The organism is Nibrella viscosa, from assembly GCF_039541875.1.
GTDB classification, from domain to species: domain Bacteria; phylum Bacteroidota; class Bacteroidia; order Cytophagales; family Spirosomataceae; genus Nibrella; species Nibrella viscosa.
The window spans coordinates 375,274-432,944 of the sequence record NZ_BAABHB010000002.1 but is presented as its reverse complement, the minus strand read 5'-3'; the positions used below and the strand labels follow the sequence as shown (position 1 = coordinate 432,944).

Annotated in this window: 46 protein-coding genes and 1 tRNA gene (2 of these 47 only partly in view); 16 read left to right on the top strand and 31 right to left on the bottom strand. The window is 55.3% G+C overall.

All coding sequences use genetic code 11. From position 1 onward, the window contains the following. On the top strand, positions 1–2,334 hold the 3' portion of the coding sequence (locus ABD931_RS06415; RefSeq protein ID WP_345265123.1) for a M14 family metallopeptidase. 468 nt of this gene lie to the left of the window's left edge; the window shows 2,334 of its 2,802 coding nt (coding positions 469–2,802); its start codon lies beyond the left edge, outside the window; its stop codon occupies positions 2,332–2,334. Positions 2,335–2,422: 88 nt separating this feature from the next. On the opposite strand, the gene ABD931_RS06410 is transcribed toward ABD931_RS06415, so the two are convergent. The 4 genes from ABD931_RS06410 to ABD931_RS06395 form a co-directional block, all read right to left on the bottom strand. Further along, entirely contained in the window at positions 2,423–3,691 is a 1,269-nt protein-coding gene (locus ABD931_RS06410; protein WP_345265121.1) for a BamA/TamA family outer membrane protein, read from the bottom strand. Positions 3,692–3,812: 121 nt separating this feature from the next. Next, a complete protein-coding gene (locus tag ABD931_RS06405; protein ID WP_345265119.1) occupies positions 3,813–4,634 on the bottom strand; it encodes a molybdopterin-dependent oxidoreductase in 822 nt (273 codons plus the stop codon). Further along, a complete protein-coding gene (locus ABD931_RS06400) occupies positions 4,624–5,286 on the bottom strand; it encodes a cytochrome b/b6 domain-containing protein (RefSeq protein WP_345265117.1) in 663 nt (220 codons plus the stop codon). The genes ABD931_RS06405 and ABD931_RS06400 overlap by 11 nt, the downstream gene beginning before the upstream one ends. Before the next feature lie 183 nt (positions 5,287–5,469). Beyond that, a complete protein-coding gene (locus ABD931_RS06395) occupies positions 5,470–7,089 on the bottom strand; it encodes a S8 family peptidase (RefSeq protein ID WP_345265115.1) in 1,620 nt (539 codons plus the stop codon). A gap of 181 nt (positions 7,090–7,270) precedes the next feature. On the opposite strand from ABD931_RS06395, the gene ABD931_RS06390 reads away from it, so the two are divergent. Continuing rightward, positions 7,271–7,561 carry a hypothetical protein gene (locus ABD931_RS06390; RefSeq protein ID WP_345265113.1) on the top strand — a complete coding sequence of 97 codons (291 nt, stop codon included), beginning with the start codon at positions 7,271–7,273 and terminating at the stop codon, positions 7,559–7,561. Positions 7,562–7,633: 72 nt separating this feature from the next. Here ABD931_RS06390 and ABD931_RS06385 read toward each other — a convergent pair whose 3' ends face one another. Beyond that, positions 7,634–7,879, bottom strand: coding sequence for a hypothetical protein (locus ABD931_RS06385; protein ID WP_345265111.1), 246 nt, complete (start codon positions 7,877–7,879; stop codon positions 7,634–7,636). 206 nt (positions 7,880–8,085) lie between these two features. On the opposite strand from ABD931_RS06385, the gene ABD931_RS06380 reads away from it, so the two are divergent. Both ABD931_RS06380 and ABD931_RS06375 read left to right on the top strand, forming a co-directional pair. Next, complete coding sequence (locus tag ABD931_RS06380) at positions 8,086–9,564, top strand: Gfo/Idh/MocA family protein (protein WP_345265109.1); 1,479 nt, start codon at positions 8,086–8,088, stop codon at positions 9,562–9,564. 129 nt (positions 9,565–9,693) lie between these two features. Beyond that, positions 9,694–9,939 carry an SPW repeat domain-containing protein gene (locus tag ABD931_RS06375; RefSeq protein ID WP_345265107.1) on the top strand — a complete coding sequence of 82 codons (246 nt, stop codon included), beginning with the start codon at positions 9,694–9,696 and terminating at the stop codon, positions 9,937–9,939. A gap of 175 nt (positions 9,940–10,114) precedes the next feature. Here the strand turns inward: ABD931_RS06375 and ABD931_RS06370 are convergent, their stop codons facing one another. Then, positions 10,115–11,086 carry a Gfo/Idh/MocA family protein gene (locus tag ABD931_RS06370; protein ID WP_345265105.1) on the bottom strand — a complete coding sequence of 324 codons (972 nt, stop codon included), beginning with the start codon at positions 11,084–11,086 and terminating at the stop codon, positions 10,115–10,117. 221 nt (positions 11,087–11,307) lie between these two features. Between ABD931_RS06370 and ABD931_RS06365 the strand changes: the two genes are divergently transcribed. The 3 genes from ABD931_RS06365 (at position 11,308) to ABD931_RS06355 (ending at position 16,368) form a co-directional block, all read left to right on the top strand. Further along, a complete protein-coding gene (locus ABD931_RS06365; RefSeq protein ID WP_345265103.1) occupies positions 11,308–13,506 on the top strand; it encodes a B12-binding domain-containing radical SAM protein in 2,199 nt (732 codons plus the stop codon). Positions 13,507–13,682: 176 nt separating this feature from the next. Beyond that, positions 13,683–14,927 (top strand): DEAD/DEAH box helicase, encoded by a 1,245-nt coding sequence (locus tag ABD931_RS06360; RefSeq protein ID WP_345265101.1) that lies wholly within the window; start codon positions 13,683–13,685, stop codon positions 14,925–14,927. A gap of 154 nt (positions 14,928–15,081) precedes the next feature. Further along, positions 15,082–16,368 (top strand): DEAD/DEAH box helicase, encoded by a 1,287-nt coding sequence (locus ABD931_RS06355; protein WP_345265099.1) that lies wholly within the window; start codon positions 15,082–15,084, stop codon positions 16,366–16,368. A gap of 1 nt (position 16,369) precedes the next feature. Here the strand turns inward: ABD931_RS06355 and ABD931_RS06350 are convergent, their stop codons facing one another. The 10 genes from ABD931_RS06350 to ABD931_RS06305 form a co-directional block, all read right to left on the bottom strand. Beyond that, positions 16,370–17,392: a formylglycine-generating enzyme family protein gene (locus ABD931_RS06350; RefSeq protein ID WP_345265097.1), complete on the bottom strand. Its 1,023-nt coding sequence runs from the start codon at positions 17,390–17,392 to the stop codon at positions 16,370–16,372. 309 nt (positions 17,393–17,701) lie between these two features. Continuing rightward, complete coding sequence (locus ABD931_RS06345; protein ID WP_345265095.1) at positions 17,702–19,003, bottom strand: hypothetical protein; 1,302 nt, start codon at positions 19,001–19,003, stop codon at positions 17,702–17,704. A 49-nt stretch (positions 19,004–19,052) separates the two neighbouring features. Further along, a complete protein-coding gene (locus tag ABD931_RS06340; RefSeq protein ID WP_345265093.1) occupies positions 19,053–21,809 on the bottom strand; it encodes a glycosyl hydrolase in 2,757 nt (918 codons plus the stop codon). Between the two features lie 123 nt (positions 21,810–21,932). Then, entirely contained in the window at positions 21,933–23,630 is a 1,698-nt protein-coding gene (locus tag ABD931_RS06335; RefSeq protein ID WP_345265091.1) for a hypothetical protein, read from the bottom strand. A gap of 88 nt (positions 23,631–23,718) precedes the next feature. Continuing rightward, entirely contained in the window at positions 23,719–23,976 is a 258-nt protein-coding gene (locus tag ABD931_RS06330) for a hypothetical protein (protein WP_345265089.1), read from the bottom strand. Positions 23,977–24,179: 203 nt separating this feature from the next. Then, positions 24,180–25,622 (bottom strand): RagB/SusD family nutrient uptake outer membrane protein, encoded by a 1,443-nt coding sequence (locus ABD931_RS06325; RefSeq protein ID WP_345265087.1) that lies wholly within the window; start codon positions 25,620–25,622, stop codon positions 24,180–24,182. A 19-nt stretch (positions 25,623–25,641) separates the two neighbouring features. Next, positions 25,642–29,250: a SusC/RagA family TonB-linked outer membrane protein gene (locus tag ABD931_RS06320; RefSeq protein WP_345265085.1), complete on the bottom strand. Its 3,609-nt coding sequence runs from the start codon at positions 29,248–29,250 to the stop codon at positions 25,642–25,644. 3 nt (positions 29,251–29,253) lie between these two features. Continuing rightward, the gene (locus ABD931_RS06315) at positions 29,254–30,288 is read right to left on the bottom strand and encodes a FecR family protein (protein ID WP_345265084.1); all 1,035 of its coding nucleotides are present in this window, start codon (positions 30,286–30,288) and stop codon (positions 29,254–29,256) included. Between the two features lie 90 nt (positions 30,289–30,378). Beyond that, complete coding sequence (locus ABD931_RS06310; protein ID WP_345265082.1) at positions 30,379–30,975, bottom strand: RNA polymerase sigma factor; 597 nt, start codon at positions 30,973–30,975, stop codon at positions 30,379–30,381. A gap of 174 nt (positions 30,976–31,149) precedes the next feature. Further along, the gene (locus tag ABD931_RS06305) at positions 31,150–32,079 is read right to left on the bottom strand and encodes a hydrogen peroxide-inducible genes activator (RefSeq protein WP_345265079.1); all 930 of its coding nucleotides are present in this window, start codon (positions 32,077–32,079) and stop codon (positions 31,150–31,152) included. 142 nt (positions 32,080–32,221) lie between these two features. On the opposite strand from ABD931_RS06305, the gene ABD931_RS06300 reads away from it, so the two are divergent. Beyond that, the gene (locus tag ABD931_RS06300; protein WP_345265077.1) at positions 32,222–33,025 is read left to right on the top strand and encodes a hypothetical protein; all 804 of its coding nucleotides are present in this window, start codon (positions 32,222–32,224) and stop codon (positions 33,023–33,025) included. Positions 33,026–33,065: 40 nt separating this feature from the next. Further along, on the top strand, positions 33,066–34,136 hold the full coding sequence (hemH, locus tag ABD931_RS06295; protein ID WP_345265075.1) for a ferrochelatase: 1,071 nt from the start codon (positions 33,066–33,068) through the stop codon (positions 34,134–34,136). Between the two features lie 196 nt (positions 34,137–34,332). Here hemH and ABD931_RS06290 read toward each other — a convergent pair whose 3' ends face one another. Further along, positions 34,333–35,328 carry a c-type cytochrome gene (locus ABD931_RS06290; RefSeq protein ID WP_345265073.1) on the bottom strand — a complete coding sequence of 332 codons (996 nt, stop codon included), beginning with the start codon at positions 35,326–35,328 and terminating at the stop codon, positions 34,333–34,335. A gap of 215 nt (positions 35,329–35,543) precedes the next feature. Next, positions 35,544–36,587 carry a hypothetical protein gene (locus ABD931_RS06285; RefSeq protein WP_345265071.1) on the bottom strand — a complete coding sequence of 348 codons (1,044 nt, stop codon included), beginning with the start codon at positions 36,585–36,587 and terminating at the stop codon, positions 35,544–35,546. Between the two features lie 202 nt (positions 36,588–36,789). Here ABD931_RS06285 and ABD931_RS06280 point away from each other — a divergent pair, with 202 nt between their 5' ends. Next, positions 36,790–37,659, top strand: coding sequence for an OmpA family protein (locus ABD931_RS06280; protein ID WP_345265069.1), 870 nt, complete (start codon positions 36,790–36,792; stop codon positions 37,657–37,659). Positions 37,660–37,739: 80 nt separating this feature from the next. Here the strand turns inward: ABD931_RS06280 and ABD931_RS06275 are convergent, their stop codons facing one another. The 4 genes from ABD931_RS06275 to nadE are packed head-to-tail and all read right to left on the bottom strand — an operon-like array spanning position 37,740 to position 41,339. Beyond that, the gene (locus tag ABD931_RS06275; RefSeq protein ID WP_345265067.1) at positions 37,740–38,594 is read right to left on the bottom strand and encodes a DMT family transporter; all 855 of its coding nucleotides are present in this window, start codon (positions 38,592–38,594) and stop codon (positions 37,740–37,742) included. Continuing rightward, the gene (locus ABD931_RS06270) at positions 38,591–39,031 is read right to left on the bottom strand and encodes a PIN domain-containing protein (protein ID WP_345265064.1); all 441 of its coding nucleotides are present in this window, start codon (positions 39,029–39,031) and stop codon (positions 38,591–38,593) included. Before ABD931_RS06270 ends, ABD931_RS06275 begins: the two co-directional genes overlap by 4 nt. After that, positions 39,028–39,255, bottom strand: coding sequence for a hypothetical protein (locus ABD931_RS06265; RefSeq protein ID WP_345265062.1), 228 nt, complete (start codon positions 39,253–39,255; stop codon positions 39,028–39,030). Before ABD931_RS06265 ends, ABD931_RS06270 begins: the two co-directional genes overlap by 4 nt. 38 nt (positions 39,256–39,293) lie before the next feature. After that, positions 39,294–41,339 (bottom strand): NAD(+) synthase, encoded by a 2,046-nt coding sequence (nadE, locus tag ABD931_RS06260; protein WP_345265060.1) that lies wholly within the window; start codon positions 41,337–41,339, stop codon positions 39,294–39,296. Between the two features lie 105 nt (positions 41,340–41,444). Between nadE and ABD931_RS06255 the strand changes: the two genes are divergently transcribed. Together ABD931_RS06255 and ABD931_RS06250 are read left to right on the top strand one after the other, a co-directional pair. Further along, positions 41,445–42,590, top strand: coding sequence for a hypothetical protein (locus ABD931_RS06255; RefSeq protein WP_345265058.1), 1,146 nt, complete (start codon positions 41,445–41,447; stop codon positions 42,588–42,590). Between the two features lie 252 nt (positions 42,591–42,842). Then, complete coding sequence (locus ABD931_RS06250; RefSeq protein ID WP_345265056.1) at positions 42,843–45,233, top strand: ABC transporter permease; 2,391 nt, start codon at positions 42,843–42,845, stop codon at positions 45,231–45,233. A 93-nt stretch (positions 45,234–45,326) separates the two neighbouring features. Here the strand turns inward: ABD931_RS06250 and ABD931_RS06245 are convergent, their stop codons facing one another. Next, positions 45,327–46,802 (bottom strand): nicotinate phosphoribosyltransferase, encoded by a 1,476-nt coding sequence (locus ABD931_RS06245; protein WP_345265054.1) that lies wholly within the window; start codon positions 46,800–46,802, stop codon positions 45,327–45,329. A gap of 181 nt (positions 46,803–46,983) precedes the next feature. On the opposite strand from ABD931_RS06245, the gene rpoN reads away from it, so the two are divergent. From rpoN to ABD931_RS06225, 4 genes are all read left to right on the top strand, one after another. Further along, a complete protein-coding gene (gene rpoN / locus ABD931_RS06240; RefSeq protein ID WP_345265050.1) occupies positions 46,984–48,435 on the top strand; it encodes an RNA polymerase factor sigma-54 in 1,452 nt (483 codons plus the stop codon). A 96-nt stretch (positions 48,436–48,531) separates the two neighbouring features. Continuing rightward, positions 48,532–49,170 (top strand): hypothetical protein, encoded by a 639-nt coding sequence (locus ABD931_RS06235; protein WP_345265048.1) that lies wholly within the window; start codon positions 48,532–48,534, stop codon positions 49,168–49,170. Positions 49,171–49,291: 121 nt separating this feature from the next. Continuing rightward, a complete protein-coding gene (locus ABD931_RS06230) occupies positions 49,292–50,089 on the top strand; it encodes an enoyl-CoA hydratase/isomerase family protein (RefSeq protein WP_345265046.1) in 798 nt (265 codons plus the stop codon). 101 nt (positions 50,090–50,190) lie between these two features. Further along, positions 50,191–50,264: transfer RNA gene (locus tag ABD931_RS06225), tRNA-Arg, on the top strand. Positions 50,265–50,491: 227 nt separating this feature from the next. Here the strand turns inward: ABD931_RS06225 and ABD931_RS06220 are convergent. From ABD931_RS06220 to ABD931_RS06185, 8 genes are all read right to left on the bottom strand, one after another. Then, positions 50,492–50,836, bottom strand: a complete 345-nt coding sequence (locus ABD931_RS06220; protein WP_345265044.1) for a hypothetical protein — start codon at positions 50,834–50,836, stop codon at positions 50,492–50,494. Positions 50,837–50,981: 145 nt separating this feature from the next. Next, complete coding sequence (locus ABD931_RS06215) at positions 50,982–51,188, bottom strand: helix-turn-helix domain-containing protein (RefSeq protein WP_345265042.1); 207 nt, start codon at positions 51,186–51,188, stop codon at positions 50,982–50,984. A gap of 67 nt (positions 51,189–51,255) precedes the next feature. Next, positions 51,256–51,738 carry a hypothetical protein gene (locus tag ABD931_RS06210; protein WP_345265040.1) on the bottom strand — a complete coding sequence of 161 codons (483 nt, stop codon included), beginning with the start codon at positions 51,736–51,738 and terminating at the stop codon, positions 51,256–51,258. A 150-nt stretch (positions 51,739–51,888) separates the two neighbouring features. Continuing rightward, the gene (locus ABD931_RS06205) at positions 51,889–52,080 is read right to left on the bottom strand and encodes a hypothetical protein (protein WP_345265038.1); all 192 of its coding nucleotides are present in this window, start codon (positions 52,078–52,080) and stop codon (positions 51,889–51,891) included. Between the two features lie 454 nt (positions 52,081–52,534). After that, the gene (locus ABD931_RS06200; protein WP_345265036.1) at positions 52,535–52,768 is read right to left on the bottom strand and encodes a hypothetical protein; all 234 of its coding nucleotides are present in this window, start codon (positions 52,766–52,768) and stop codon (positions 52,535–52,537) included. A gap of 316 nt (positions 52,769–53,084) precedes the next feature. Further along, positions 53,085–53,429, bottom strand: a complete 345-nt coding sequence (locus tag ABD931_RS06195; protein ID WP_345265034.1) for a hypothetical protein — start codon at positions 53,427–53,429, stop codon at positions 53,085–53,087. Positions 53,430–53,433: 4 nt separating this feature from the next. Continuing rightward, complete coding sequence (locus ABD931_RS06190; RefSeq protein ID WP_345265032.1) at positions 53,434–57,123, bottom strand: hypothetical protein; 3,690 nt, start codon at positions 57,121–57,123, stop codon at positions 53,434–53,436. 183 nt (positions 57,124–57,306) lie between these two features. Further along, positions 57,307–57,671, bottom strand: partial view of a hypothetical protein gene (locus ABD931_RS06185; protein WP_345265030.1) — the 3' portion only. Its footprint extends 205 nt past the window's final position; the window shows 365 of its 570 coding nt (coding positions 206–570); its start codon lies off the right edge, out of view; the stop codon is at positions 57,307–57,309.

Genomic DNA, 57,671 nt, shown 5'->3' with positions numbered 1-57,671 from the left:
AATGTAGTGATTCTGCTGACCCACGCCAACCCGGACGGCCATGAGCTGGTCGCCAACTGGTACATGCGCGAACCGAAGCCCGAAAAGCGCTCGCAGGATAACCTGCCCCGGCTGTACCAGAAATACATCGGCCACGATAACAACCGCGACTTCTTTATGATGAACATGAAGGAGACGCAGAACATGGGCCGTCAGTTGTTTGTCGAGTGGATTCCGCAGATCATGTACAACCACCACCAGCGCGGTCCGGCGGGTTCGGTACTGGCCGGCCCCCCCTACCGCGATCCGTTCAATTACGTGTTCGACCCGCTGATGATTACGGGGATCGACGCCCTGGGAGCGGCCATGTATAACCGGCTGAATGCCGAAAACAAACCCGGCTTCACCCGGCTCAACGGCGCTAGTTTCTCGACCTGGTACAATGGCGGTCTGCGCACCACCACCCACTTCCACAACATGATCGGGCTGCTGACCGAGATCATCGGCAACCCCACGCCCGAAGAGGTGCCACTGGTACCGAACCGACTTATTCCGAACGGAGCTACCCCCAACCCGGTTACCCCGCAGAAATGGCATTTTAAGCAATCAATCGACTATTCGCTCTCGCTGAACTATGCCGTGCTGGATTATGCCGCCCGGCACCGCGACGAACTCCTGTTCAATATTTACCGGATGGGCAAAAACTCCATCGAGCGCGGCAGCCGCGATTACTGGACCCTCTCACCCAAAAAAGTGGAAGTTATTACGCAGGCATATCAGGCCGACCAGCGAAAAGCGACCAGCCCCGGCAGTAACACGGCAGCCACGGCATCAAACGATCCGTTCGGCTGGTCGAACCGGGGCGGTATTCCTGCCAAATACTACGATTCGGTCTTTAAAGCACCGGCGCTGCGCGACCCACGGGGCTTCATCATCCCGGCCGATCAGGCCGATTTCCCCACGGCGGTGAAGTTTATCAACGCCCTGATCCGGACAGGTATTCTGGTTCATAAGGCAACGGCCGACTTTACGGTGGCCGGCAAGAGCTACCCTGCCGGTTCTTATATCGTGAAGACCAATCAGGCCTTCCGGCCGCACCTGCTGGACATGTTCGAGCCGCAGGACCATCCCAACGATTTTCAATATCCGGGCGGTCCCCCGATCCGGCCCTACGATGCCGCCGGCTGGACCCTTGCCTACCAGATGGGCGTGCAATTCGACCGGGTACAGGATGATTTTACCGGCCCTTTCCAGCGTATTCCCTACGGCGAACTACAGGCCCCCAAAGGTCGCGTAGAAACGGCTGGGGCGGGCTATGTGCTAAGCGCCCGCGCCAACAACTCGTTTGCTGCGGTCAATGATCTGCTCAAAGCAGGAGTTGATGTTTACCGGGTGCCCGAAGGCATTCCGGGTAACCCAGCGGCCGGCACCGGCGCTTTCTTTGTACCGGCTTCGGCTAAAGCCAAAACGCTGCTGGAAAAATCGGCGAATGAGCTGGGGTTGACCGTCACCGGCATTGCCAAACGGCCGGCGGGTGCTACCGTGAAAGTGGCTCCGTTGCGCATTGCCCTGTGGGATACCTACGGCGGCTCGATGCCGTCAGGCTGGGTGCGCTGGCTCATGGAGCAGTACCACTTCCCGATGCAGGTAATTTATTCAAACGATGTTGACGCCGGTGATCTGCGCAAAAAGTACGACGTGATCGTGTTTGTGACCCGCGCCATTCCGGCCGTGGGCGCAACCGGCCAAAGTAACGAGTATGGGTATGCCAGCCGCGAACCCAAAGCCGAAGAACTGCCCGCCGAGTACCGCCCCTGGCTGGGTAAGATCAGCGCCGATAAGTCCATTCCGCAGTTGAAGAAATTTATGGAAGCAGGCGGCTCGGTGGTAACCATCGGCTCCAGCACCAACCTGGCCTATCACCTGGGCCTGCCTGTACGGAACGCCCTGATGGAGATGACCAACAGCGGTCAGGAGCGCCCGCTACCGGCCGAGAAATACTATATTCCCGGCAGCATCCTGCGCGTCAGCCTCGATTCGACGCAGCAGGCGGCCTGGGGTATGCCGGCCGAAGGTGATGTGTATTTTGAAGCCAGCCCGGTCTTCAGGCTGGCACCTGAGGCCGTAGCCCGTGGCGTGGTGAAGCCCCTGGCCTGGTTCCCGACCAACAAGCCGCTGCGCAGCGGCTGGGCCTGGGGACAGTCGTATCTGCAGGATGGTGTTGCGGCTTTTGTGGCACCGGTCGGTACCGGCAAACTGTATGCCTTTGGTCCGGAGATCACCTTCCGCGCCCAGGCTCACAATACCTTTAAGCTGCTTTTCAACCAGCTTTACGCCAATGCGGCCGTGAAGTAAAAAAGGTTTGTCGGCGATACCGTCGCCGACAAACCAATCCTTCTTACCTGGATAAACAGCATGGCCTATAAGGGTGGGATTCTACTCCTTAAAACACTTCGCCCAGGTTGAAGTATACCCCCTGCGAGCCTTCAATGCCGAAGGCATAGTCGATGGCCAGATTGGTCCGCGATAGTTTGTTCATACGGAGCCGTAAGCCCAGGCCGGCGGCCGGCGCTACCCGTTCGAAGCGGTGCGGACTGTCGGTAAACTGGCGGGTAAAATAGGGTTGGCTCACTGTCTGGGCATTCACGAAAACGACCCCGCCCAACAAACGATCCGCCGTAATCCCAAAGCGCAGTTCGGCCTCGGCATAGAGCAGGTCTTTCCCCCGGAACCGCCCCTGAATATAACCGCGTCCGGTATTGCTGCTGATGTCCCAGCCCGTGGCCGGAAGATCCAGGAACGGCGGGTTGCCGGATAGCGTCAGGGCATTATACGACCAGAAAGCCAGTACCGTTTCGGGCCGGGAGGCCGACAGGGAGACATACTTGCGAACGTCCAGCTGCAACAACTGCGATGGCCGGTCGCTGCCCAGCCGCGTCAGGTTTTGCCGAAACACCAGATTGGCATAAAAACCCTGCAGGGTGTTAATGGAGTTCGGGCGGTTGTCGTACAGCAGGTTGAGAGTTGGTCCGGCGGCAACCGAGCGCCCCGATACGCCGAACGGATATCGGGAAATGGCCAATCGTTCGCGCCGGTCATCATAACTGTCGATACCCCAGTGCAGATCCAGTTGCATACCCAGGCCTCCGTACAGGTTAGAGGCCAGCCGGCGAAGCAGGGTAACATAGCTGCGCAGGTACTGGTAATCCATGTTAATAATCCGGTCGGTGGTGGTGTACATGCCCAGGCCGTAAGTAGCCTGCGGATAGTGCATCAGTCGCATATCGGTAGTTAGATTCCAGGTGTTGTGCGCCGTCCAGTAATTCAGCATACTGGTCAGTATTTGCTGATTATTGGCCGTATAAGAAAGAGTTGAGATCTGCGTAGACACATTGGCGAACGGGCGCCGAAACGCCACATTGCCCAAAACCTGTCCCAGCAGGCCGGTTTGCCTGGAGTAGCCGACCTGCGGAATAATCCAGACCAGCGGACGACCGTTCTGGAGCTTGGTGGTGTCACGCTCTTTCATAATGCGCCTTCCAGCGCCATAACGCACCGCTAAGGTTCGCACTATATCGAGTATATCCCGCTGCGAACCAACGAGTTGTGGCGTCCCGGGAGACTCCCCGTTCCGACCGGCAGCAATATCGGCCAACACCTCGGTTTGGGCAAGGGTTGCGGGCAGGTAACCCACCAGCCACAGGACAGGCATAAGGCGGAAAAACGTACGCATCAACGAATAACGCTCCTCAATGGGCAGCGTTGAGCTTATCTTTTTTGAGGGCGAAAATGGCAGGATATTTTGTATTCTGGCTGTTTTAATCAGAATATAATCAGAGGGCCAGATCGTAATCGTACCCCTGCCGGTGCCAGAAGTCGCGGGGCCGCTCGTCGGCGAAGAAAATGCGACCGATGCATTTGAGGCTCTTGACACCGTACTTAACGGGTATCATCAGCCGCAGGGGTGCGCCGTGCAAATCGGTTAGCGGCTGGCCGTTCATTTCGTAAGCCAGCAGCGTCTGCGGATGCAGGGCGCTTTCGATGTCCAGACCAACATAATACTTGCCATCCGGCGTTTCCAGGCCAACGTACCGGAACCAGTCTTTGGTTACCGGATTGGGCTGGTCGTTACGGGTACCCAATTGGTACTTCGCCACAAAATCAGAAAAGCGGGCACCGGACCAGTGCTGAATCTGACTCCAGCCTTCGACACATTTGAAGTTGAACACCAGGTCGTGCTTGGGCAGCGCTTTTATATCGTCGAGCGCGAGGGTCAATTGCCTGCCGGGGCCGTTTGCCGACGGCTGTTCAACCCGCAACTGCCAATCGTCGGGACTGGCACCCGGTTGTAGCCCCACGCGGCCGTTGACGCGCACCTGCCGGGCCGCCTGCTCCACCGGAAACGTTGGGGCCAGATTTGCGTGGCTGAAGAACACATCGTTTACCTCCTCGTTTGCCCTTAGCACCTCCCGGAATACATCCGGCAAGCCGTTGACTTTAGGCCGGGAGCCAATCCATTTCCAGATACCATACGGCACCAGACTGGCTACGCTAAACAGCGCAAACGCTTTAATGGTACGCCGGCGAATCTGCTGGTCGGTGGTTAGCTCCTCGCGCTGCGACTTGCCCACGGGTGGGTTTGTGTTATTTTCCATACGGAATGACGTCAAAACCGGCCACCATGCTCCGGAAGTTATTCCAGCCCGCCCGTATCACCTGCATGATATGAACGACGAAAAACAACACATAGCCGATTGTCAGCGCAAAGTGGATGAGCCGGGCGCTTTCGTAGCCGCCGAGCAGGGTGGTCAGCCAGGCCTGCTGCGTCGGCTTGTAAATGGCCAGCCCCGTCAGCAGGGAGCCCAGCCCCATCAGGATAACGGCCGAATAAGCAATCTTCTGCGCGGCATTGTATTTGAGGGCTTCGGGTGCCTGCCGGCGAATACCCAGGTCGTGCAGCACCACCAGCCACGCGTCGCGAAACGAGTGCCGGTTAGGCACCAGATGCCGCCATTCCCCCGAAAACAGCGTGTAGGCTACGTACAGGACGCCATTGATGGTAAACAGCCACATGAATACAAAATGCCAGGCCATGCCCTCGGCCAGCCGCCGGCGGAGGTTGAGCGCCTGAAAAAACCCATCGGGGAAGAATTTGACAAGCACGGCATCAGCGACCTGTATTTTGTAAGGGTGATAGGCCCAGTAGATCAGCAGGCCGCTCCAGATCATCACGGCCAGCAAGGGAAAGTTGACCCAGTGGAACCACCGGATGGCCAGTGGGTGCTTATTTTCAACAATACGTTTCATGGTGGGCTGCATCAGTTATCTTGACAATATACCGATAAATCCGATAAACTGGATTTATCGGCCCAGCCGCCGGGCCATGCAACTTGCGTGAATTGTCGCCTACCCGACAAAAAAGCCACAGAGATACACTCCGTGGCTTTTTTGTTCCGTAGTCTTTGTTTTTGTCAGCCGGGATAGCAAAAATTATGGTTTCGTGGCTTTCGCCGTTTGCGCCTGGGCCAGTTTAACGGCTTCGTAGAGGTTCACGACCGCACCGGTTTTCGACAGTTCGGCAAAGCTGACAGGCTCTTTGGAGCCGGGCTTAGTCACCTGGAGCGGATATCGAACGGCCGAGTCGACAATGATCTTCTTAATGGCTTCGGCGCTTAGTTGCGGGAAGTACGACTTCAGCACGGCGGCAATGCCCGTCACCACCGGCGCGGCCATACTGGTACCGCTATGATTCTGGTACTCGCTGCCCGGCACCGTCGAGAAAATGTCAACCCCTGGTGCAAATACATCGACCTTGTGGCGACCGTAGTTTGAAAACTCCGCCACCATCGTGCGGCCCTTCGCGCGACCCGTCGCTCCCACCGTAATCATGTTCGGAATTTCCTGTCCATTGATATACGCTACCGACGGATACTGATCCTTAGCGTCCAGATCGAGATGGTCATTACCGGCCGCGTGTACCAGCAAGACACCTTTGGTTTCGGCATACCTGATAGCCTGATCTACGGCTTCGCGCTGGGGCGAATGACTTTTACCGAAGCTCATGTTGATAATCGAAGCACCATTATCGACCGCATAACGGATGGCGTTGGCTACGTCTTTATCCCGCTCGTCGCCGTCCGGTACGGCCCGGATTGCCATAATACGAACGTTGTTGGCTACCCCGTTTACCCCCAGGTTGTTTTCGCGGTCGGCGGCAATAATGCCGGCAACGTGCGTACCGTGGTCGGCATCTGGCCCCGTCACATCGGAGTTGCCGTATTTTGTCTCTTTCCAGTTCTCCGGGTTATCACCGACAATGTCGCGGGGATTATACTCCGGATTATACGCATAATCGACCCGGGCGTTGATCTGCTCGACGGCTTTGGAAAGTTCATCTATGGCCGTATCGGCATCACCAAAATTGGCACTCGTCAGAAAGCTGTACAGGAACATAGCATTTTGCTGAGCACGGGCATCGGCCGACTTAAGCGTCTGGAGCGTTGTCGTATCCAGTTTGGTTACCTGTAAGGCTTTCTTCAACTCTTCCGTCGAGGCTTTTACCCGGCTAAACAACTGGTTGTAGGGTTGTTTATAGGCGGCATATTCGGCCAGTTTCTTCCGGTAGTCGGTGCGGGCCTTTACAAACTGATCGTATTCCTTCTGCTTATCAGCCGGTACCGCCGAGCGTTCTTTGCCTTCGTACAACGGCTTCAGTTTAGCATATAAGCGGGTCTCTTCGGCCTGTTCGTAGCGAACGTTCCGGCCGTCTTTGCCACCGAGGAAATTCCAGCCAAACACATCATCGACATAGCCGTTACCATCATCATCGATGCCGTTACCCGGAATTTCTTTTGGATTTTTCCAGAGAATGCGCTTCAGGTCTTCGTGGGTGGTATCAACACCCCCATCGATTACGGCGACAATGACCGGCGTCGCTTTCCTGTCTTTCAGGAGCTCCTGATACGTCCGTTCGGTGCTGATACCGAGGGCAGTATCCCCTTTAGGTTCCGCGTGAAACCACTGATAGGTTTGGCCCATGCCGGCAAAGGGAATGAGCAGCCCCAACGTATAGACGAAAAATACGCGGGCGATTGGCTTTTTTATAAACATAAAATGCAGTGTCGCATCGGGTATGGGCGATGCACCCGACAAAATTTAGGCTAGATTTGTATTATAACGTGCAAAGCCGAATAATCGTTTTATTTCTATAAGTCCTTTTTGGCAGATTGTCAAGCAGGTACTGCAACTGATTCTGTTGTACCTTTGTTATACCGTTAAAGAAATCCGCTACATGGCATTTTATCACTTTCACCATAATAAGGCCCGGCACGTAAAAATTCATCACGGCGACTGCCCGGAGTGCAATGAAGGCAAAGGCAAACAAACCCGGAGTGGCCGGGGTACCACAACCGGCAACTGGAGCCCTCCGTTTAACAGCTATCTGAAAGCGTACCAAGACGCTAACACCTTAGCCAGACAACTCAGTGTACGGGTCGAAGACCACGACTGCATCGAAAAAATGCGGGCTGAGAAAAGCCTGGGCGCTATTGAAAAAACGGCGGAGGAGCCTGTAAATTCGTAATGTTAATCAGGCCGGGCTATCGGCCTGAGCTGGAAAAGAAATCGGGTGGATGCCTTGTAACAGGGCATCCATTTATTTTACCCGCCCTACCAGCCACAGGATTACCAGCCCGAACATGCTCATCAAGGCAACGGAGCCCAGTTGGGCCTCATTCAGTCCGAGTAACTGCTGTTGGGAGGGTATCCGCGACGACCACGTGGAAAAGCCAAAACCGGATACAAAGAAAAAGCCGACAATTGCCAGCCGGCTGATTCGGGGAGATGCTACTGTTGTTGGGATATTCAGATTCACTGCCTTGCCTGCAAAGTCCGTACTCACTACCGCACAGGTAACATAGCTGAACAGGGTTTGTCAGAGTTCTGACATTCTGCGTATATAGGTAGAGTCCTTTTTTATTATTGCTTTATGTTGGCAAAGGTAAAGGGGTCAGTTTGGGATGGGTTTCATAAAGGGTTAGGAGAAGTAGTATATGCTCCCACAAAAATACTTTATATTTATAGTTTCTAACCGACAAACACAACCCTATGCCCTCATCCAGACGGAAATTTATACAACGCCTGACGGCGGCTTCGGCATTGGCCGCGACCCAGTCCATCGCCAAGCCTATTGTGCAGGTGATTCGCCCCCAGGCACCGGCCTACATCCCTAATCTGAAATCGGTCAGCCCTAACGACAAAATCCGCTTTGCCACCATCGGCATGGGTATTCAGGGCAACTACGATACCCGCGCAGCCCTGCGTAATCCGGACGTAGAACTGGTGGCCGTGGCCGATTTGTACCAGGGCCGGCTCCAAACGGCCAAAACCGCATTCAACAACCCGGACCTGTTCACTACCCGCGATTTCCGGGAAATTCTGGCCAAGCCGGACATCGACGCGGTACTTATTGTAACGCCCGACCACTGGCACGACCATATCACCATTGCCGCGCTGAAAGCGGGTAAGCACGTGTACTGCGAAAAGCCGATGGTCCACCACATTAATGAAGGCAAAGCCGTGATCGATGCCTGGAAGAAATCGGGCAAGACCATGCAGGTGGGCAGCCAGCGCATCAGCAGCGCGGCTTTCCAGGAAGCCAAGCGGATGGTGCAGGCCGGCGATATCGGGGCCATCAACTACATCGAGTCGAACAACGACCGCTTTAACGCCATCGGGGCCTGGAACTACTCCATTCCGCCCGATGCGTCTCCGCAGACAGTAGACTGGGACCGCTTTATCGGCGATGCGCCCAAGCGGCCGTTTGATGCCAAGCGCTTCTTCCGCTGGCGGAATTACCGCGATTACGGCACGGGCGTAGCCGGTGACCTCTTCGTTCACCTGATTACCGGGGTGCATTTTGTAACAAATTCACTAGGCCCCAACCGCATTTTCTCGTCGGGTAACCTGGCCTACTGGAAAGATGGTCGTGATGTACCCGATGTGATGACGAGTATCATGGACTACCCCAAAACCGACCAGCACGAGGCTTTCCAGATGGTGCTGCGGGTGAACTTTGCCAATGCCGGCAAGATCCAGAACGTAACGCGCATCATCGGCAACGAAGGGCAGATCGAGTTTTCGGAAGATAACCTGATCCTGACCAGGAAAAAACTTCCGATGGCTCCCGGCTATGGCAACTACGACAGCTATTTCACGTTTACGCCGGAGGTGCAGCAGGAGTTTGTGAGACAGTACGACGCCCAGTACCCGCCCGAAACCCGCAAAGCCGATCCTGTAAAAGAAATGCGCTTTGAAGCACCGAAAGACGACGATGCGCACGGCAAACACTTTGGTGATTTCTTCACCAACGTACGCGCCGGCAGTCAGGGCACTATTGAGGACCCCGTTTTCGGTTTCCGCGCTGCCGCCCCGGTGCTGGCCTGCAACGAAAGCTACTTTTCGAACAAAGTAGTGTACTGGGACCCCGTGACCATGACCCAAAAGACCGGCCCCGAAGCAACGGCCGCTAAAAAATCGGGCGCTCCGGCCAAAAAACCGGCGGCATCGGCGACGGCGAAGAAGTAGTACCCAGTACCCCGGAATATAATTCCGGTATACAACAGCCGGAATTACATTCCGGGGTACAGAATCCCAAACATAACGCCACACCCGTTTAGTTGAACCCTTGATTCTCAACTAAACGGGTGTGGCGTTATGCGTTTTATTCCAACAAAAGTTCACGGAGTCTTAGACTACCTGAGCGGAGGGCTGTTTCTGGCCTCTCCCTGGTTATTTGGTTTTGCTGATAAGCCGGCCGCAAAGTGGGTGCCGGTAGCGGCCGGCACGGCGGCTATTACATACTCACTTTTTACCGATTACGAAGCGGGGGTTGTTCGGGAACTGCCCATGAAGACGCACTTGTCGCTGGATTTGGCCGAAGGTGCGTTGCTGGCAGCCTAACCCTGGCTGTTTGGCTTTCCTAAAAAGGTGTATCTGCCGCATATGCTGTTCGGCGTGTTTGCGCTGGGTGCCGGTGTGCTGACGAAACAGACACCGAAGGGGCAAGTAGACCGGACCGGTTCGCCGGTGCGATTGTAGTCCGGTTTTCCGTACCCCGGAATGTAATTCCGGGGTACTACTTCCCAAATGTCTCCATTACGCCAAACATCTCAATGGCTTCTTCGGCGGGGCAGGGATTTGGGCCGTTGCCGAGAAAATACTGCACTACGGCCTCAATCATAGGCTGCTGCACGTGCGTTGGGTGCTGCACCGTTACGGATTGCTCCCCGCCATTGACCCAGACCGAATACTGGTTGCTGAAAACGGTAAACCGGATTCTCCCTGCGGAGCCGATGATTTCGCAGACATCCTCTACAATACCCTCCGGCATGGTAAAACACCAGATGCCGTTGATGATAACCCCGCTTTGCATTCGCATAACGCCCGTGACAATATCCTCGGCATCGTACAACCCGGCCTGGTTGGCACAGAGACCGTAGGCTTCCTGCACCGGTCCGAAGTAGTAGCGCATGAGGTCGAGCTGATGCGGAGCCAGGTCGAAGAAATAGCCACCGCCGGATACGGCAGGGTTAATGCGCCAGTTCTCGTCGGTATTAGCCACCAGCGCCGGTTTGGCCGGTTGCAGCAGTCGCAGGGTAACGCATCGAATGGTTCCGATCGTGCCATCCTGCACCAGTTGACGGATGTGCCGGAACATGGGCATTTCCCGGCGGTAATGCGCCACGCATAGCTTTTGGCCATGCTGCTGCGCGGCCGCCCGCATCCGGTCGGCGGAGGCTTTGGAAACGGTCATGGGCTTCTCTACGTACACCGGTTTTCCGGCCGCAAAGGCAGCAAGGGTATATGCTTCGTGCGAAGAGGGCGGAGTCGCAATGTAAATGGCATTTACGTCGGGGTCGTTGATGAGTTGGTCGGCGTTGTCGTACCATTTCGGGACGCCGTGCCGCTGAGCATAATCGCGGGCTTTGTCGCCGTTCCGGCGCATAACGGCCACCAGCGACGAATTTGGCACTTTATTGAAAGCCGGGCCGCTCTTAACCTCGGTAACATCACCGCAACCGATAATACCCCAACGTACTGTTTCCATCTGACGGGTTTAGTGTTTTGAAGACATTAGATGTTAGACATTGGACGTCCAGCATATAGCAGAAAAAGCAGCCTTGCCAGGACCATCTACTCAGTGCGCCACTATGCCGGGCTACGCGCCCCGGGCTACGTGCCCACTCTTTCGCCCTTTCACTTTCCTCCCCGGAACCGGCTACCCCCAACCATACGTTATCGTTGTTCAGAATACCAATTGATGCGGCTTTGAAACAGAAAATCCTCCTGATTACCCCTCCCTTTACGCAACTGAACACCCCGTATCCGGCAACGGCTTATCTCAAGGGGTTTCTGAACACGAAGGGCTACGAATCGCGTCAGGCCGATTTGGGCATCGACGTGATTCTGGCGGTATTTTCGGCCAACGGACTAACAGCGCTGTTCGATGCGCTGGAAGCCGCCGAAGCGGAGTTGTCCGAAAACAGCTACCGCATATACAGTCTGAAAGACGACTACATCAGCACCATCGGGCCGGTCATCCGATTTCTGCAAAACAAAAACCCCACGCTCGCCCACAGCATCTGCGATCGCACGTACCTGCCCGAAGCTTCCCGCTTTAATGATCTGGAAGAACTGGACTGGGCGTTCGGTACGATGGGTATCCACGACAAAGCCCGTCACCTGGCCACGCTCTACCTCGAAGACCTGGCAGACCTTATCACTGAAGCTGTTGACCCGCACTTCGGATTTAGTCGCTATGCCGAACGCCTGGGCCGCTCAGCCACCTCTTTTGACGAGCTGCACGAAGCTTTACAGGCTTCCAATACCCTCATCTCCGCTACGCTGCTGCGGCTCCTCGACCAGCAGCTACAGCAGTGGCAGCCGGATGTGGTCTGCCTCACGGTGCCGTTTCCGGGCAACCTGTTCGGAACACTCAAGTGTGGGCAGTACATCAAACAGCATTATCCGCACATTGCCGTTGTGATGGGTGGCGGCTATGCCAATACCGAACTGCGTAGTCTGAAGGAGCCTCGGGTGTTTGATTACGTCGATTACATTAGTCTGGACGATGGCGAAGCGCCCTTGCAGAACCTGCTGGAGTACCTGGCCGGCGACCGCAATCAAAATCAGTTAAAACGCATTATTGCCCGTACCGAGGGTGTTGTCACCTACTACAATGGTGCCAAAGAACGCGACGTACCCCAGCGCGAAACCGGTACGCCCGACTACCGCGACCTGCGGTTGCCCGATTACCTGTCCGTTATCGAAGTAGTGAACCCTATGCACCGGCTGTGGAGCGACGGCCGCTGGAACAAACTCACGCTGGCCCACGGCTGCTACTGGGGCAAATGCTCCTTCTGCGACATCACGCTCGATTACATCAAACGCTACGAACCGCTCACGGCCTCCCTCCTCTGCGACCGCATCGAAGAAATTATTGAGCAGACCGGGCAGAACGGCTTTCACTTTGTGGATGAAGCGGCTCCCCCGGCGCTGATGCGGGATCTGGCGCTGGAGATCATCCGCCGGAAACTGACGGTGGTGTGGTGGACCAATATTCGCTTCGAAACCAGCTTTACGCATGATCTTTGCCAGTTGCTCAAAGCCTCGGGTTGTATTGCCGTATCGGGTGGGCTGGAAGTAGCCTCCGACCGCCTGCTGGAGCGCATGAAAAAGGGCGTAACGGTGGCGCAGGTAGCCCGCGTAGCCGATGCCTTTACGCAGGCCGGCATTATGGTGCATGCCTACCTGATGTACGGCTTCCCGACGCAGACGGTGCAGGAAACGGTCGATTCCCTGGAGATGGTGCGGCAGTTATTTATGAATGGCGTAGTGCAATCAGGCTTCTGGCACCGCTTTGCCATGACGGCCCACAGTCCAGTGGGATTGCATCCCGCTGAATTCGACGTCATGCGCGTAGGACCTGAATTCGGCGGCTTTGCTGACAACGATCTGGACCACGACGACCCCTTGGGTGCCAACCACGACCTGTTTGCCGAAGGGCTGCGCAAGTCACTTTTCAACTACATGCACGGCGTCTGCTTCGAGTACCCGCTACAGCAATGGTTCGATTTTAAGATACCGCCCACGACCATTCCGCCCCGCTATATCGAGAAAAGCCTCAAACAGGTGCCCGACAAAGCACCCCGCCCGAATGCGCTGGCGGTCTGGCTCGGCAATGTACCGGCGCTGGAGGTTGTTGACGTAACGAAAGGCAAAAAGACGGTTATTGCAGCGGAGCTGACGTTTTACAACAAACAGCAGGATTGGGTGCTGCAGACGAGTGTGCCGGTTGGACAATGGCTGGCAGAAGTTCTACCGCCGTTGCGGATTGGCAGGCAGGAACCGGTATCGTTCCAGCAGTTGAAAGCAGCGTATGAGGAGGCCGGGCTGAACCGGTTTGAGGAGTTTATGAGCTCCTCCACATGGGAGGAGCTCCGAACGAACGGATTACTGATCGTGTAAAATCAATAATCGCTTTTGCTGCTTTTCTTAGCCTGTTTGGCGGCCCGCTTTTCTTTTAGGCTTTTCTCGGCCACCTTTTTTACGTTTCCTTTGTTGGCTGAACCTTTATCTTTTGACATGGCTACAGAAGTTTAGTTAATAAGAGAAAGGTAGCTATAAAAAATAACAGACGCAATATGAAGTTTGAGGACTATACCATTGCCCCGGAAATAAAGCGAAACCTGGAGACGCTAGGCTTCAAACGCCCGACGGATATTCAGTTTAAATCCATCCCGCCTATTCTGAAGGGTGAAGACGTACTGGCCATTGCCCAGACCGGCACCGGCAAAACGGCCGCCTTTGCCATCCCCGTCATCAGTATGCTGCACGAGCGCAAAAGCTCCAGCCGCACCGAGGGCATCAAATGCGTGGTGATGGAACCCACGCGGGAACTGGCGATTCAGATTACCGAGGTCTTCGAGCAAATCGGCAAACACACGCGGGTGAAAACGTTCTGTGTCTTCGGGGGCGTAGAACAAGGCCCGCAGATTGCCCGGCTGGAAAAAGGCATCGACATTCTGGTGGCCACGCCCGGCCGCCTGTTCGACCTGGTGAGTCAGGGGTATATCCGGCTGGAACGGACCGAAATCCTGGTCCTGGACGAAGCCGACCATATGCTGGACCTGGGCTTTATCCGCGACATTCAGGATTTGATTAAATTCCTGCCCCGCAAACGGCAGACGCTGTTCTTCTCGGCCACCATCAACGAAACAATCAAAAAACTGGCGTATTCGCTGGTGCATAATCCGATCCGGATTCAGATTTCGCCCAAAGACCCGGTTGCCAGGAATATTACGCACTCGGTGGCTTTTGTGGAGATGGACGATAAGCGGTTCTTTCTGGAGCGGGTCGTCAACGAGAACCCCGACAGCAAGATTCTGGTGTTTGTGCGCACCAAAGTCCGGGCCGAGCGCGTCCATAAAGCGCTGGAACGCATGGGTATCAAAAGCATGACCATCCACGGCGACAAAGAGCAACAGGACCGCCTGCAGGTAATGCAGCAGTTCCGCAGCGGAGAAACCAAAATCCTGATTGCCACCGACGTCAGCGCCCGCGGCATCGACATTCCGAACGTCGATTACGTGGTTAACTACGACCTGCCGGAGCAGCCGGAAAACTACGTTCACCGTGTGGGACGCACCGGCCGGGGTACGCAGAAAGGCCTGGCGGTATCGTTTTGCAGCACGGAAGAAAAGCCGCTGCTGGCCGAAATTGAGCAGTACCTGACCAAGCCCATTCACGTGGTCGACATCAGCAAAAAAGAGTACGCGGCCACCATCGATTTCTCCAACGAAACACCCACCTACGATTTGGATGCCCTGATGCGCGAAGCGGAGCAGGTTGAACTGGAGCGGAAAAACCGGAAAAAGAAGAAAAAGTAACTATTTGGATTTATTTGCCGAAATTTGCGTTATTATCATATACCGGTGACATTCCGCATACATCAACCCCTTCTCCGGTATTTATCTTAAGCTGATTTCTGGTAGGACCGCCGTGCGGGTATGCGCTTAGATTGGCTTACCTCAAAACATATACATGTTATTCGAAAATTTAAATGTGATTGAGCCCATTCTGAAGGCTCTTCAAACCGAAGGATACACGACTCCTACTCCCATTCAGGCTCAGGCTATCCCCATTGTTCTCCAGGGCAGAGATTTACTCGGTTGCGCCCAGACCGGCACCGGCAAAACAGCCGCCTTCGCCATTCCGATTCTGCAACAGCTTAAAGACGAAGCCGGCCCCAAACAAGGCCCCCGGCGTATCAAGTGTCTGATTCTGACACCCACCCGCGAACTGGCCATTCAGATCGGCGAGAGCTTTACCGCTTATGGCCGCAATCTGAATCTGAAGCATACCGTCGTTTTTGGCGGGGTATCGCAGCACGCGCAGGTGAACGCCATCAAATCGGGCATCGATATTCTGATTGCCACCCCCGGCCGGCTCCTCGACCTGATGGGTCAGGGTATTATCTCCCTGAAGCATATCCAGATCTTTGTCCTCGACGAGGCCGACCGGATGCTCGATATGGGCTTTATTCACGATGTAAAGCGGGTGATTCTGCAATTACCGATGAAGCGGCAATCGCTGTTTTTCTCGGCGACCATGCCGCCGGACGTTGCCAAGCTGGCCGATACCATCCTGACCAAACCCGCCAAGGTGGAAGTTACGCCGGTATCGTCAACCGCCGATACCATTCAGCAAGCGCTGTATTACGTCGATAAGAACGATAAGAAGAAGCTGCTGATTCATTTGCTGGATGACAAGGCGATTCAGTCGGCGCTGGTGTTTGCCCGCACCAAGCACGGTGCCGATAAGGTGGTGAAAGACCTGGTGAAGGCCGGCGTGAAAGCCGAAGCCATTCATGGTAATAAGTCGCAGAACGCCCGGCAGCGTGCCCTGAGCAATTTCAAATCCGGTGAAATCCGGGTGCTGGTTGCCACGGATATTGCCGCACGGGGTATCGACATCGATGAGCTATCGCACGTTATTAACTACGAACTGCCGAATATTCCGGAAACCTACGTTCACCGCATTGGCCGGACCGGCCGGGCGGGTGCCAGCGGCATTGCCTTTTCGTTCTGCGATGCCGAAGAAAAAGCGTACCTGAAGGATATTCACAAGCTGATCGGCAAACAGATTCCGGCCGTCAGCGACCATCCGTACCCCTTGGGGCTTTCGGTAGCCGAACCGGCGCAGGCCCAGCAGGCGTTGCGGGAGCAGAAGAATAATGGCTTTAACCGGCGAAACGGTAGCGGTGGCAGCGGCAATTCACGGCCGTTCAACCGCAATAACAACCGTCGTCCGAAACCCCAGGCACAGTAAACTATGCATCTTTCACACACCGGAAGCCGACGTGCATAAGCGCGGTTTCCGGTGTGGAGGAAGACCGACCCGACACCCGGTAACCGTGGCACCAGCCCGGTTCACACAGAAATGAGCCGCCCCGCTGCGCTCTTTCAGTCTTTTCGTTCACCTCCGCTTTCGTTTGGGTCAACACATCGCGATACTCCTGTTTCCAGTTGGCGCACCATTCCCAGACATTCCCCGACATATCCGTCAGCCCCAACGGCGTTTTGCCGAATTTGCCCACGGGTGAGGTAAACTTATAGCCGTCGGTCACGTAGTTGTGCTCCGGAAATTTGCCCTGCCAGATGTTGGCGTTGTAGGCACCCGCTTTTTCGATGTCGTTGCCCCAGGGGTACATGGTCCGGTCGTTGCGGGCATTGCGGGCGGCATGTTCCCACTCAAACTCGGTCGGCAGGCGCTTTTTGGCCCAGTTGCAGTAGGCCTGCGCATCATTCCAGGATACCTGCGTAACGGGGTGATTGTCGGGCGCGGGCGGAAAATCCGGCCCCTGGGGGTAGCGCCAGTTGGCACCTTCTTTCAGAATCCACTGCTTATCGGTGCTCTCATCGATCATACCCGCGTTGCCGAATTTTTCGGCTTCGGTTTTGTAGCCGGTGGCAGCCACAAACTGCCGGAACTCCCCGACCGTGACGGGATGCTGATCCATAAAAAACGGCTTCACTTTTACCCAAAACACCGGCTGTTCCTGCGCCAGCCCCTCAGCCGCGCCAATCTGCGTATAACCGCCCGGCACATACACCATGCCTTTGGGCGGAGTAGCGGCTGGCTTTGCTCCTGTTTTCTCCTGCTCCGGCTTGTTGGCACCCAAAATGGTCACTCCATCCGAAAACTGATAGGGCTTGATATTATCCGGCAACGTGGCTTCGGACGAGCCACCGTCATGGTGATGGGCATGGTCCATCGACATGCGGTCGGAGCCGGATTCGCTGCCGCAGCCGGCGAGAATAAGGAGGGCAAGGGTGTATACAATCGATTTCATGTCATTCTAAAACTCTAATTTAACGAAAAGAGCCTGTACTATAAAGTTTTGCCCGTTTTCGAACAGGTTACAGCGCAAAGTATAGGCTTGCCCTTACAGGGCAGCGGAAATCCCGAGAAAACGGTTCTGCTATAAACCGCTGGCTCCTACGGAGCAAAACAAAGAGGCAAGTCAAAGAAGTAAGGCTGATCCCTGTTGGTCCGTAGGAGCCAACGGTTTATAGAACAGGTAAAGCGTTTGTCTTCCCACTGCGCTGTAGGCGCAAGCCATCCGTTACTGCGCCTATAGCGCCTTTAAACCAACCCGTAATCACCGCTTTGCCAGCTCCTTCTCCCAGACCGGCCGCAGATCCAGCAGGTACAATTGCCGGCCGTTGCCGCCGTGCGTGGAGTCGATGCAAACGAAATTACCGTCGTTGCTGGTACGGGGGTGCAGGTCGCAGCGCCATTCGGCTACGTAGCTTTCACCGGCGGGAAAATGACCGAGATCAATGCGCCGGTCGGTGGGCAGGTGGTAGAGGTACGGCGTCTGGTTGCGGTCTTTCGGCCCGGCATAGTTATCGTTGAGCAGCCAGTCGTTGTTACGGCCCGGCACATACGTCTGGTGCCCATTCACCGGCATTTTGTCGGTAGCAATGGGTTCGATACGACCGGTTTTATCTTCCAGCAGGTAGAACGACGACGGTTTCCCCTCCGGCCGGGTATAGGCACAGATATGCGACGGATCGCGCCAGACAAAATGAGAGGTATAGCCGGACGGATCAATGATAAACCGCTCACTTCCGTCCGGATTCATCGTAAACATCCGGGTAACGAAATTAGTCCGGGCCATTACCTGCCGGTCTTCGCGTTTGGCCCGCCACCGGTGCAGAAAGGTGAGCCGGGTGCTGTCGGTGTTGACGAGCAGGTGATTGAACCAGTGAAAATTATCGGCCACCGATGCTTCTTTTTGCGGAATCGCAGCCGCTTCGGCCAGCGACATCAGGAGTTTGATAGCACCCGTTTGCAAATCCATCCGGTACAGTCCAATTTCGGACGGGGCCTTTATTTCGTAATACGGATCTGGAATACCGGCATAGCCGTACCCCGGCCGCAAATCCTGAATCCGGTTAAACTCCGTCCCAATGGCCCATTTACCGTCGGGACTCAAAGCATATATGGCCTTCGGCAGCGTTCGTTTCTTACGGGTGAACACATTCAGCACCTGGCTGACGTACTGGTTGCCTACACGATCATTCCAGATGATTTCGGAAGACGAACCCGGCACCCATTGCAGCATACAGCCCTGTTGCCAGCCCCACGCCCGGCTCTCGCCCAGTTCAATCCAGCTACCGTCTTTCTTCAGGTCGATCATGCCGATTTTAATCACATCCTCAGCGGTGGGTGAGCGGCCTTCAAAGCCGACCTGCATACCCAGAACGTAGCGGTTAGTCGGGTCGAATTGCAGTTTGTCGTAATAGCCGAACCAGTGAAACGCCGGGCCATTAGTCAGCGGCCGAACAGGGACTTCTAACGGTTTGCCGGTCAATCCGGTTGCCCATATACGGCCGTTAGCCGCTATCAGGCCCAGGCTGGTCAGTGCCGATGATTTCAGAAAGGTTTTGCGGTTCATGGTCGGCTTTGTTTACAGTCGTAAAAGAACCGGCAACGGCTGTTATACCCTACCGCTGCTCTGCCACCAAGCGCACCGGCCCCAGCAGCCCCGACTCAACCGGCGGGCGCTTCGAGGCATCAAACGGCTTGTACTGAATATCCACCATGTTGATGTCGTAGAATTTCCGCCAGGGTACTTTCTGCGTGTCCAGGTAACGCATACGGTTAAAAGACAGGTTACGCACGTCTACCTCCAGTGTATTCTGCGGCTTCAGCAAACCGGTCGGCAGCGGCAGGCGGTACGGCAACGACCAGGCTTTACCCACCGGCTGCCCGTTCAGCCGTACTTCGGCTACCTCCCGCACATCGCCCAGGTCCAGCCACAGATTCTGCCCGTTCAGCAGGTTGTCCGGTACGGTAAAACTCAGGCTATACCGCGCCGTCCCGCTGAAATACTGCGTAGCCGTATCGCCCAGCGTCGTCCACGAAACCAGTTTATTCGTTGTAATCGGCTTGGGTAACGCAGGTGCGCCATCGACAAAACGAATCAACCAATCACCACTCAACGAATAACCACTCTCTGCCAGCGGCTGCCCTGACCACGGACTACCTTTGCGGGTAGACTCAAACGCATTGATGAACACCGACTCGCCGGGTGCCAGCGTCAGCGGAATCTCAATCGTACCGGCTCCGACCGGCTCTTTGGGCACAAACCCCCGGCGCTGGTGCAGCGGGTCCACCAGTTCGATGCTGTTGGCATTTACCGCCAGGCGGATACGGCCGGTATTGTACTTGTTTTGCAAGTTGGACACGAAATACTGCCAGCCGTCCGCCTGCTTTTTGCGGATAAACGCCAGCCCGTTATCAACCATCGGCTCCCGGCGGATCTGCCAGTCGGTCAGGCCCTGCACCACATCAGCCGCCACCCGGCTCCGACCGGTCATTTGCTGGTTCAGCGTTTCCAGTGCTTTCTGCCGGTTAACCACCTGGTTATACCCCGCTACCAGACTCGGGCGGTTCTTCACAAACAGCAATTTCACCCCCTGCTTTGCCAGCTTGTCCAGCGTTTGCAGCGTCTCCAGCGGCAGAAATTCGGTCGGTGGCACCACAATCACCTTGTACGTGGCTCCTCCGCTGGTGGTAACGCTGCCGTTGGCGGCCGGACGGCACTGCGTTAGTTGCAGGTCTGAGATATAATCGTACTGAAAGCCCTGCCGTTGCAGATCGGCAGCCGTCTGCCCGATGGGCCGCCCCAGGAGCCAGCGGTTGGCGTTGGCGTGAACATCCAGGGCGTGGGTGCCCCCGGAGGTGCCGGGCGAGTGCCACAGATCATGAATCGGGAAATAGAGTAGCACATCACCATCCGGCTTCCCGGTTTGCAGCAGCCGCTGGCAGTCGGCGATGTAGCGGTTCAGCTCCGGGAAGTCCTGCCAGAAGTGGCTTTGCTGGTTGTAGTTGGTAGAGGCATAAAACAGCCAGCCCGGCCAGGCTTCGCCGGGCGGTGAGTAAGGTATGCCGTGGTAAAAGACGTGATTGATGCCCGATATAAACGACTCATCAATGATGGGCTTGATCTGCGCCAGCGACACCTTGAAATGATCGGCCAGCCAGGTCGAGGTCTCCGACGACACCAGCGGCTTACCGGCTACGTTGGCCGACGACGACGCAAATTTCAGGATCAGCGGCTCGGGTCGGCCAAACCGCGACTCTTCGTACGACGGGTCTATCCGGTAGCCGGGAATGTCAAAGGGCTTACTGCCGAAGTACTCCGTTTCGGGCATATCAGACAGCGCGTACAGATCGAGCAGGTTGCCGGGCGATCCGTGGGCTTCGTTGCGAACCAGATAGCCCTGCTGCTTTGCCCAGTTCGTCCAGGTTTTGGTAAAGGCATCGCGCAGCAGGTCGGCAATGGTGGCGTGGTAATCGCCCAGAATGCGCTTTTCGGTAATCGAGAGCGGGTCCTTTTTCTGGAGAACAGGCAGGTACCGGCGCAGGTCGTAGCCCCGCCGTTGGTTGAATTCCGTCAGGAAGCGCTGGGTCCAGTTAGCCCCGTAGGCTTCGTAGGAGTCGTTGTACACCGCCCGTATCTTGTACGGCTTATTGGCGAAATACGTCTTAAGCTTGTTGAACCCTTGCAGGTACGTTTGTACTGCCTCCGTGTCGAAATGGTCCAGTACCGGGCCTTCGCCACCCGGAGCCGCCCGCTTCACCTGCTGTCCCGTGGGGAACATCCGCAGCACATACACCTTTCCCGACCGGTTCTCTGCCTGCCACAGCACGTCTGGTCCAACCGGCGCCGGCACCACCAGCGTATCGCCGGTATTGGTAAATGCCGTAATGGCTACAATGTCTCCTTTGCCGGTCAGATCGGCCCGGCGGATGGTCTGCCCCGGCTGAAACGGATACTCCTGCACCTGAAATTGCTGGGCCGCCATGTCTGGCTTTACCTGCGGACCACCATAGGGCCAGCCGGTACCGAGCGTCAGATCGACACCCATGCCCAGCGCCGTCGCCTGCTGAAGCGTATAATCGAGCAGTTGCAGCCAGCGGTTGCTCATAAACGGAACAAACTGCTGCTCGTAGCCTTTGACACCGTAAATAGGAATCACATGCACCCCGCCCAGACCGGCTTTGGCGTAGTCCCGGAGGTTCTGCCGGATGCCGTCTTCCGTTACGGCGCTGCCCATCCACCACCAGTACGCCCAGGGCTTGGCGGTGTCGACGGTTGTCCGGTTTGTGGTATTCGGTTTGGGTTGCGCCTGTACGGTGTAGAGAAGGGTAAAAAGCAGGCCAACAAAGGAAAGCCTTCGGAGAGCTGAGTGCATTCTAAAGTGAGATAGGTCGGTACGTAATGTAAAGGCACGGGTGGGGGTTGTCCTACCTATTGGCGCAGCGCATAAACCGGTATTCTCAGCTTCAGTGTTCTACCCGGTGCCCCTTGCCGTACATTACTGAACGTTTATGTTTACCTGCCTGAACATGAATGGATTATCGCTGATACGCAGGGCCTTGCCGCTGGCGGTGGTTACATTCCTGAGGATAACCTCTCGGGTTATGCTATACGGAAACTTCTCCTGATAGGAATCGTCCGCCAGTTGGGGGTTGATATTCGCAAAAATAGCCGGTCCCTGGTAGTTCGCCGGATGGTTGGCATCATCGATACGGAGATTCTCGATGATGATCCGTTCCGGCATGTAGCAGCGGTACCCGAAATCATGCTGACCTGAATACGAACCACCAATCAGCGCTGCGCTGCTGGGTCTGCCGCCCGCCGGCACGAAAAGGCAGTTGCGGATTACGAACTCGCCCTGCCAGGTGCTGCCATAGTCGGGTCGCAGATTGATGAGGGTATTGCCGCGAATCGTACTATTCTCGACCGTTAATGTCCCGCTGCCGATGGCGTTGATGCCCATGTGCCCGAGCGTGGAGTTGCGGATGGTAGCATTGGCCACGCCCATGTGGGCGTCGAACCGGGAGAAGACACAACCATCATACAGCATGTTCTTGCAGTAGTTGGACCCCAGAATACCCCAATACGTACGGTCATCGATATCGTTGGTCTGGCGGCAGTTGATGAAGGATACGTTCAGGGCGCGATTGGCGGAGATGTCGTAAGAGCCCATAGAGACGGGTTTTCCGGCCGCACCAATGGTACTGTAGGTTTTGTGACCGGTCAGGGTGGTATTTCTGACGGTTACATAAGCGCAGTCGCGGATGTTGAGGAAGCCGCCGTAGGGGGCACCTTGGTCGCCTTCGCCCGTGATGCGGTGTTCGAGCCCCTCAACCAGGACATTGGAGCGTTTGATGGCGATGTTCCGGTTGTAATACGTGTACTTCGATTCTGCCTTGTTGGCGATGGTGGTAAACCGTCCGCCTTTAATAGTCAGCCGTTTTTCGTCGATGGGCAGCGCACTGGCATCCGTGATCTGGTCGAAGTCCCAGATGATTGGAGCGGTCATATCCACGTTCCCCTTTCTATCCACCATAAAAATATCTGTCTGCGCGGCTCCATTGTTCTGGTTCAGGCCAAACCGGATGTAGTGCTTCACGTGCGCATTGGTGACCGTGATCAGACAGGGGCCGGGTAGGGATACCTCGATTTTTTCCTGATTCCGCTTGAGGGACGTTATGCCTGTCAGGAGAAACGGTTGCAGCCCCGAACTGACCAGAAAAACAGAGGCATTCCGGTTTTGCACGTCGGTATCGTCAATGAGGAAGGCTGCCGTTCCGAAATCGGTATCGGTACGGATCACGGCGGTGCGCTCCTTCCCACCGATGTAGTAGGTAGCGCCCGCATCCGCTCTTACCGGCAGCCCATACTGGTTGGCGAAGGCGTGGGCACCGGCGATCGCATCTATATCATCGGTCTTCCCGTCGCCCCGGGCACCAAAGTCACGATACCGGACCCAGCCACGAGCCTTGAAGGCGCGAACATCTGCTGGAGAGACATTCACCTGGAGTGCCCCGTTTTCGGTGGTGCGCACCCCGGTTTTCTGATTCAGGGTGGTGATGACAACCTGATCGGCTTGGGTTTCGGTCTGCCCCAGTACCAGGATGGTCCGGCATACGAGGCAGAACCCCAAAAGCACACCTTTCAGGATAACTTGTAGCGTCGGGGAGGATATACGGGTGAATGAGCGATTCATAGGGTTCTTTGCTTGAGAAGTAAACCGACTCTATTTTGACCAATTTACCAGTTCAAGTTGTTTCACTCTTTTAAAATATGCGGTATTGTTAGTCACAAGCTGCAAGTCGTTCGCCAAAGCTATTCCGGCAATCAATGAATCTATGTGTCCAATAGGTCTGCACAAAACTGTCATAGTCCTCCTGACTCATGTCGCGGAAAGAGCCTGCATACGAAAGAATCTGTTTATGAGCAGCACCCGATTTTTTGGTATCAGCCCTCAGGGAATGAATAAGGGAGTACAGATCTTCCAGGCGATTAACCGGAATGTCTTTCAACTCTTCAAGGATTGTATTCAACGTTAACATAAATAGGTAGCAAAGATATTTTCAAATATACGTTTTTGCCCGACCAAATGTTGGAATATCCTGGCTTGTTTCCACTTAGGTGGGGAGTAGCTCTAGGTTCGGGTCTGATCAGGCAGACAGCGGGACGCGGTCTGGTACATAGCAAACGAGCCTGCCCCTGTCGGCCGACAGGGGCAGGCTCGTTATGAACTCACTATTTCGAATTAATACCCTGGATTCTGCTTGATCTGTGTCGGGTTAATGTCGATCTGGCTTTGGGGAACGGGAAAAATCAGGTTATTGGCATTCAGGTCTGTTTTGATGCCGATGGCCTGGGCTTTGGCTTTCAGGACCTCCAGCGCCCGGCCGGTCCGTACGAGGTCGAACCAGCGGTGGCCTTCAAAAGCCAGTTCTACCCGCCGTTCCTGCTCGATGGCCTGGCGCATGGCGGCCTGGGTGCCTACCTCCGCCAGGGTTTTTTCGGGGACGCCGGCCCGCCGGCGAATCTGGTTCAGGAAGGGCAGGGCTTCGGCCGGACGACCCTGCTCGTTCAGGGCTTCGGCGTACATCAGCAGCACGTCGGCGTAGCGCAGCACCGGCCAGTTATCTTCCGAATCACCGTTGACAATGGGCGTATCCCGGTACTTCCGCACAAAATTGTAGTCGATCCGGGCACCATTGGCATTCACGTAGCTGGTCGCCAGCGATACATCTTTGCGGGTATCGCCCGGTTCGTAGGCCTGCACCATATCCGGCGTGGGCCGGTTGTTGCCGCCCCCGCCAAACTGAATGACCGCGTTGCCGGAGTTTTCGGGCGCGTAGGCATTGGCAAACCCGCTGCCCTCGCCGATGTTGCCTTTCTTGTACTGCACATCGAAGATCGATTCCTTATGGTTCTTGTTCGACGCCCGGAACACATCGGCATAATTCGGCAGCAGTTCGTAGGTGCCGGAATCAATTACCTCTTTCAGCTTCTGAGCGGCTTCGGCGTACTTTTTCTGCGTCAGGTACACCTTGCCCAGCAGCGCTTTGGCGGCTCCGCGAGTGGCCCGGCCCACATTGGCACCGGTATAGGTGGCCGGCAACACGGCTTCGGCATCAGTCAGATCCTTGATAATCTGGTTGTACACCTCAGCCGCCGGTGTGCGGCCGAAGCTGTAGCCCTCCTGCGGATCGGTAATTTCCCTGAGTACCAGCGGCACATCGCCGAAGACGCGCACCAGGTTGAAATACATCAGCGCCCGCAGGAACCTGGCTTCGCCCACAATGCGCTTCTTCAGGTCTTCGTCCATCTGGATACCGGCGCTGCGGTCAATTACCGCATTGGTGCGGTAGATGCCCCGGTAGCCATCGGCCCAGCGGGAAGCCAGGAAGGGGTTGGTGGTGCGCAGGTAAAATTTATCAAACTCGTCCTGGTCCGTTACCGAACCCGACAGCACCGGCGTGGTATCATCCGACGGAATCTCCGACACCACGTAGAAGTTACCGTACTGCCCGGCAAACTGCAACGCGCCATAGGCCCCGTTGACGGCATTGATGAGGTCGGCCCCCGTTTTATAGAAGGTGCCGGTATTGGCCTGGGAAATAGGGGCAAGATCCAGGAACTGCTCGTTGCAGCCGGTGAGCGCGGCTGTCAGCAAAGCGGCAAACAAATATGTTCGTTTCATAAAAGTCAGCGATTGAAGGTTAGAGTCCGATGTTTACGCCAATGGTGTAGGTCCGCGCCAGCGGGTAGCTTCCGTAATCGACCCCGCCCGTCAGCGGTCCTTCGTAGCCGCTCACTTCCGGGTTGAAACTCAGGTATTTCGAGAACGTCAGTGCGTTTTGCACGCCGGCATACACCCGTACACCCTGGAGTTTGGCCCGCTGCGTCAGGGTACGGGGCAGGTTATAGCCGATGGTTATGTTGCGCACGCGCAGGTAACTGGCGTTTTCGACCCACCGGGTCGATATGGCATTGTTGTTACCTGTTGTGCGCGTATTGGCGCGGGGCGTAACGCCATTGCCGGGATTCTGCGGAGACCGCCAGCGATCCAGCACCGTCGTGAGGGCGTTGGAGTTACCTTCCAGGTTTTCGTAGAACCGGCGCGAGAGGTTCAGGATCTGACCGCCCTGCACGCCCTGCACCACAATGTTCAGGTCGATACCCTTATAGCTGAAACTGTTGGTGAAGCCGTAGATAAAATCGGGTTGGTTGTTGCCGATCAGCGTCCGGTCGTCGGCGTTGATTTTGCCGTCACCGTTCACGTCCTCGTATTTCACATCGCCGGGGCGGGTATCGGCAAAGTGCGGATAGCTGTCCAGATCGGCCTGATCTCGGAAAACGCCCAGTTGCCGGTAGCCGTAGAAGCTGCCGAGCGGCTGACCAATCACGGTAATGTTGGTTTCGCCTACGCCCGTACCGCTGCGGATGGGGTCGCCGGTGGGTCCGAGTGCCAGTACCTTGTTGCGGTTAAAGGAAATGTTCAGGTCCGTCGACCACGTAAAGGCGCCCACCAGGTTGCGGGTATTCAGCGCAAACTCCATCCCTTTGTTCTCGACCTTACCGATGTTCCGCACCGCCGACGAGAAACCCGTGAGCGTGGGCACCTGCACGGCCAGCAGCAGGTCGGTGGTGATGCGCTTGTAATAGTCGGCGGTCAGGAAAATCCGGTTGTTCAGGATGCCCAGTTCGAGGCCAATATCGGTTTGCCGGCTTTTTTCCCAGGTCAGGTTGTCGTTACCGATAGAACTCACCGCCAGGCCGTTGGCCAGTACATTGCCGAACACATAGTTATCGCTGGACAACAGACCAATTGCCGGATAATTGCTGGTAAAGGCATTATTCCCCGACAAGCCGTAGCTGGCTTTCAGCTTTAGTTCGGAAATAAACTTAACATCTTTCAGGAAGGGCTCTTCGGATACCCGCCAGCCGACCGATGCCGAGGGGAATGTACCCCAGCGGTTGTTACGGCCGAAGCGCGAAGAACCGTCGCGCCGGAACGAGGCATTGACCAGATACCGATCCTGGAACGAATACGCCACCCGGCCAAAGTAGGACGCCAGCGACCACTGATCGCGGAACGAACTACCGCCGGTGATAGTACCCGCGTTGATGGTCCGGACAATGTCGTTGGGAAAGTTATTGGCGTTCACGCGGTTGCTTTCAAAGTCATTCTTCTGGCTCTCCAGACCTACCAGCACCTCCAGCCGGTGCATGTCGGCAATCTGCCGGTTATAGGTCAGCGTGTGGTTGGTTACCCAGTTGATACTCTGGAAGGTATTGGAAACCGCCGTGCTGACAGTCGGCGGCAGTAGCTGATTCAGGGGCAGCGCCGAGGTCAGGAAGTTGTTCTGCCGCTGGTGCTGAATGTCTCCCCCGATGGTACCGCGGTACTGAATATTGAAAGGCAGTTGCAGTTCCAGGTATGCATTGCCCAGCAACCGGCTGATCCGGAACTTGTTGTCGACCTCGTTGATGTTGGCCACGGGGTTGGTGATACCCGGCCAGTCGTAGGGCGCGGCATAAAAAGCCTGCGAGTTATACACCGTAGTGCCCGGCTGATAAATCGGGATAAACGGCGGCAGGTTCAGGGCCGAGTTGATCACGCCATTGCTGGCCCAGTGGCCATCGGTATTCACCCGGTCTTCGACCGTAACCGACGGACTCAGACTCACGCCCATGCGCAGGAACGAAGTCATCTGCGCATCAACGTTGGTCCGGACGGTGTACCGGTCAATGCCCGACTTTTTTACAATTCCTTTCTGGCTCAGGTAATTGCCCGATACCATAAACTGCACCTTCTCCGAACCGCCCGAAGCCGTGAGCTGATAATTACTGATAGGCGCTTTCCGGAAAATCATATCCTGGTAGTCGTAGGTTGTCAGGCCGGCGGGGTTATCGAAGCTCACACCAGCGATCTCTCCACGCGGATAGCGATACCGCTGACCGGCCGGGCGGGCACTGTTCGGGTCTTCGGCCCTGGCACCCGGTACCCGCTCCAGGTAGGCCGTATTGAAGGCTTCTTTCGAGAACTCGGCAAACTGCTGGGCGTTCAGGATGTCCATTTTCTTGGTCACCTCCTGCACACCGGTATAGTAATCCAGGTTCAGGCGGGTTTGGCCGGCTTTCCCGCGTTTGGTGGTCACCACCACCACGCCGTTGGCTCCCCGCGAGCCGTAGATGGCCGTGGCCGAGGCATCCTTCAACACATCTATTTTCTCAATATCGTTGGGGTTGAGCAGGTTCAAGCCACCGCCGTTGGTGAGCGTTCCCGAATCCAGCGGCTGCCCGTCGATCACCACCAGCGGACCATTACCGGCGCTGATGGAGCCAAGACCCCGGATTTTGATGGACGGGCTGTTGCCCGGTGCGCCCGTGTTCTGCTGAATCAGCACGCCCGGCATGCGCCCGGTCAGGCCCTCTACGATGTTGGGAACCGGCTGGTCGCGGATGGTGCGGGTATTCAGCGACGCAATGGAGCCCGTCACATCCCGCCGTTGCTGCGTACCGTAACCCACTACCACCACCTCGTTCAGCGTCTGATCCGACTGCTTCAGGGAGACGTTAACGGTCGACTGGCTGCCTACCGATACCTCCTGCGAGGCATATCCGATAAACGAGAACACCAGGGTAGCAATGCTTCCGTTGGGAATGTTCATCACGTAATTACCGTCGGCATCGGTGGAGGTACCCCGGTTTGTTCCTTTGAGCGTAACGCTCACGCCCGGCAGGCCATCGCCGGTATCGTCGGCTCTCACCCTTCCGGTTATCCGGCGCTCCTGCCGCAGTTCTTCGGTAAGCTGGCGCAGGTTCATTGACGAGATTGCCGTATTCTCCCGAAGGTCGTTGCTGTTGACCGGCCGCGTTGGTAAGGCCCGCTCGTCGGATACCGGCGACTCCAGAACCGAACCGGTCTGTCTGGTAGCTTCGTCGTCGGCCTCCACGATAACGTAATACTGTTCGTCTACCTTCCGGTAGGTCAGGTTCAAGGGCTTCAGGATCGATTTCAAAACAGCCTCCCGGTCGGATGACGTCGACAACGGCATCCGCACAAATTTGTACTGAACCGTTTTACGCTGGAAAGCGAACCGGATGCCGTACCGGTTTTCCATATCGCGGAGCACATCGCTCAGCGCTTTGGCGGCCGGGCGCACCGACCGGCTGTTGTGTTCAGGCTGGGTAAAGGGGGCTCCCGGCCGGGTCTGTGGATACAGGGAGGACGAAGCCAGCACCTGCGCATCGGCGGTGGAGTACAGGCTCCCCAGGCTCAGGCAGAAAGCCACCCCGATCAGGTTAGGTAATAGGTTTTTCATGGTTTATCTGGTTTTGGGCGTGAGTACGATGTCGGTACCCTGACGGGTAGTCCGGCATTTGAAAGTTTCGGCCAGCAGGCGAATCAGGAGATCGGGCTGGTCGATGGGGGTTACCCCGGTAAAGCGTTCATCCAGCAGGGCGCGGTCGGTCACGGATACCCGCAGGCCATACAGGTCCTGCACCCGCTGGGTGATTACCTGCAACGGCTCGTCTTCGAAAATCAACTGATTTTCCCGCCAGGCCACGTAGCGGTCGGCGTTGACGCGGGTGTGCCGGATCTTCTGCTGATTGGCGGAAGCCTCCACCAGATCGCCGGGCTGCATCATGATGTCGGGCTGCCGGTCCCGTTCGAGTTTTACCTTACCCTCCTGCAATACTACCTGCGTTTTCTCCCGGCGGGTCGTTACGCTGAAGCGCGTGCCCAGCACCACCACATCCATCGTGCCGGTATGGACGATAAAGGGCATTCGCCGGCCATTGGGGTGTTTGTTCACGTCGAAATACGCTTCTCCGGTAAGGGTTACCTCCCGGCGCTCCTGTGTCGACCAGTTATTGGTCAGGTTCAGGGTGGAGTTGGCGTTCAGCGTCACCACCGAGCCGTCGGGCAGCGTTACCGTCCGGATTTTTCCGTAGGCGGTCTGGTAGGTAAGCAGTTCGGGTGAGCGGGTCAGCAGCCACCACCCTACACCGGCCAGCAGCAACATCGCCAGAGCCGCAGCCACGGCGCGGTAACGGTGAAACCAGGGCCGGGCACCAGATAGGGGCCGAACAGCCGGCGGTTCGTAGGGCAGGCGATGACGCAGCCGGGCATACGAAGCCTCGGTAACCTCCTCCGGCACGTCTTCCCAGGTCATTTCCAGACCGTACACCAGCAGCCGGGCCTGTTCGATAACGACCTGTTGTTGGGGGTTAACAGCTTTGACCGATTCCCAGAACTGGTTTAAGGGGGGGCTCGGCGACAACACCCAGGCGCGAAACTCCGGCTCAACGGCCAGGTCATCGGCCTCCAGGGATGCATAGTAGTCCAGCGATTTCATGCAGTAGCGGTATAATCGCCTGTAAGAGAACCCCGCCGGACGTTTGTAGTATGATTTGGAGAATTTTTTTTCTGAAAAAGCAAAAACCGGCTATTGAACGGTCAGCATCAGCAGGATGCTGACCGACCAGTTTTCCTGCAACCGCTTCCGTAAGGCGGTGAGTGCCTGGTGCATTTGGGTACGGGCGGTATGGTAGGTAATGCCCATCACGGCGCAGATCTGCTCATAGTTGAGTTCGCTGAAATAGCGGAGGTAGAGAATTTCCTGCTGCCGGGGCGACAGCAGTGCCATTGCCTTCTGCACCCGCTGCTGTTGCTCCTGATGCAGCCCTGCTTCAATGAGTCGCTCCTCGGCCGAGGGTTCGGTTGGCAGCAAGCCAAAGCTATCGTCCGACTCGTCGCGGCTCTGGTAGCGGTTTTGCTGCGCCAGTTGAGTCAGCAGCCGGTTACGAAAGGCTTTGATGAGATACGACTGAATCGATTGCGGCCGGGTGAGCGTACGCCGGTAGTGCCAGAGTTCCAGAAACAGATCATGCACGGTATCTTCAATCAGGGCATCGTCGGCCCCAAACCGGCGGCCATAATTGACCAGCAGCGTGTAATGCGCCACATACAAGGCCCGAAACGCCGGCTCACTGCCCTGCTGAAAGGCATCCCACACCACATCGTTAACCAGCGTTTTGTTCATGACACGTACCAGTGGCGGTTCCGCTCCGCGGTTCCCCGCCGGGGCGTACCGGCCGTTGAGCTTTCAGCCCGCGTAAGTAGCAGGATCAATCGGCACGAAACAGAATCGTACCTAAAAAGCTAAGGTAGCAACAAAAAGGCCAATTTCTTCTATTCGTAACTCAAAACCCCCGAACTACAAACTCACCACCATCCCTTTTTCCCACCGGTTCAGTTCTGCCGGCATATGCCCCAGGACTTCCTGCTGCAAGGCATCGATCAACCCTTTTTTGAGGTAGCTGCGGTGGGTGACCAGGCTTACCTCCCGCACCGGCTGCGGATCAACAAATGGCTTTACGCGAGTCAGCCGCTCGGTGGGCATATCGAGGGTGGCGAGGTAGGGAATCAGGGTGAAGCCGTCCTGCTTGTCAATGATCTTCATGAGGGTTTCGAGGGAGCCGGTTTCGTAGCGGAGGGGCTGGGCTCCGCGTAACGGTTGCCCACATAGGTTCATCACCTGGTTGCGGAAGCAGTGACCTTCAGACAGCAGCCACAGGCCGTCGGTCAGCAGGTCATCGGCGGTAACGCGGTCGCGCTGGTACAGCGGATGCGCCGGTGAGGTGTAGAGCATAAACGGTTCGTAGAACAGCGGAAACTCCCGCAGGCCACTATCCGGCAGGGGCGTCACCACAATGCCGACATCGAGCATCCCGTTTTTTAGCTTATCGATCACCTGATCGGTCAGCAGTTCGTGCACATGCACGGTTACGGCCGGGTATTTACCGATAAACGAGCGGATAAAATACGGCAGCAGATACGGAGCCAGCGTTGGGATAAGGCCCAGCCGGAGTTCTCCGCTGATCTCGTTCTTCGACTCCTTCACCAGTTCGGGGATGCGCCGGGCCGCCTGCACCACCTCGCGGGCCTGCGCCAGAATGACCTGCCCGGTCTCGGTGGGCACCACCGGCTGTTTAGACCGGTCAAAAATCAGTATACCTAACTCATCTTCCAGCTTTTGTATCTGCATGCTCAGCGTCGGCTGGGTAACGTGGCAATGCTCGGCCGCCGTGGCAAAATGGCGGTAAGTATCCACCGATACGATGTATTCCAGTTGGGTTAATGTCATAGCAGCATCGACTTACGCTGACCGGCCGACCCGGAAAGTAAGGTTATTTGCTTAGTTTTTTATACGTACCGGCTTGATTCGTATATCAATGCCGAAATATAGTGTATTTTGCGCCTAAACATCTTTTTTGTTTCATCACTCTATGCAAACGTCTCTACTCCGCTTGCTGATGGCCAGTAGTTTGTTCGCCATCATTCTGGTACAACCGGCCTGCTCCCAAAGCCGCAAAAATGCAAATCCGCCGGCCGACGGCTTCGACATGGCCGGCTCCGACCCCAAAGCCGTGCAAATTGCCGATCAGGTGATGGAGGCTATGGGGGGGCGGGCCAACTGGGATAAAACCCACCTGATTGCCTGGACGTTCTTCGGTAACCGCCGGCTGATCTGGGATAAATGGACCGGTAACGTACGGGTTGATAATCTGAAAAATGACCAGACGATTCTGCTGAACATCAACACCGACAAAGGTCGGGTTTTCCGCAACGGCAAGGAACTGACCGAATCCGACTCGGTAGCGAAGTACGTCAAAATGGGCAAAGGCCAATGGATCAACGATTCGTACTGGCTGGTGATGCCGTTCAAGCTGAAAGACTCCGGCGTGACGCTGAAATACCTCGGCGACGCCAAAACACAGGACGGCAACGACGCCGATTTGCTGCAACTGACCTTTAAGGGCGTCGGCAATACCCCCGATAACAAATACCATGTCTGGGTCGACAAAAACACCCACCTGGTTTCCCAGTTCGCCTACTTCCCTAAGTACACCGACGAGAAGCCACAGTTTGTAAGCCCCTGGACCCATTACGAAAAGCACGGCGACATTCTGATCTCAGGTAAGCGGGGTGAGCGGGAGATCACCGATATTCGCGTCTTTAATGGTCTCCCCGGCGAAGTCTTTACCTCTCTCGACCGCACCGACCTGAGCCGCTACCCGGAAGCGAAGTAGGTGATGCAACAAACTTGTTAAAAACACTGTTCTCCGGAGTATGGAAACAACTGTTTCAAAACAACCAACCGTACCCCGTACCCAATTAGGCAAAACCGGCGTTTTGCTGGTTAATCTCGGCACACCCGACAGCCCGTCGGTGCCCGACGTTCGTAAATACCTGCGGGAGTTTCTGATGGACGGCCGCGTCATCGACATTCCGTTTATTCCCCGCTTTCTGCTGGTCAACGGCATTATCGCGCCGTTTCGGGCACCCAAATCGGCAAAGGTGTACAAAGCCGTCTGGACCGAAAACGGCTCCCCGCTTAAATACTACGGCGAAGTGGTGGAGCGGGAGTTGCAGAAAACGCTCGGCGACAGCTACGTGGTGAAGCTGGCAATGCGCTACCAAAGCCCCAGCATTGACGCCGGGCTGGCGAAATTTCAGCGGCTGGGGCTGACCGACATCATTGTCATCCCCTTCTTCCCGCAATATGCCTCCGCCACCACCGGTTCGGTTTACCAGAAGGTGATGGATGTTGTGAAGGATTGGCAGATCATTCCCCGCATCGAGTTTGTCAACAGCTTTCTCGACCATCCCAAGTTTATCCAGGGCTTTGTGCAACTGGGCCGCAAATACATGGCCGAGTACAATTACGAGCATTTCATTTTCAGCTACCACGGCCTGCCCGAGCGCCAGATTCGCAAAGGCGACGTTACCAGCGAGGTGTGCCGGCTGGGCGACTGCTGCTCGTCGCTGCACGCCATGAACCAGTATTGCTACCGGGCGCAGTGTTTCGAGACCACCCGCCGGCTGGTGCGTGAACTGGGCATACCCGAGGGTAGGTATACCACCTGCTTCCAGTCGCGGCTCGGTAATGACCCCTGGATCAAGCCGTACACGGAAGACACCATTAAAGACTTAGCGCAGAAAGGTATTAAAAGCGTGCTGGCTTTCTCTCCCGCCTTTGTTGCCGATTGCCTCGAAACAACCATTGAAGTTGGCGAGGAGTATAAAGAATTGTTTGAAGAGAACGGCGGTAAACATTGGCAACTGGTTGAAAGCCTGAACGATAGCCCAATCTGGATTGAAACATTAGCGGATCTGGTTAAAAGTAAAACACTAGTTTAAATAAACTAAAAAAGCCGCCCAACCAGGCGGCTTTTTTAATTTATTGGCTCACAAGCATGTCGGTTTTCGCTGTTGGCATACGGTCTGACACCTTCGTTTGTTCTACCGAATACTAACAAATTCCTGGCACTTATTCAAGGGTTCAGCCAAAAATATTTTCCGTTTCTGCCCCCCTCTCCGTTTTACTTAAACGTAATCACCGGTTCGCCATAGGAGTAGGCCGGGCGGTAAACTTCTCTACTTTATTTTCGATGGGCTTGAGGGTACGCAGGTAATCATAAATTGCGCCCAGATCCTGCTCAGTCATCCCGGCAAACATTGTCCAGGGCATTATTGTGTTAAACTCGCCCTCATTCACAGCCGGTGCTTCGTAGCCATCGCCGTGCGATTTAAATTTGTGAATGAATTGTCCTTTCGTCCAGGTCGCCAGTCCCGTTTTGGCGGGCGTAATATTAGCCGTGCGTACCGTGCCCGTTGGCAGTGGAAACTCACGGCCTCCGGCAAACTCCATACCAGCAATCAGCTGTCCCTGATCGTCGGCCTGGGTATGACATTCGATACAACTGGCGAACGTGACCAGATACTTTCCGTATTCAACTGAATTAGCCGGATCGGGGCGCTTGCCTCCTTCAGTTTTTGCCGGTATGGTATTCACGATAAAATTGACCGGAAAATCCAGTTCGGTAGCCTTTACCTGGTTCTGAATCGGAGGAAGCGTACGGAGATAGGCAATAATGGCTTTGATATCGTCAGGGGCCATCTGCGCGAACCGCTGATAGGGCATAAGCGGGAACAAAGCTCTGCCGTCTTTGCTGACGCCGGTGGTAATGGCCCGGTAAATCTCGCCATCGGTCCAGTTGCCCAGATGAGCCGGGGTCAGATTAGGGGCATATATATCACCCGGAAAGCCCATGTCCCGCCCAAAAGCCTCACCACCCCTTCCGTACGAATTAACGACCAGCGGAGCTCCCAACCGGTTATAGTCGCGTTCGGAATGACAGTCAATACAGAGGGCTACATGATGCGCCAGGTATTTCCCGCGCTCAATCTGGGCGGCATCAGCCTGAATTTTCATCTCCGGAGCCGGGCCTACATCCGGCAGCATCAATTTCACGTAGGCGACACCACCGAGGACCAGCAGGGCCACCGCCCCAACAACGCCCAGGGCAACTCGTACAATTTTTCGCTTCATACTGATTATTGGTTATAGGGTTTGTATCATCTAACCTACAAAAATTATAGGGAATCAAATTTCTATTGGATGAATATTTCGGTTGTCATTTAGTAAACGGTTTTAGCTGATTATCAGCGGCACCAGCCACAAGCGATTAGTATACAGCTTTCGTCTTCAAGCAACAAAAAAGCCGAACGACATGTCGTTCGGCCTACGGTGGGCAATCTCGTTAGTTAAGCCGCCATTTTACGACTTAGCATAGGCTCAATCAGTTGATGCAGCCGCTCGCGCACAAAGCCTTCCTGTAGATACGACGGCAGTTTGGCAATAAGCTGCTTATAGCCCGCTACACCCAGCGCCTTGGCTATATAAATCTCGTGTACGGCATTGATGTGCGATACGATATTAACCAGGCTCTGGTGGAATAATTTAACATCAATCTCCGAATCGACAAACCGCTCGATCTCGCGGTTAGTCGACGAAATCCGCAGCCGGCTCAGCATATCGAAATACGTGGTATAGCCGATTTGACGGGCCAGTTGCTTGTATTGCTCGGTGCTGAACTTTTGCAGAATCTCGCCCGTTCGCTGACTCCGCAGGGCCGTTTTCGGGTTGCTCTGCATAATCACCTTCAATGCTTTAATCCGCTGGTCACGGGTAGTTTTCAGAAACTGCGCCAGCTCCAGCTGGGCGGCAACTTCCCGTGAGGGCAAAGCCAGATCTGGTTTCGCACCATCGTCCATACGCTTGGCCATGGGCAGCCGGTGCAGCCGGTAATTGTTCAGCGGCCCCAGGGCGTAGTAGCCCACAGAGGCTGGGTAAAAGCCGCGCACTACGGCGTTGCCGATCCGCTTCCGGATCAGGTCTTCGTTACTTACGTTGATACCCTGCACGGTCAGAAACGCCCGCGCACTGAACAGGGCGCTGTAGTATGCCTGCGGGAAGGTCCAGTGCAACGAGCTTTGTAAATATTGTTCGTCGTTCACAACCGGCGTAATCCGCAGTGCATATTCGGCGCTCCAGCTATTGAGCAGTAACTTCTCCAGCGCTTTCCGTTGCTCATCGGTAACCGACGGCTCAAACTGCTGGTAAATCGGAAACTTCACTACATCGAACAGATCATCCAGGTTCTGGATGTGAAAATCCATCGCAAAAAAATGATTCAGGAACACCTGTGCCGGTATAGATTTACGCCAATTTTCGTCCATCGGCAGACCTGCCCCGAATGGTGCCTGGGAATCCATTGCATTCATCGCCACATTGGTTGTCTCTCTCATACTTTATCAACAAATCTGCCCCGGTATACGTTCATTTTCTGCCCCGGTTTTAAGCTATTAAATATACTGAAAAACAACTCATTAAGCAACATTTTTATGCTCTATGACGTGCTATTTTTTTAAGCCTGTTCAAGGGTATCCTGAGGGCTTTTTTTGAGCCTACGGGGACAATTTTACCCCTGTTTGGCGTTACTTTTGTGTTATGATAAAACTCTTTTTTATCCAACTTGCCGGTCTGCTCTATATGGCGTTGCCTATGGCTTCTGTCTGTTTGGGTCAGCCGGACCGGCAAGCGGTAGAACCAGCCCAGGAAACCCTGATTGAAGGAGCGGTTGTCGACGCCGAAACGCGTCGGATGCTTATTGGCGCGGTGGTTAGCATCCGGTATGCAGATCAAACCAGGCCCTTTACCAGCATGACCATTACCGACGGCAGCTTTCGCTTCCGGCTGGACCCGAAACGCTCCTATATCATTAGCACCCGGGCTCCCGGCTACGATACCAAAGAAGAGCCGTTTGCGTTTACCTCGACCTTTCCGACCCATCTGACCGGAAAACTGATCATGCTCGGGCGCACCCTTGCCCGGCCATCGGCCGACACGCCTGCGGTCACGAAAACGACACCCGCACCGGAAGTTCGGAAAGCTACCAACCAACCCACTACAACGGGTACTCCCCCGGCCAAAGCACCCAGCGTACCTGCGCCTACGGCACTACGGCTAGAAAAAGACGTTACTACTGAACTACGGGCCATCCAGTTTGCCCAAAGCACTGCCGACCTGCTGCCGGACTCGCAGCCTGAACTGGATAACCTGCTGACGTTTCTGCGGGATAACCCCAGGGTGGAGATCGAACTGGCCGGCCATACCGACAATCAGGGTGATTTTGACAAGAATCTGGCTCTATCGAAACAACGGGCCGATGTAATCAAACAGTTTCTGGTGAAAAACGGCATTGCGGCCCGGCGCATCCAAACCCGTGGCTACGGCGGCACCCGCCCCGTTGCCGGCAACAACACCGAAGAAACCCGCCGACTGAACCGGCGCGTCGAACTGATCATCCGGAAAATATGAACGGATTTGGGATTGAGGATTTGGGATTTGGGATTTAAAAAGCGCTGCTAATGAGCGACGAGTAAATCCCAAATCCCAAATTATTTCCTTGCCAGGTACAGGCCGCCGATGACCAGTACCGTACCGACTACGGTGTATAGCGTAATGGGCTCGCCCATGAGCCAGGCGGAGTAGGCAAAGCCGAAGATGGGACAGAGAAACAGCCACAGCGACGCCCGCACCGCATCCAGCCGGACCAGGTAAAACCAGAGCTGTAACGCCACTACGGATACCGGAACGATCAGCCAGAACACGGAAGCCCAGAAACGGGTATCGTAGTGCGTAGTGGCCATATCCCCCGCCAGCAGCGTAATAGGCAGCAGCAACAGCCCGCCGAGCATCACCTGCCAGCCGTTGATAACGAGATTGGGCAACCGCCAGGTAATGCGGGCGTAGTACACCGTTGCCGCCGATACCGAAATCATGCCGACGAGCAGAATTAGCAGCCCCTGTACGGTGGCATGGCTGTCTTCGAGCAGCGGATACGTGGCAACGCCCACGCCGGCCAGTCCCAGCAGGAGCCCTGCGCCTTCATTCCATAGCAGGGGCCGCCGGAGCCATATAGCCGACAGCAGCGTAATAAATAGCGGATTGGTTGCTGTAGACAGGCTACCAATACCCGCCGACACCTCCTCCATCGCCAGCACAAAGGTGCCCAGGTAGATGGTCGTATTGAGCAGCGCAAAGATGGTCAGTTGCCGCCATTCGATGCCTTTGGGCCGGGCATTATGATTCGACCGCAGGCCATGGGCGTAGAACAGCATCAGGCCACCCGCGATCAAAAACCGCACATTGGCCAGCACCAGCGGATCAGCCGATTGTATACCGAACTTTGTTGCCACCGCTGCCGACGCCCACAGCGCGGCAAAAAGCAGGCCCAGGAGGATTGTTTTCATACCAGGCCTAACTTAATTTGCTCTTCTATAAAGCTCTCGAAAAGTTGAACCTTCGTGTACCCCCTGGCAACAAGGCCGTTGTGCAAAACCTGATCTCTGGTGAGTAATGTGGCGTTCAATTCTTCTACCAGGGCTACATAGGCAATGTCTTTTGGGTCAATAGTTTTGACCAACTCCGCAGCATGAACCTTGTTTGCGTCAGAAACAATGTAAGCAGGCACCACTATAAGTCTCGAAAAGATAAATAGAATAAACTCCTTTAGCTGCTCACTCTCTGTTCCGGCCTTCTTCCGGATAAGTGCTCGGTACTTTTCCAGCTCAATAAGGGCAAAGTCAGGTATATAAAAAACGTATGTAGAGAATAATGCCCTATAAACTGGCTTACGACTTAGAATACCGCTGAACAGAATATTGGCATCCAGTATATAAGAGGTCATTTTGTGCGGTGCTGGCGTTGGTATTCGTCAAACGCTTCCTGCCGGGCGTGCTCAAACTCCTTCTCCCAATCCACTCCTTCCGCTGCCTGCATAGATGCCTGTATGCTCTCCTCCAGCAGTTTAAAACGCTGGTAAGCTAATTCTTCCTCCAGCAGCTTTTGGACAGCGGCTACTCCGAGCCGCTGCACCAGGTCATCCTGCACTTCGATCTTAATTGTTCTCATAGTCTGCTAATTTACAAATAATAGTGGGTTGCATTAAGCTAAAACCCAATCTTCCCCTTGCGCCGGTTGCCGTCCCAGCCGCTGGCGTAGTCTTTCATCTGCTGGATTTCTTTCTCAAAACCGCCCGACAGGATCGGGAAGCGCATCCAGCCACGCGGGTCCAGGTTGTGGTCGTCGAGGTGGAACGAGGGGGCGTAGCGCTCGCGCTTCCACTGGTTGCGGCTCCAGAGCCGGAAAAAGCGCTCCACCCACAGCAAGAGCTTCTCCCGGTCGTAAACACCCTTGAAGCGGACCTCCATCGCTTTCAGCACTTCTACCGGCGGCTGCTTGTCGCGGATGCCGATCAGCTCTATGGCGTTCAGCACCTCGTACGGCATCAGGTCGTCTTCGTCGGTCTGGTTGCGGTCCAGCGGCCGCAATTCGGCGGTGGGCTGCAGGTTATTGACGGCGTGCAGGCCCGCAATGGTAATGCGCTCGTCGGGCGTGGGCGTGTTAATGACGTTCAGTCCTTCGGTTTCGAGCCAGCGCAGCCAGCCGCGCAGAAAATGCTTGTCGATGCCCGTGATGGGCGAGATGCTGCCCGCCGTATCGCCGTCCATGGTGGCGTAGCCCACGGCGGCTTCAGAACGGTTGGAGGTCGAGAGCAGCAGGGCGTTGTTCAGGTTGGCCAGCATCCAGACACCCGGTGCCCGCACCCGCGCCTGAATGTTCTGTAACGTCAGATCGTCGGTCTCCCATTTGAGCTGACGGCCAATCTGATCTTCAATCAGTTTGGTATACGTCTCGACCAGCCCATTGATGTTGATGTTGTAAAACGTGGCCCCGATCGACTCCGCCAGCGACTGCGCCGAGTGCAGCGTATCGGGCGAGCTGTTTTCGGTGCCCTGGTAGATAACCGTCAGCAGCTTGCCGACCATCTCCTCGGGCGACTGACAAGCCTGAATGGCGTTGATATAGCTCAGCTTCTTTTTAATACCGTCCAGCCCGATATTTTCGGCGGCCATCTTCACCATCAGGAACACCAGGGCGGCAATGGACGACGAATCGGCACCCCCGCTCAGCGACAGCACGTACCCCTGCGAACGACTCTTCCGCAGGTAATCGAACAGGCCGAGCGCTACGGCGCGGGCAAACTCCTCTTCTTTCAAAGCGCCACCCCGCTCCCAGGGTTCCAGTTCGGCTTTCTGCATTACCGGGCCGATCTCCGGAAAATCGAAGGTGCCCGGTACGCGCAGGTTGGGCATCAGCAGAGACAGGTTGACGCGGTTCTGCGCCTGCGTCAGCCGCGTTACCTCTACATCGATTACGGCCGGTACAATCACAAAATCTTCGTAGCTCAGCCGGGCACCGGATACCAGCAGTTCGCCGTTGCTGGCCACCATAGCGTCACCGTCGAAAATAGCCCGGCCCGATTCATTACCCAGCATATTGGTGTACACGTAGCTGACGCCAAACGAGCGCGACGCATCAATGACAAAGCGCTCCCGCACCTGCGACTTAAAGAACGAAAAATGGCTGGCGCTGGGGTTCAGGATAATGTCGACACCCCGCTCATAGAGCGACCGGCCCGGCCGCCCGGCAATCCAGGCATCTTCGCAGATCTCGAAACCGATGCGGATGCCCGATACCTCAAACACCAGATCACCGAGCGGGTAGCTAAACTCTCCTACTTTAATTTCGTCGCGCAGGTTAAGCACCCAGGGTTGAAACCAGCGGTGCTCGTAGTGAATGCCGTTGTTGGCCAGGTACTGCTTGGCCACAAAGCCCAGAATGCGCTTGTTGGCGATCAGACAGGCCACGTTGAAGGTCCGGTTGCTGTGCCGGATGGGTAAGCCCACCGATACAATGATGTCCTGCGTGTGATTGACAATCTCCAGCAAAGAGGCAATAGACTGGTCGATGGTGTTTTGCGAAAAGAAGGCGTCTTCGCAACCGTAGCCGGAGATACAAAGCTCGGGCAGGCAGAGCAGGCTGACGCCCTGGTTCCGGGCTTCGTCGATGGCGTTGATGATATTTTGCTGATTGTGTTCCCAGGCTAAAGGGATTTGATTAAGAACTCCGGCCGCTACGTTGATAAGTTTCATGCAAGTGTGTTACGTACGATATACAGGAATAACAAAAATGCGCTGAAAATAGATTTACTTCCTAATTTTGGCAGCACAGCCTTACTGATAAACCCATCCAGTCCCATGCGCTATTCGTGGTCACTTCTGCTGCTGACACTCTCGCTACTAACGCTCACCGAGTGTAAGACCGCCCAAACGCCCGCTCAGGGTTCTACAACCGACAGTGATCGAAAGGTGAGTAAGTCCGGCGTAGACCGGCGGGTCTTAGCCACCATTACGCAGGAAGGCTTTATCGATTGCTTTGACGAAGTGCCCGACGGACCGGCGGTCTGGTGCGAAGCCTCGGCCATTCTCTTCGACGGCAACGATATACTGGTGGCCAGCGACAAAGACGTACCGGGCGGAAAAGCATCCGTCTTTTATTGGGGCTATCGCAACGACGATTTCACCCGCCCCGGCCAGAAACCCAACTACCTGACCGGCGAAGCGTTTAAGATCGGTAAGAAATACGAGGATTTTGCACTGACACCCGACGGCCGATATGCGTTTCTGACCACGGCCTTCGACCGCATCAAGCCGGACAGTAAAGAGTGGAACGGCTACAGCACCATTCTGTACTGGAACACCAACAACCGCGACGACGTAAAGGTCCTGGGTGCCACCCCCGACGACCCCACCTCGGTGAGCCTGCGGGAGCAGATTTCCCGGCTGCTGACCTCACCGGACTTTCCCAACGGGGCTCCCTATTTTAAGATCGAGGGCCTGGCCGCTACCGACGACCGGCTCTATCTGGGCATCCGCGAAGAAGGGGCTAAATATGATGCCTTCCAGTACAAGATCAAATTGCTGTCGGTGCCGTACCGCATCGATAACGGACAGGTTAGCCTGACGGGGCCGTTCAGTGTAGCGGCCGATTTTGACCTGGCCGCGTCTTATCCCAACCTGCCGAAGCCACTCGCCCTCTCCAGCATCGAATATGATAAGGTATACGACCAGTTTTACGTTCTGACCTCCTATGAAAACGGCGAGCAGTTGGCCGCCTACCTCTGGACAGTAGACCGGGACAATCTGGGCACGAACAAACTGCGGCCCATTGTCGATTACCGCACCGGCACCTTCCTGAAGTTTGACCACAAAGCCGAAGACCTCACCATCATTACCCCCCGCCGGCTTATGGTCATTCACGACGATGACCGGGTGCAGACAAAGGTTGGGACTCAGACGCGGAAGCCGAATCAATCGGCGTATAGTGTGGTGGAATTTAAGTGAGGGTATACCCCACCCCCGCCCCCCCCCTCTTAGTTCAAGGGGAGGGGTAAGCTGTCCGCAACCGAACGCGCCCTGTCCATAAATGGACAACGCCTTAGCGCTTACCGCCCGTAGCTAAGAAATAATAAGGCAATCCGCATCTGGCATTACTTTTGGGTATCCTATGGAGTCGACTCAGCCTGGCTAACCGCTGCGCCGAGAGCATCCACCCAGCGGCAGGTCTCATACACCTGCTGGTAAACCCGCTCCTTTATGCTCAGAAATTACCTCAAGATCGCCATTCGCAACCTGTGGAAGAACCGTACCTTCAGCCTGATCAACGTGCTGGGTCTGGCCGTCGGGCTGACTGTCTGCCTGCTGATCGGCCTGTTCATTGCCGATGAACTGAGCTACGACCGCTTTCACGCCAACGCCGACCGCATTGTACGGGTGGTGAATCACTTCCGGTGGGAAGGCAACCAGATCGACGCGGCCTCTACCTCAGGCCCGTACGCGCCCGCCCTTAAAGCTGATTTTCCGGAGGTAGAGCAAGCCGTACGCATCCTGACCGAAGGGGGCGAATATCTCAAATCCACTGGTGAGCCGGTCAAAAGCGTGGTGATATACGCCGATTCGGGCTTTTTCGAGCTGTTTAGCTACCCGTTTCTGGCGGGAGACCCGGCGCGGGCGCTGGATAGCCCGAATTCAATGGTACTGACCCGCTCGGTAGCCGAACACCTTTTTGGGAATGCGTCCAAAGCGTACGGCCAGACCATTCACATCCAGAATAGTCCGGATTATCTCATTACGGGCGTAGTGGCCGATCCGCCCATGCAATCGCATTTCCAGTTTGGAGCCGTGGGCGCTATCAACACGAATGCGGCTTTTCTGAAGGAGTGGCAGAACTTTTCATTGTATACCTACCTGCTGCTTCCCAACGACTACGATGTGGCCCAATTGCAGGCCAAAATGCCGGCGTTCTACAAGAAACACCTGGACATGATGGGTGTAACGGCGTTTCTGGAGTTGCAACCGCTGACATCCATTCACCTGCACTCACACCTGGTTAACGAGCTGTCGGCCAATGCCGATATACGGTATCTGTACCTGTTTGGGGTTGTGGCGGCTATTATCCTGCTGCTGGCGGGTATCAACTATATCAACCTGACCACGGCGCAATCGGCGATGCGGGCCAAAGAGATCGGTATCCGGAAGGTGGTGGGCTCGCTGCGTGGCCAGTTGGTGGCGCAGTTCCTGACCGAATCGCTGCTGCTGGCCGGTTTGGCGCTGGTGGTGTGTGCACAGTTGGTCGAGCTGGCGCTGCCGTTTGTCAACCAGCTAACGGGTAAATCGCTCCAGGGTATAATAGACGGAAATACGCTGCTGACGGGCGGGCTGATTGGCCTCACCCTGCTCACCGGATTGCTGAGCGGACTGTACCCGGCGTTTGTGCTATCGGGCTTTGCCCCGGTGCGGGTGCTCAAATCGCGTTTCACGGCTGTCGGCCAGGGCACCCTCCGCAAAGCGCTGGTGGTGACGCAGTTTACCGTATCCATTGCACTGATTGCCGCCACGCTGGTGGTGTACGCCCAGATGCGGTATGTTTCTACCAAAAGCCTGGGTTTCACCAACGCGCCGGTGGTGGGCATTCGGGTGCCCGATTACGCCATGCGCCACCGCATGGCGGCTTTTAAAACGCAACTGCTGCGCAACCCCGCTATTCTCCAGGCGACTGCTACCACCAACCCCTTAGGCAAAGACGATCTCGGCCTGGGTGGAGTGTTTCTGGAAAAGAACAACCAGCGGGCGTCCCGTACCGATATGACCCACATGCTGGGCGTCGACACCGACTACCTGTCGACCATGCAGCTCCGGCTAAAGGCCGGTCGCGGTTTCAGCCCGGCGTTTGGGGCCGATTCACTGCGGTCGGTAATCGTCAATGAAACGCTGGTGCGCAAAGCCGGCTGGCAAAACCCTATCGGCCGAAAAGTCTGGTTCCTGCCCGCCGACGAAAAGTCGGCACTACCGGAACCGGTGGAGGTGGTAGGTGTCGTGGCCGATTTTCACGTGGCCTCCCTGCACCGGCCCATCGAGCCCGTCATTCTGACGCCGATTCGTAAGGCCGACTCCGATAATCTTCTGGTACGGCTCACTCCCGACAACCTGCCGGAGACGCTCGCGTACATCGAACGGACATTTAAGGAATTTGACCCCGCCAATATCTGCGAGACGTATTTTCTCGATCAGAACTACGCCCGGCGGTACGAATCGGACCAGCGCCGGGGGCAGCTCTTCCTGGTATCGGCGGGCCTGGCCATTTTCATCGCCTGTCTGGGTCTGTTCGGCTTAGCTACCTTCACCGCCCAGCGACGCACCAAAGAAATCGGCATCCGTAAAGTCCTGGGAGCCTCTGTACCGGGCCTTGTCTCAATGCTCAGCCGCGACTTCCTCAAACTAGTCCTCATCGCCTTCTTCATCGCCACCCCCATCGCCTGGTACGCCATGAACCGCTGGCTGCAGGATTTTGCCTATAAGGTCAACATTGAGTGGTGGATGTTCGCCCTGGCCGGTCTGCTGGCGGTGGGCATTGCGCTTGTCACCGTCTCTTTCCAGAGCGTAAAGGCAGCCCTGACCAATCCGGTGAAATCATTGCGGGCGGAATAAGAGCAGGGGTGGCAGGGAGTAGCTGGGAGTAGCAGGGTAAAAGAGCAAGAGCACCCCTGCAATCCCATGCTACCCCTGCCATCCCCTGCCACCTTACCCCTGCCCCCGTAGCTTCAGAATCAGGGCCGTTTTGAGTTCGTGCAGTTGTCGCTCCAGACCGACGGGATAGGTATGGGGATTGACAAACCGCTTAACGCCTGGGTGTAAGCCGGCGAGTTGCTGCTGCACCCGTGCCCGCACCTGGTGAATGTCGGGCTGCTGGTAGACCAGTTTACCCTGGCGGAAGATGGGTACCAGCAGATCTTCGTAGGGTTGCCCGGCGTCAAACTTCCGGCGCCTGGTGAAATCCAGCGGATCAATCATCGTGGCGGCATCGGTAAGTTGCAGCTCTTCGTCGTAGATCATATCGGAGACGAAATTACCCCGTTCGTCCAGGTACCGCCGGACCTGCTGAATACCGGGCGTGGAGGTTTTAACGGCCTGCTCCGACAGCTTCATCTTGTATTCCCAGCGAGTCTGTTCCCCATTTTTCTCCCGAATGGCGGCCAGCTTATAAACCCCACCCAGGGCCGGCTGGTCGTAAGCGGTAACGAGTTTGGTGCCCACACCCCAGATGTTGATCTGTGCCCCCTGCTCTTTCAGACTGGTGATGATGTGCTCGTCCAGGTCGTTACTGGCCACAATGCCGGTGTTGGGAAAACCGGCTTCGTCCAGCAGCTTGCGGGCTTCAATGCTCAGGTAAGCCAGGTCACCGGAATCGAGCCGGATGCCGGCCAGGGTATGGCCCCGCTCCCGCAGTGTATGGCCAACGCGGATGGCGTTGCGCACCCCCTCCAGCGTATCGTAGGTATCAACCAGAAACGTCACGTTGTTGGGCAGCACCCTGGCATACGTTTCAAAGGAAGTCAGTTCGTCCGGGAACGACATCACCCAGCTATGGGCGTGGGTGCCTTTTACCGGAATGCCGTACAGCTTCCCGGCCAGTACGTTGGAGGTGGCATCGCAGCCGCCGATATAAGCCGCCCGGCTGGCCGTCATGCCGCCGTCGACCCCCTGCGCCCGACGAAGTCCAAACTCCAGGATAGTATCGTCTTTAGCCGCCAGCCGGAGCCGGGCGGCTTTGGTGGCAATCAGCGACTGAAAGTTGACCATATTCAGCAGGGGCGTTTCCAGCAACTGGCATTGCAGAATAGGGCCACGTATGCGTAGCAGCGGCTCATTGGGAAACACCACCGTGCCTTCGGGTATGGCATCGATATCACAGGTAAACTCCAGTTGCGCCAGGTAGCGGAGAAAATCGGCGTCGAAAAGCGGTTTGCCGTCGTTGCCGGTCAGCGTTCTCAGGTAGCGGATATCTTTTTTTGAGAGCCCATATTCACGGAGGTAACCGATCACGTAATTGAGGCCGCAGGCTACGGTAAAGCCGCTGCTGAACGGGTGTTTGCGGAAGTACAGGTTAAAAACGGCCTCTTTCTCAGCCGTTTGCGATTGGTAATACCCATACGCCATTGTCAGTTGGTACAGATCGGTCAGCAGACTCAGCGAGGTATCATACAGCTTGTTAATCATGCAGGGAGCGGCAATTCGCTAAAATTTTTGACTGTAAAACAAGGGCTTAGAAATTATTCACACAAATATTATTAGCGAGTCAAACAAAAATTTAATAAAATTGGTCTGATAATTGTGAGCACCCCTGGTCGCTTACGCATTCACTCAACGTTTTAGTACACTACCCTAATAACCATTCACCATGCAGAGGCTTAGCCTGAATCAGACGCTACAGCAGAAGCTATCTCCGCAGCAGATCCAGTTTATCAAGCTGCTACAGATTCCGACCGCCGAGCTGGACAGCCGCATCGAAGAAGAACTGGAGATTAACCCGGCCCTGGAAGAAGGCGCGGAGGAGTATGATACCCCCACCGAGGAGGATCCGTTTGCTGATGACTACGAGAACGACTATGACGAACGCAACAACGAGCTCGACATCGACGGCTACCTGAACGACGACGAATACGGCGGCTACAAAATGCAGGGTGATGGCAACTATGGCGAAGAAGACCGCGATGTACCCATTGCTACCCGCTCCAGCCTGATCGACTCGCTGATGCAGCAGTTCGGCTATCTGCAACTGGACGAACAGCAGGAAGCCATTGGGCTGCAACTCATCGGCAGTATCGAAAGCGACGGCTATATCCGCCGGTCGCTCCAGGCGATTGTCAATGACCTGGCCTTTTCGCAGAATATTTTTACGGATGTGGATGAACTGGAGGAGGTGCTGAAAAAGATTCAGACGTTTGACCCACCCGGTATTGCCGCCCGGACGCTACAGGAATGCCTGATTCTGCAACTCCAGCGCAAAGACCAGACTGATCCGTATGTGCACCTGGCTATCCGGATCATCGACGAGTTCTTTGATGAATTCTCGAAAAAGCACTACGAGAAAATCGAAAAGCGGCTGAACATCAGCGAGGAAGACCTGAAAGAAGTCATTCATATCATCACCAAGCTGAACCCCAAACCGGGTTCGGTCGAGAACGAAGAAGGGGGCATTCAGTACCTGCTGCCTGATTTTATCCTGACCAACAACAACGGCAAGCTGGAACTGACGCTGAACGCCAAAAATGCGCCGGAACTCCGCATCAGCCGCTCCTTTGCCGAGATGCTGGATACCTACGACAAGAGCAGCAAGAACAACAAATCGCTGAAGGAGACGGTCACGTTTGTGAAGCAGAAACTCGACGCGGCCAAGTGGTTTATCGACGCCATCAAGCAGCGCCAGCAGACCCTGCTCCGGACCATGAACGCCATTGTGGAGTTTCAGTACGATTTCTTCCTGACCGGCGATGAATCGAAGCTCCGGCCGATGATCCTGAAAGACATCGCCACCATGATCGAGATGGACGTATCGACGGTCTCGCGGGTGGCCAACAGCAAGTCCATCCAGACCGAATTTGGCATTTATCCGCTCAAATACTTTTTCTCCGAAGGTATCTCTACCGACTCAGGCGAGGACGTCAGCAGCCGTGAGGTGAAAAACATTCTGAAAGAGTTCATCGACAATGAGCCCAAGATGAACCCACTCTCCGACGACAAGCTCGAAAAGATGCTCAACGACCGGGGTTACAACATCGCCCGCCGGACCGTCGCCAAATACCGCGAGCAGATGAATATCCCCGTGGCAAGGTTGCGGAAGCAGTTATAGTGGATAGTCAATAGTCGATAGTCAATAGTCGCTAGTAGTCTGCAAGAGTTATATCTTTGCACCCTATCGACTATCGACTAACCACTATTGACTAAGTTGACTACCTCACTTGCCCGCGTCCTGTCTGCCCTGTTTCACCCGTTGCTCATGCCCACGCTGCTGTTTGGTATCCTGCTGTTTCAGGTGCCGGGGGTAATTGGGCTGGATGCGTTCTCGGAACGGGCGCGACTGAGTCTGCTGCTGCTGATTGCCATCGGTACGTTTGGCGTGCCGGCGCTGCTGATCTATTACCTCTACCGGCAGGGGCTGCTCAGCAGTCTGCACATGGACGACCGCAGCGAACGGCGGCTCCCCTACCTGATTACCGGACTGATCTATACGTTCCTGACGTTTCTGTTTGCCTTCCGGATGCAGCTTGTCTCCGAAACGGCACCCGAAGTGGCCATTATCCTCGGCAGCATTACGGTATCCATTCTGCTGGTGGGCCTCATCAGCCTGTTCTGGAAGATCAGCGCCCACAGCGTCGGCATCGGTGGGTCGCTGGGTGCGCTGCTGGGCATTATGCTCAAATTCAGCGCAACCGACCTGTTCCTTTCTCTCGTAGCCCTGACCATTCTGGCCGGTCTGGTCGCCAGCGCCCGCCTGCACCTCAACGCCCACACCCCCGCCCAGATCGGGACCGGCTTAGCGCTGGGGCTGACGGTGAGCCTGGTGACGGTGGTTTGGCTGGTGTAAAATGGTTTGAGGTTTGAAGTTTAAGGTTTGAGGTTTAAAGTTTGGAGATGCCACCGATTTCAACAAACTTCAAACTACAGACTACAGACTACAGACTACAAACCTCAAACTTCAAACCCCCATGCACTTCAACCACCTCCTCTACGAACTAAACGGCCCTGTCTGCACCATTACGCTAAACCGGCCGGAGGTCTATAACGCCCTCAGCCCTGAACTGATCCGCGAAATAGGTCTGGCCATAAAAGCTGCCGGTGACGACGAAACGGTGCGCGTGGTGGTACTGACCGGCGCGGGCGACAAAGCCTTCTGCTCCGGTGCCGACCTCAAAGAAGGCGTTAACCAACTACAGGACAGCGGCAGTCTGTCGCTCGGCGAATCGCTGCGGACAGGTTACAACCCGATGATTAAAGCTATCCGCAGCCTGCCGAAGCCGGTAATTGCGCGGGTAAACGGGGTAGCCGCCGGTGCCGGTTGCTCCCTGGCCCTGGCCTGCGACGTGATTATCGCGGCCGAAGAAGCCTACCTCAGCCAGATCTTCATCAACATCGGTCTGATGCCCGATGCCGGCTCGACGTTCTTTCTGCCCCGGCTGGTGGGGCCGCTCAAGGCCTTTGAGCTATGCAGCACCGGTCGGCGCGTATACGGCAAAGAGGCCGCAGCGCTGGGCCTGGTGAGCCGGGCTGTACCGGCCGCCGAACTGGACCAGGCCGTAACCGAAGCGGTAGCGTATTATGCCTCCGCCCCTACCCTGGCGATTGGCTCCATGAAAGAAGTACTGAATCAATCCCTGTATTCCGACCTGGATCATATGTTGGAAGAAGAGGCCGGCTATCAGGACGTGTTGGGTCGTTCGAACGATGCCGCCGAAGGCATAATGGCCTTTCTATCAAAGCGGAAGGCGGTTTTTAAGGGGAAATAGGCAAATTTTTTCTAATCTGGCTTTTGCGTTTTTCGCACAATTTACTACTTTTGCAGTCCCAACACGGGAACACGCCATGTGTGTTACGAACAGCGTGTCCCGGACCCGTAGCTCAATTGGATAGAGCACCTGACTACGGATCAGGAGGTTTGGGGTTCGAATCCCTACGGGTCCGCTTTCATTATCAGCCACTTACAGTAAAATGTGAGTGGCTTTTTTCATGCGTGTGCAATGCAATGTGCAATGCGTTTTGGGAACTCGTATGCACACCAACAAAAAACCGGCCTTGTGAGCCGGTTCTACTGGTCTGCCTTATTCGGTAAGCGACCAGCGACCAAATTAAATCATCGGCCTGAGAGCCTACCCCATCCGGATAGGGACTTGTTCATACATGCAGTTTAATTAGCATACCTCACCTCCTTTCCCGGCGCTGGAGTTCTCCAGGCTGCGAAAATGTTTAACAATCTGGTATTTCTCCTGAAGCTCAACAATGAATGTTTGCAGCCGTAGAATGCCAAAGGAAATATCACGGCGCTGGTTGTCGCTGGCCTTTTTAGACTCATGCTCAATCCACTCGTAAAACAGCGCGTTAATATCCCCAATGACGTTGCTAGCCCGGCGCTCAGAAAAGAAATTACTCAGCAGAAAATCAAGCTCTTTTTCGTGCCATTGCAGCGAACCAATGGCCGGTTCGTTGGGCGTACTTGCCACGGCTCCCGCTTGTGCGTACTTTTGCTCTGTGTTCATTTTTAACGAATCAGTTTAAGGTGAAACATAGCCCGCTCTGTCAGTTTCCTAGGCTCCAGCGCGGGTTTTTTATTGGGTTGCTAAATTGCTCTGCTAAATTACATAAACTTCGGATATATCCTAAGTATTGAGACAAAAAAATAGCCTATTCCAGAATTACGGTTAAGCTGACTCCCAGCGCGTCTGCTATCTTTTGCAGCGTGTCAATGGTCAGGTTTTGCCGGCCGCTTTCGTAGCCGTTAAACGTGGACTCGGTAATACCCAGCCGCCGGCCTACTTCCTTCTGGGTTAACCCTTTCTCTTTTCTGGCTTTTCGGATGGCTTCACCGACCCGCTTTGCTGTTTCTGACATAGTGCTGCTCTGGTGCTTTTCCCAAAGATAGGAACGTTTCGCTAATCTGTGGATATATCCAAAGTATTTATTCCTCTTCCGGCTCAAACACATAGTTTCCTACCTGGTCAACTTGTACGGTGGTGTGCATTCGGGTGGTAAACAGCCAGCGGGACGGAATGCGTCTGGGATAAGCTTTGCAGCCGGGCCCGGTAGCGGCCCGGTGTTTGCATCCGCTACAGGCAGACATTGATGGAAGGCCGGGCGTGATGACTTCCACGTCCTTAGCTTCAAATACAGAGTTCCCTTGCTGATCCGGCTCCACATCAACGTGGATAGGACTCTGAATCTGTAGAAATTTTTCAGGTATGGCTATCGGGTAAGCAAGGCAGGTATGCTTTTGGCCCCGTTTGGTGTAATGCCGGCAAGCCAGGCAAGCCGGATACCGCTGCCGAAAATGGGTCAGCTCGTATTCGTCCATCGGCCTGTAATCAGTCGGCATCGGCTCTTCCGGATACAACCTGAATAGCTCGATTAAGGCACTTATCCACGAAAGAAAAATCTGTTTCATCAGAAGTAAGTTACTACAGTTCCGACGCTAATTCATCCTGCTAACTGCTAAGCGGCCCTATATGGGTTTTAGCAGTTAGCACCATTGTTTTTGGGCTTCTGGTGGCAGGGTAGCAGGGCGGCATTAGGTCTGATTACCGGCGGCCGGTACCTACACGGCAATGTTCTGGTGATTGTGAAAATTACGCATTTTCGCTTCAGCGTCTTTGCGTTCGGCTTCCGGAAGCGAGTCTAACCAGCGTCGCTGTTCCTCCTGAGCAAAGGCGTAGGCTTCCGCCTTCTTGCCAGGCAGGAAGTCACCGTCTTTGGTCATGTAGGGATTCGGGCGGGGTGTGTAAGCCATAGCGATAACTCAGAGAATTTAGGGACCAGTTTGATACCGTCCGGACTGTAATAACCCTCATTGACAGGGTTGGTTAGCCCGATTACCAATCCCTTTGATTCGGCCTCTTCCAAAGCAGCAAATAGCCGCTCATCGCCCACCGTATAACGAGCCGTCATCAGCGTTTGGGCGTACTGACGTTGATCAGGCGTTTGGTTCTGATCCAAGTAATTCAGAAATAGTTCTTTGCCTGTCATAACCGGGTAAGCCTCCTTCAAAGGTATAACATTTTGGCCGCTTGAAACGTGCTCGTTGGCGGGGGTAATTCCGTCCACTGTGAACCGACGCTTTTCCGCTGAGGGGCGGGTATTTTGTACCCCCTCCTTTGAGCTAACCTCATGAATCCTAATATCAGGTCAACAAAAAGGGTGTCCACCATACCGGACACCCTTCGAAATAGTGTTGGCTATATGAGTTAAAGACCTAACTCCACCGCAAACTTTTCGCCTTCAGGATTAAGGCATACTACTGAGTCCGTGTCTCCTCTGGTTGCGTAAGGCTTAATCGTCAGGTATTGTCTCAGTGGCCCTTCCTTGCAACGTTTTTCACAAACAATCCGGTGCAGGCCGGTTTTCTCTGACATTTTCGCAAAGGTTAGCGAAGTGAACTCTTTTAGAGCCTTTAGAATCTGCATTTCAGCTTTTTTCATAGTTGTTTACTGGTTTAATTTGATTTTGAAAATTAGATAGTGGTTTCGGTGAAAAACATTGACAATGTTGGTTTTTGTAGCTGCAAGCTAAGCTAGCTTCTCCGGGCGGTTAGTACTGCATCGATACTATTTGCCTGCCTCTGCAAGCTAAGCTAGCATTCTGTGTTGGGTGGTTACGTTTCGTAACTATTTGAAACCCATGCAAGCTAAGCCGGTGGACTCTGTTGGCTAGTAGTGTTTTACTACTAATTACTTGCCATCCGAAAATAAGCGGGCCAACAAAAAAAACCGGCCTCATCAGCCGGTTTTCCTTTCTCTAATTCTGCCGTTCCTTCAATCCATAATCCAGACCCGGCGGGCAATAGATAGCCGGTGGCTTTCGGGGTAGCTTATCGAGTTCCGCCTTGGCCTGGTGGTAAAGCTCCGGATAGACGGGGGGGTCTCCGGGCGGGCGGCCCCAAACCTTACGCTGTTGGTGCAGCCATAGGCTATTCTTCATATTCAGTTCCATAAGCCGTACCGTTTCCGTCAATACCTGCTCATCCGTTGGCCGGTAGAAGTAGGTGCTGTTTGCTAGCTGTGGGTCATCCGACCAGTCGAGCGGGCAAGACCACTTTTCCTCCAAGTACGCCAGGCAGGCGCTTCTAAGTGCTTGTTCCATGGCTCTACTTCAGTTTTTTGGTTTCCCGGTGGCTACCGTCTTCAATGTACAGCGTCCCTTCACCTGTGCTGACTACCCGCCGGGCGGTGTTGCGGCTGGTAGCGGCCGCGTCCTGCTTAATCGACGCTAGCAGCTCGTTCATCAGGGCCATTTCCTGCTTTAGCTCCGATAGTTCGGCAAGGTCCGCTTGCCGGCTGGCCTGCTGTTGAGCGGTGGTTTCCATCTGCTGAATGACCACCTGCGGGAACTGCCGCTGCGGGATGGCCGGCCGGGCCACGAAAGGCCGGGCCACGAAAGGCCGCTCCACGTACCGGATAGCAGCGTTCCGGATCGCTACCGGATCATCATCGTTAATAGCTTCTATCAGTGTAGTGTGCTTTTTGGAAGACCGGCGGTTAACTACCCACTCTTCAGATTCTACCTCAATATCCGTTCCTTCTATCCTATGGCCTCCCTGCTCATGCGAACGGCCAAACCGGATTTGCCCACCCTCTCTGAGTTGCTGCATGGCCTTAATGCGGGCGCGGGCGGCTAGGATGGTACCGAATATTAAAGCAACCAGCCCAGCAATGGCAATCGGTCCCGCAATGGGTCCCAGCTTGATTCCCTGAGCCGCTGCCTGGGTAATAGCCAAATACGTGTTCGTTGCAGCCAGGGCGTTGTTACTAACCATCGACGCCAGGTCTAACGACTGCTGTACCTGCATGGACCGGCGCTTGATGGCTTCCTCTTCTGCTTTCTGCCGCTTCAAATCCTCGAGTTCAGCCCGCCGAATAGCCAGGTTATTAGCAGCACCTTCTTTGGCCCGCTGTTCTTCCTGCTGAACCTGTTGTTCTTTAGCGGATATTTCACCGTTTAGGGCCTGAATACGGGCGTCAGCGGCTTGTACAATGGCCTGGGTAGTTTCGTTGATAGCTTGCCCGATTTGCTGAAGCCCTTCTTTGAACGCTTTAAGCTGCTCAGCGTTCATGCCGTTGGTTACGCCCAACAGTTGCCAGATCGATTCGTAGCGCGGCTTTGACTTCAGTTCCCCCTGGGCCTTTTTCAGGCCGTCGACTACCTCCTGAGTCTGCGCAATAATCAGGGCGTTTTCGGCCTCTCCCTGCGCCTTTAGCAGCGCTAACAGCTTTTCGCCGTATTCAATGCGAACGGCTAGTATGGCCTCTTGCCTTGCCCGTTCTACCTCTGCTGCATCGATGTTTGGGTTAGCCGCTCTCAGGTCCGTTTCAAAGCGTTGCTGACCAATGAAAGCCAGGGCGGCCGCTTCACCCTGCCGGTTCTTATCAATGGCTTGTCCCAGCGTGATCCGGTCTAGTTCGGCTTGTTTGAGCCTGCGTAGTTTCTGCTGTTCGGCTGAGCCTTCTTTTTCCAGCTTAATCAGCTCATCCCACTTTTTCTCCGTTTCGGCTATCTCCAGCTCATCATACCGGCGCTCCAGTCCCAGCATTTTGATCCGGTGGTCAAGCCGTAACTGCCGGATATCCTCATCCCGCTTTTTCTCTACTTCCTTGCTGGCATCGACAAAGAGTTTGGCCCGCTCCGGGTCGGCATTCGCTAAGGTTATGGCTGTATTCGGTACTGGAAAGCGTTTACCGTTCAGGACTTCCGTTTTATTGGAAGCGGCAAGTTGCAACTGCCGTTCGTAGGTATCGCGGGCTAGCTGAATTTCCTTCAGGTCTAAGGCGGCTTTCTCCTTGATGTATTCCTCCGAATTTTTGCTGAGGGTTTCCAGTCGTTTCTTGCCGTACTGTTCCTCTAAGGCCAGGAACGCCTTTACGTAGTCTTCACCCGCTTTCAGTAGCTCATTCTGTTCAGCCTCGTAGGCTTTCTGCGCGTCGGTTTTGCCGGTCTTTTTCTTCGGGGGACTACCTGCACCAATGGGGGTGTTATCCACGTTGGCGGCTAATCCCTGGGCCTGCCGGATTTGGGTTTCCAGGCGCTTGATCTCTTCCTCGCCCAGCTTCTTATCAATCTGTTTGAGCCGGATCTTTTCCCGGATCTGGGCGATGTCCTTCTGATAGCCTTCCACGGTGGTTTTCGTGAGGTCCGCTTGCCGCTGGGCCTGTTCTCCGAGTAGGCTGTTTAGCTCCTTTTGTAAGGCTACCTGCTTAGCCTGGGCGCTCTCCAGCGTCTTATCCAGAAAGGCGCGGGGGTCGGTCGATAGGGTCAGACCTCCACCCGCTCCGGTGGCTTGTACAGGGCTTTGCTTGGCCGCTACCTGCCGGGCCAGGGCCAGGCGCTGCGCCGGGCTTAGCTTCTCCAGCTCGACAATGGTTTTGCCGGATTCTCTGGCCAGTATCCGAAGCGCTTCGGACTGTTGCCGGATGGAAGCCGTTAGCTGGTCCTGAACCTTCTGAATCTTTTCCTGTCCCAGCGCAATCCGGATTTTCTTTTCGTATTGCGCGTTGACCGCTGCCAGGCGCTGGACCAATACATCGTTGGCCGCTGCCTCAGCATCCAATTGGCCCAGGAACTCGGGATACTTCTGGCTAAGCTGCTGAATCAGACTGAGCCGGACGGCCTCGTTATCGTTAGCCAGTACCAATGCTCCGACCAGGCCGTTTAGTTCGGCCTGCTGCTGCCGTAGGGTGTCAGCGGGCGAAACGCTGATAAGGTCGGTGAATACCCCTACCAGTTGACCAGCCAGGCTAACCAGTTCTTTAAAGGCTCCACCTAACCGGGTGCTGCCGATGGATACGGCCAAACGGTCGACCTGATCGCCAAAGTTGGACATGGCACCTTCTAGCGTCTGGCTAATGGCGGCCGTAGATCCGGCTACCCCGTTCAGCTTACCAAAGCCTAGAATAGCCTCGGTAATGGCTCCGCTGGTGGCCTTCACCGTCTGGGTTACTCCTTTGAAGCTGAGCGATACCTGATCACCCGACTTGCTGGCCCGAATGCCGAATTCCTTTAACCGCTCAAACTCTCCCGACTGAGCGTCTAGTATCGCTTCTGTAAGTTGATCAAAGCTTTTACCCTGGGAGGCTGCCAGATCGCCAATTTGCGTAAGCTGCTCTTTAGTGGGTACCAGGCCACGGTTTACGAACTTGATAAAGGAAGACGTTAGCTCATCAACGGAGTAGGGCGTTTGGGCGGCATATTCGGCAATCAGGCGTAACCCGTCGACGGCTCCGGACCGGCTGCCTACGGCATTGGTCAGGACCGCTTCGTACTTCTCAAATTTGGCCGTAGTCTGCACAATGGCTGTACCGACTGCTACGATCCGGTCAACGGCAAACGCGGCTATAGCGGCTTGTTTGAGCCGGCTCCAGATGGTACCCAGCTCCGACGAACCTTTGCCTAGTTTCTTCACGCCCTCGCTGCTACCTCCCATCTCCCGGTTTATAGCAGCCAGCCGGGCCTCTACCTGCTTTAACCGCTGCTGCAATTCCTGATACTGGCCAGCGGCTATAAACTCTTGTTGCCGCTTAACCAGGTCGGTGTATTCAGCCTTTACGCTGGCTAGCTCCGCTTTCATGGCGTTCAGGCGGGCGTTGTTGTCCTGCAAGCTTTTGACCTGCTGAGCAAGGGTCTGATTAAAGGCGGTGGCTTTGCTGTTGAACTCGGTAAAGGGCTGTTGCCGGCCTGCCTTCAGTAAGGTGCTGTTCACTTCGCCAACGCCGGCCGTTACCCGGCCTAGCTTGTCGATTACATCGTCTATGTCTAAGACGTACTTGGTTTCTATCGTGCTCATGCTTGTTACGGTGTTGCTATGGTCGTTTCTGCGAGTAAGCGGCTAGTTCCTGTTTAATGCGTTCCTGGTGGGCTTTGTAGTGGTGCCAGAAGGCAACGCTATCCATCCTCATCAGGGCTTCTATATCCACGGCGCGGCCCTCAGTCAGGGTGTTCAGTAGCTTAGCCCAATGCCGGTCGGCTTCTACGAGCTGGGCGGCAATGGAGATTGGCCGGGGCCGTTCGGTGCTGCCGGGCTTGCTGCTGCCGGGCTTGAAAAGGTCTGGGTGGCTCTGCTGAAGTCGTCGCCAATAGCGGTCAGAAAGTCGACCGCTGAGGTAAAAAAAAAGCTACGGTTAATAGCGGACCAATCCTCCAGCTTTTGCATGGCCAGTTCGCTGCTGAAGCTGGTGCGGTCCTCATCGACCCGGTTAATGAACAGGGTGCAAATCAGGTAAATGGGGTTGAAGTTGGTTTCCAAATCGACCGTTGCGGCTAAGAGGTTGTGCAGCACTACGCCAACGTCACCGGGTTTGCTCTGGTTGTTGAGGTCATACGCTTTGCGGATCT

What these genes read in the sequence shown, in the direction of transcription:
- ABD931_RS06410 (WP_345265121.1), bottom strand. Translation starts at nt 3,691, where the DNA reads ATGCCTGTCCTGTGGCTGGTGGGTTACCTGCCCGCAACCCTTGCCCAA.
- ABD931_RS06405 (WP_345265119.1), bottom strand. Translation starts at nt 4,634, where the DNA reads ATGGAAAATAACACAAACCCACCCGTGGGCAAGTCGCAGCGCGAGGAG.
- ABD931_RS06400 (WP_345265117.1), bottom strand. Translation starts at nt 5,286, where the DNA reads ATGAAACGTATTGTTGAAAATAAGCACCCACTGGCCATCCGGTGGTTC.
- ABD931_RS06395 (WP_345265115.1), bottom strand. Translation starts at nt 7,089, where the DNA reads ATGTTTATAAAAAAGCCAATCGCCCGCGTATTTTTCGTCTATACGTTG.
- ABD931_RS06390 (WP_345265113.1), top strand. Translation starts at nt 7,271, where the DNA reads ATGGCATTTTATCACTTTCACCATAATAAGGCCCGGCACGTAAAAATT.
- ABD931_RS06380 (WP_345265109.1), top strand. Translation starts at nt 8,086, where the DNA reads ATGCCCTCATCCAGACGGAAATTTATACAACGCCTGACGGCGGCTTCG.
- ABD931_RS06375 (WP_345265107.1), top strand. Translation starts at nt 9,694, where the DNA reads ATGCGTTTTATTCCAACAAAAGTTCACGGAGTCTTAGACTACCTGAGC.
- ABD931_RS06370 (WP_345265105.1), bottom strand. Translation starts at nt 11,086, where the DNA reads ATGGAAACAGTACGTTGGGGTATTATCGGTTGCGGTGATGTTACCGAG.
- ABD931_RS06360 (WP_345265101.1), top strand. Translation starts at nt 13,683, where the DNA reads ATGAAGTTTGAGGACTATACCATTGCCCCGGAAATAAAGCGAAACCTG.
- ABD931_RS06355 (WP_345265099.1), top strand. Translation starts at nt 15,082, where the DNA reads ATGTTATTCGAAAATTTAAATGTGATTGAGCCCATTCTGAAGGCTCTT.
- ABD931_RS06350 (WP_345265097.1), bottom strand. Translation starts at nt 17,392, where the DNA reads ATGAAATCGATTGTATACACCCTTGCCCTCCTTATTCTCGCCGGCTGC.
- ABD931_RS06345 (WP_345265095.1), bottom strand. Translation starts at nt 19,003, where the DNA reads ATGAACCGCAAAACCTTTCTGAAATCATCGGCACTGACCAGCCTGGGC.
- ABD931_RS06340 (WP_345265093.1), bottom strand. Translation starts at nt 21,809, where the DNA reads ATGCACTCAGCTCTCCGAAGGCTTTCCTTTGTTGGCCTGCTTTTTACC.
- ABD931_RS06335 (WP_345265091.1), bottom strand. Translation starts at nt 23,630, where the DNA reads ATGAATCGCTCATTCACCCGTATATCCTCCCCGACGCTACAAGTTATC.
- ABD931_RS06330 (WP_345265089.1), bottom strand. Translation starts at nt 23,976, where the DNA reads ATGTTAACGTTGAATACAATCCTTGAAGAGTTGAAAGACATTCCGGTT.
- ABD931_RS06325 (WP_345265087.1), bottom strand. Translation starts at nt 25,622, where the DNA reads ATGAAACGAACATATTTGTTTGCCGCTTTGCTGACAGCCGCGCTCACC.
- ABD931_RS06320 (WP_345265085.1), bottom strand. Translation starts at nt 29,250, where the DNA reads ATGAAAAACCTATTACCTAACCTGATCGGGGTGGCTTTCTGCCTGAGC.
- ABD931_RS06315 (WP_345265084.1), bottom strand. Translation starts at nt 30,288, where the DNA reads ATGAAATCGCTGGACTACTATGCATCCCTGGAGGCCGATGACCTGGCC.
- ABD931_RS06310 (WP_345265082.1), bottom strand. Translation starts at nt 30,975, where the DNA reads ATGAACAAAACGCTGGTTAACGATGTGGTGTGGGATGCCTTTCAGCAG.
- ABD931_RS06305 (WP_345265079.1), bottom strand. Translation starts at nt 32,079, where the DNA reads ATGACATTAACCCAACTGGAATACATCGTATCGGTGGATACTTACCGC.
- ABD931_RS06300 (WP_345265077.1), top strand. Translation starts at nt 32,222, where the DNA reads ATGCAAACGTCTCTACTCCGCTTGCTGATGGCCAGTAGTTTGTTCGCC.
- hemH (WP_345265075.1), top strand. Translation starts at nt 33,066, where the DNA reads ATGGAAACAACTGTTTCAAAACAACCAACCGTACCCCGTACCCAATTA.
- ABD931_RS06290 (WP_345265073.1), bottom strand. Translation starts at nt 35,328, where the DNA reads ATGAAGCGAAAAATTGTACGAGTTGCCCTGGGCGTTGTTGGGGCGGTG.
- ABD931_RS06285 (WP_345265071.1), bottom strand. Translation starts at nt 36,587, where the DNA reads ATGAGAGAGACAACCAATGTGGCGATGAATGCAATGGATTCCCAGGCA.
- ABD931_RS06280 (WP_345265069.1), top strand. Translation starts at nt 36,790, where the DNA reads ATGATAAAACTCTTTTTTATCCAACTTGCCGGTCTGCTCTATATGGCG.
- ABD931_RS06275 (WP_345265067.1), bottom strand. Translation starts at nt 38,594, where the DNA reads ATGAAAACAATCCTCCTGGGCCTGCTTTTTGCCGCGCTGTGGGCGTCG.
- ABD931_RS06270 (WP_345265064.1), bottom strand. Translation starts at nt 39,031, where the DNA reads ATGACCTCTTATATACTGGATGCCAATATTCTGTTCAGCGGTATTCTA.
- ABD931_RS06265 (WP_345265062.1), bottom strand. Translation starts at nt 39,255, where the DNA reads ATGAGAACAATTAAGATCGAAGTGCAGGATGACCTGGTGCAGCGGCTC.
- nadE (WP_345265060.1), bottom strand. Translation starts at nt 41,339, where the DNA reads ATGAAACTTATCAACGTAGCGGCCGGAGTTCTTAATCAAATCCCTTTA.
- ABD931_RS06255 (WP_345265058.1), top strand. Translation starts at nt 41,445, where the DNA reads ATGCGCTATTCGTGGTCACTTCTGCTGCTGACACTCTCGCTACTAACG.
- ABD931_RS06250 (WP_345265056.1), top strand. Translation starts at nt 42,843, where the DNA reads ATGCTCAGAAATTACCTCAAGATCGCCATTCGCAACCTGTGGAAGAAC.
- ABD931_RS06245 (WP_345265054.1), bottom strand. Translation starts at nt 46,802, where the DNA reads ATGATTAACAAGCTGTATGATACCTCGCTGAGTCTGCTGACCGATCTG.
- rpoN (WP_345265050.1), top strand. Translation starts at nt 46,984, where the DNA reads ATGCAGAGGCTTAGCCTGAATCAGACGCTACAGCAGAAGCTATCTCCG.
- ABD931_RS06230 (WP_345265046.1), top strand. Translation starts at nt 49,292, where the DNA reads ATGCACTTCAACCACCTCCTCTACGAACTAAACGGCCCTGTCTGCACC.
- ABD931_RS06220 (WP_345265044.1), bottom strand. Translation starts at nt 50,836, where the DNA reads ATGAACACAGAGCAAAAGTACGCACAAGCGGGAGCCGTGGCAAGTACG.
- ABD931_RS06215 (WP_345265042.1), bottom strand. Translation starts at nt 51,188, where the DNA reads ATGTCAGAAACAGCAAAGCGGGTCGGTGAAGCCATCCGAAAAGCCAGA.
- ABD931_RS06210 (WP_345265040.1), bottom strand. Translation starts at nt 51,738, where the DNA reads ATGAAACAGATTTTTCTTTCGTGGATAAGTGCCTTAATCGAGCTATTC.
- ABD931_RS06205 (WP_345265038.1), bottom strand. Translation starts at nt 52,080, where the DNA reads ATGGCTTACACACCCCGCCCGAATCCCTACATGACCAAAGACGGTGAC.
- ABD931_RS06200 (WP_345265036.1), bottom strand. Translation starts at nt 52,768, where the DNA reads ATGAAAAAAGCTGAAATGCAGATTCTAAAGGCTCTAAAAGAGTTCACT.
- ABD931_RS06195 (WP_345265034.1), bottom strand. Translation starts at nt 53,429, where the DNA reads ATGGAACAAGCACTTAGAAGCGCCTGCCTGGCGTACTTGGAGGAAAAG.
- ABD931_RS06190 (WP_345265032.1), bottom strand. Translation starts at nt 57,123, where the DNA reads ATGAGCACGATAGAAACCAAGTACGTCTTAGACATAGACGATGTAATC.